The organism is Herpetosiphon gulosus (assembly GCF_039545135.1).
GTDB lineage: Bacteria > Chloroflexota > Chloroflexia > Chloroflexales > Herpetosiphonaceae > Herpetosiphon > Herpetosiphon gulosus.
Map to the genome: position 1 here is coordinate 115,343 of NZ_BAABRU010000013.1, position 57,671 is coordinate 173,013.

The following is a 57,671-nucleotide window of genomic DNA, read 5'->3' on the forward strand; positions in this document are numbered from 1 at the left end:
GTTCGGTCAAATGGCTCAATCAAGGCCGCAAAAACCCCTACAACCAGGTGATTGCCTATTACTATGCCTTCCGCAATTTCTTGCACGACCATCAGCACGAAATTATGTCAGAGCAAAAAGCTAGTCAAACCGATTTTCGGGCTTGCAAACGTCTAATCGTGATCTCGCCTATTTTAGAGCGTGGCTCGGAAATTAATCTCGATTGGCGGGTTAACGTCAAAGGCTTGGATGAATTACCAACCCACTTGGTGACTGAGCGCACCGATGAAATTCATTTCACCGATGAGGAAATGCTCAAAATTCCACGCTTGCTGAATTGCTCAATCTGGGAAGAAGTTAATCAATTGGTGGCGGGAGTGATGCCTGCTTGGGATGATACACCCTCTGATCCGCCACCAGCTGCCCCGTCACCAGAACCGATTGCCGTGCCTGAACCGGTGATCGAGCCAGCTTTGCCCAAAACTTGGCCCGAACGCTTGCGCGATAGTTCGTTACGCACCCGTTTCAATGTGCTAGGCTGGGCGGTTGTCTCAATTTTGTTGATATTGGTGTTAGTTCAGGGTCGCAACATTACGATTATCTCGAATGTGCCAACCCCTGAGGTCTATGGCACAATTCCAGTTCCGGCAGCCTCGCCAACTCCAAGTGGTTGTATTACGACCTTTGGGCAAACGATTCGTAAGGCCCGCGACCCAATTTCCTATCAATGGTATACGGTCGATAGTCGCGCCAGTGAAGCGGAATTTGTGGCAGTAACGCTTGATCGGGTGCAATTTTGTGCCGACCAAATCGTGTTGCACTGGAGCGTGCAAAATACCACGCCAGGCATTGTTCAATTAGGCCTGACCAATAATAATATTGCGGTGAGCGATACCAGTGGCATTGTTTATCGCCTACGCGAGGAACGCCAAACCATTCGCGTGCGCAACGGCAAAATCAGCAGCGGCACCGTAACCATTCCACGCACAGTTAATCCCAATGCCAATACCCTAACTATTGAGCTACTCAACGAGCCATTCGGCGGCCAATTGTGGACGGTACAAGTGCCCAAAAAGTAGCGGTTGGGGATCGGGTATTTCGTTTTTGATCCACGAAGGGCACGAAGTTACACGAAGTGTTAGGCGAATGGCTATTAGCTAGTAAAATTTTTGCGATACGACCAAATGTTCCCATAGCCCAACACTCTCTACATTAAATCCAATCCCCTAAGGATACAAAACGAGGTACGACCCTTTAAGGATGTATCTTTTGAGATAATTAATCTAAATAGGAGGTAAATGATGGAATCCCTGAAATTTCAGCAAGAATATCGGTGTATTCTATGAGGATCAAACGAATACCATTCAATACTTGCCGTAGTTCATCAGATCTATCCCAACTATTTTCATGTCCTAAGCTTGATATCCCGTCAGATCTCAAGTTTTCGTAATCACTCAATAAAGGATGCCATTTTGCAAGAAATGGCCTTATAACAGTATTCAAAATTGAGATAGCAATAAAAGCAAGTGAGATATTATTATCACTTGAATTTAGGGCTATTTCGGGGCCATACTTTCGTAGTATGCTCCGAGTGATTTCAAAAACAGAGTAAAGCGATGTTAATGCTTCGCGTAATGATCCTTCATTTGGTTTTAGCTCTGCGGCTGATATACGTGTAACCAACTCAACGTATAGTTCCCATGCTGCATTTCGTTCCGCTTGGTTAGGCTCCCAATTACCCTCAATATTACCAATAAATGGTAAATTGATATTAATTTTTACTCCTTGTAATCTCATTTTTACTCCTATTTTTTATTATAAATCAATGAGGTACCTATTTTATTATTTAATTTATCTCTATTGTTATCATAAACACAAATATATCTATTTGAATTTAAATCATATATATATACAGGACATATATTTTTGAATTGAATTGTGAAGTAAGAATAAATCCATATGGGACCCTTGCCTTTAATAAGTAGATTAACGCCTATCATAATTGGCTTATTTGTATTTCTTTGATCTTTCGTATTTAAGAAATCAGCTTCAATATCTATTTTCCAGGAAGTTAAAAAGTCTACAGGAAGCGTTCCACCTACTATCTCAAACTCTATCTGTTGATAGTAAGTTCCTTCAATATCGAATTTATTTATTGGACTAAATTTTATCTTATTGTGTTCACTTATAGTTTCAATGATTTCATTATTACTTTTGTTTTGGTTATATATATCAAAATTTATATATTTATTTCTATTAATTAGAGATTCTATTACATATTTAACATCATCTCCTACATTATTTAAGTGCAGATCATCTTTACTGCATAATAAAACTGGAATAATAGTAATTTTATTTTCTATGGATAGCTGTTTAGCTTGAAAAATTTCTTCTTTACACCAATTAGAACGAATGTAGTCATGTGATATAAATGCTACAAAATATTTACACTCATTGATTGCGCGAAGTATCTCTGGCGTTAAACTAGCTCCATCACGGATATCATTTATATCAATCCAAGATGAGATAAGGCACTGTGACAGATATTTTTGAGTTTCGAGGACTAACTTTTTATCTTGTGTTTTATGACTAAGAAAAACCTGTGCCATTGAGATCATCCTTTCATCAAAACAAACTATTCGCAATAATAGCCTGTCAAAGTATATAAGTCAATAAGATTTTTGATGTTTCTATGAGATATGGTCAATGAAAAACCTTATTAATTAATATTTGATTTTACTCTTCCTTTCAACCAATCTTCAAATTCTATAGTTGATCTTATGGTCTTCATTGTTCCTCTGAGCCTGTGGGTTAAATTTGCTCCCAATTCCCACCAACCAATCCCCAACCCATACGTTCTATGTTCTTTGCTCTATGCTCTCGTTTTGACTTACAATCAAGCATAATGGTCTTGATCCTGCGATAGCTATGCCTTAAGTTTGGGCCAAACCAGTACATTCGCAACTATTTTTGGCCCCTAAGAACTAGCAACTGATCAATGGATAGTACTATGCGCAACAGTTGCAATGAATGCTAGAATTGAAAGAGCCAGTCGATGACAACACCAGCGATGCCAAAGCCCAACCGCTTGCGGGCACTCCTTACCATTGTGCTTATGATCGTGATCAGCTTGGGGTTGTTGCTGGTTGATTTTCGCCATTTTGGTCAATATGGCTATGTTGGAGTGTTTGTGCTGGTGCTATTGGGCAATGCAACTGTGGTTGTGCCCGCGCCAGCGTTTATGACCGCCCTCGCTGCTGGCCGTACCCTCAATCCCTGGTTGGTAGGAGTTATCAGTGGGTTAGGGGCTGGTATCGGTGAGCTAACTGGCTATATTGCCGGGCGGGCAGGTCGTAGTGCCTTTGATCAACAACGCTTTACGCGGATTCAGGGCTACGTTGAACGTTGGGGAGCACTCGCAATTTTTGGCTTAGCAGCCCTACCGAATCCACTGATGGATCTTGCAGGCATAGCCGCAGGGATCGCACGCATGCCATGGTATAAATTTTTAGTGGCATGCTGTGCTGGTAAAATTGTGCGCTTTACCATCCTTGCGCTGATCGGTCAATCTACAACTTGATGCCAGGGTCATCTTTTTTGGAAGGGAGGAACATGTGCATCATTTGCGAACGTTTCGTACATTAGGATTGCTTAGTTTGCTGGGGTTGCTGTTAGTTGTGGTACAGCCAAGCCAAGCCCAACAACCGCTATCGCCAAAAATTAGGCCCGAACCAACATTGAGCAATCGCCAACCTTTGCGTAGCACTGCTCCTCAAGGTGGCACTGAATGGCTCGTTCCGTGTTCCGCCAATGCCGAGAATTGGCAAAGTAGTGTGCGCGAAGATACTGCTGCACTCAATTGCGAAATTTATGTGCCCGAAGCGGCCATGGTTTTTGTGATGGCGACAGGTAGTTTCAGCATGCAAACCAATGCGGTCACCAATACCTATGAAGGCCGCATTAGCCTAACGTTTGATGAGGTTTTGCGCGAAAGCAGTACACGTTGGGGCAATGTTTACGCTTTAGGTCAACTCAACACTGGCGAAACGAGCATTTTTGCCAGCACCACGGTCTTTACGGCCAGCGCCGGAGTACACACAGTAAGTTTAGTTGGGGGCTTTGTTGGCTATGGCCCTTTGACATTAAACAATGCCCAGTTAACCGTCTTAGCTTTCCCAACCAACTCGGCCAATATTCAGGTTTGTGCTACCGATACGGGCTTAGGCGTATGGCGAGCAACCCCAACTATCAGCACGATCCGTTCATGTAGCTTCAATCTAGCTAGTAATAGCACGGTATTTGTTAGTGCCGATGGCTCAGCTCTACCCATTCCAGGCAATGAGGTAGCGTTGCAATTCCGCTTAGGCGTTGATGAGACCACCACTGGCGATGTTCGCACTGATCGTTATGTTGATGTTGATAGCGTTGAACCGAATTCGGAGCAAGTTGATGGCAACGATATCTCAACTTCAATTGCTGCGAGCTTCAACTTAACTGCTGGCAACCATACGATTAATTTCTTAGGCCATGGCAATGGCAGTGATGCAGCCTACCTTTCACGCTCAAGCTTGGTAGTGTTGATCTTCCCCAGCATTAGCCCATTTCGTACCTGCACTAGTATGAACGATTTGAGCAGCTTTTTCAGCAATAGCGAATTTAGCTCATGGGCTAATTGTTTGTTGATTGTTTCCGGTGCGCATCGGGCAATTGTGGTTGGTAACGTGACGGTTGGCCAACAAAATGGCGAGCCACAAGTACGCACCCGTTTACGCAGCAACACCGATCCGATCATCGGTAGCACCCGTACCAGCGATTTAACGATCTTTCGCATGGTTGGTGGCCAAGGCGACGACAAAACGATGACCTCGGTTGGGATAACTGAATTAGCTGGTGGCTTGAATATTTTCAATTTTGATGGCTATCCATCGAATAGCAGCACGGTGCGCATGATCGATCCAAACTTGCATGCACTAGCATTTCCCGACCCATTCAGGTATAAACAATATACGCCATTAGCTATTGGCGAATAAGTGTTAGCCTGTGGGGGAATCATGCGGGTCTATTTGATACGGCATGGTCAATCGGAAGAAAATGCCGCTGATTTAAAACGTTTAATTGGACTAGAAGATTTTCGGCAGTTATTGGAGCATGCCCAGCATTCACCATTAACTGCCTTGGGCCGTGAACAGGCGGCGACTGTTGCCGAGGAAATAGCCGCATTCAAGCCCACCCATTTGTATAGTAGCCCCTATATCCGTGCCTTCGATACGGCCCAAATTATCGCGGCACGGGTTGGGCTGCCAATCCAAACGATCAACGAATTGCATGAAATTAGTGCGATTGTGCCATTTCTGATGCGCCGCGAACGCCATCGCGCCTTGCGCACAATGTATATTCGCGGTTATCTCTCACAATTAATTCCGCATCGACCACTGTGGGGCGAAACCTGGTGGGTCGCCCAACGCCGCGTGATCAAAGCATGGAATACCATGCTTGAGCAATGGTCGCCCAGCACTCGCGCTGTGGTCGTGGCCCATCGGGCGTTTATTTGGATGACCCTGCGTTATTTGCAACGTCATGGTGGCTGGCGAATCATTCGACGCAGCACCGACAATACTGGAATTTCTGAATTAGAGAGTATTTAGCAATTGCCCTAGGCGCTGGGCAACCTGCTGCCAGCTAAATTTGGCAGTTTGAGCACTGGTTTGAGCGGCCAAGCTTTCGCGCCATGCCGGATCATGGCAAATCCGCTCTAATGCGTCAACCCATGCTGCTTGATCGTTTGGCAACAAGCAGCCAGCCGCCCCAACTGCCTCGGGCAATGACGAGCTATTTTGGGCCAAAACTGGTGTGCCACAGGCAATCGCCTCAAGCGCTGGCAAGCCAAAGCCTTCATATAACGAAGGAAATGCCAGCGCCAACGCTCCGCTATACAACGCGGCTAATTCATCCTCGGGCACATCGGCAATTCGCCAAACGCGCCCTTGCAAGGCGGGATGATCGAGTAATTGCTCGCTCGCAGGGTTGCGCCACCGCCCGCCAAGCACCAAGCCAACCTCAGCAGTTTGGGCAACTTGCCAAGCATCAAGCAAAAAGTCGATTTGCTTATGTGGTTTATCCGAGGCAATATACACAATATAGCGCTCTGGTAAGCCGTATTTGGCGCGTAGCGCTGCAATTGCAGCGGCAGGCTGGGGCTGAAATTGGGCTGAAATGCCGACTCCCAAATAGGCCAAACGCTGTGGCTTCACTCCATAAAACTGGGCAATATCGCTAGCTGCTGAATGCGAAATTGTGCCAATCGCCGCCGATTGCTGAATCGCCATATGATGCAAGGCGGCAATTTGCCAACGTTTGCGGCGACTAAATGTCGCTGGCACGCGCCACGAAATTGTGTCGTAAATTAATGTCAGGCTGGGGCAAGGCTGGAACAATGGGCGAATGTAATAGGGGAAAATTGCCAGATCAGCATTAATTTCACTCAGCAAGCTGCGCCATTCGCGATGTTGACCGACGCTAAACAAGCCATGAGAAACCCGCGAAACCTTCGGGTGTTGCAGTAATGGCCTTAGGTCAAATTGGGTACGTGGTTGCTGTGGTAAGATTAAATGCAAGTGTTCAGCGATTGGCGCTTGCAATAAAGCCAAGCTTAATTCATAGCAAAAGCGCCCAATCCCAGGAAAATGGTCATCGAGCACGCGTAAATCGAGGGCAATTGTTGCTTGTTTCATGCCTGATACCAACCCCAAATGTAGCCCAGAGCTCCCACATAACTGGTTAATGCCTTCAAGGGCTTGAAGCTGGGCCGCCACGATGGCGCAGCAAACGAGTAGGGCAGAAAAATATTAATCGGCAAAATCAGCGTGCGCAGCAGCCAATAGGCCAAGGCATGCAACGGCGTTTTGAGCACCCGCCCCCGCCCACGCGCTGGGTCGCGCCGCACCTCTTGGGCATGACCAACTCCATACAACCAGTGTTTGCGCAACAGTGCCCACAAATTAGCGGGAGCCGGATGCCACGTCCAGGTATTGGGTACTAAAATAAAACGATAGCCTGCCCGTCGAATTCGGGTAAAAAACTCAGTATCTACCCCGCGAATCAATTCGTTGTTAAACCCACCAACTTGATCATACACTTCACGCCGCATAGCACAGCAAGTTGTGGTTAATTCGCAATAAAACGAAGGCGGATCGGGGTTGCTTTCGAGTGGCGATTGCACGACGGCATGTTCAATGCGCGGAACTTCACGGGCGACCCAGCGCTGAAAAGCCGAGGCATCGGGCGGCAACTGTTTGGATGCCCCAGTTACACCAATCGTTGGATCGGTGAGCAAGGGCTTAACCAGTTGTTCAATTGCATCGTCATTGGCTAAAATCGCATCATCATCAATAAAAACGAGGTAGGGCGCAGTTGTGCGCACGGTGGCAGTATTACGGGCTTTGCCATTGGGCCGCACACCAACCGCAACCTCAATTTGGCAGGGCTGCCAGGTTTGGCGAGCAATCGAGGCCCGCAAGGCCGTAATCTCGCCATTCAAGGCCGGAATAACCACAGCAATTTGGGGAATTTCTGTCACAACCAATCCATTCAGCTAAACCAGCAACGCTGCGGTTAATATACCATGGTGATAAGAAATACCTGCTAGAGTCCCGTTGTTTTGTTGCCAGAACCCTCTATAATGCATTTGAATAGTGATTGATGCTTGATACTTTGCTAAGGTTTATACCATGTCGATTCAGCCCCCATCGTCAGAATTTGCCTCATTGTTGCGTCAAGTTCAACAGGCCGAGGTAACGCCCACCCAAACACAGCTCGATGATGTGTATCGTCAGCTTAACCAACGGATTCAGCAATTGCAGCGCTATGTACCCGACCCAATTGTCCAGCGCTTAAAACACGGCGATTTGCCAATTCCCTATGGCGAACGTTGGTTGGGTTCGTTGCTATTTGCCGATCTTTCGGGCTTTACTGCGCTTTCCGAAAGCCTAACCCGTTTGGGCAAAGAGGGGGCTGAGCAAGTAACCAGCATTATCAACCGCTTGTTTAATCAGTTGGTGGCTGATATCGAGGCCCACGGCGGTGCATTAATTAAATTTGGCGGCGATGCAGTCACCGCCTTTTTTGATCAAACTAAGCTTGGCGAGCAGCATGCCTTGTATGCCGCCCACGCCGCCCAAGCCATGCAAGCATCAATGGCAACCTTGGGTAAAATCCAGATTCGGGCTGGCCAATTTAACCTCACTCTGCGCATTGGCGTGCATAGCGGCGAGGCTTTTGCGGCGTTGCTGGGCGATCAACAACATGCCGAGTTGATGCTGACTGGGATTGCCGTCAACTTGGTGGCGCGTGCTCAAGAGTTGGCGCGACCTGGCGAGGTGGTTTGTTCCAAAGAAACCATGCGTTTGCTGGGCTTACCAACTGATCCCATGAATCCATTTACGGCCTTAACAACTGCGCTCGAACATCCGCCTTATCAATCAACCAGTCAAGCCCCCAGCATCCCGCAAACCATCACTTTAGCCGATGTTCAAGCCCTTGCCAGCATCTATGCAGGCATTCAGCGTTTGTTGCCTCAACGCATGAGCGAAGAGCAATTGCTCAGTAACGCCGCCAGCAGAACTGGCGAAATTCGGCTGGTCACGATTGTTTTTGCCCATATTGCACCCTTCAGCACGATTGTCGAATTGTGTCATGATGCCAGCGCAACCCAATTGCTCAACCACTACTACCAACGCATGCAGCAAATCGTCAATCACTATGGCGGGGTGGTCAATAAGCTCGATATGGCCGCCGATGGCGATAAATTGCTGGCGATCTTTGGCGCACCGATTGCCAACGAAAATGATACTGAGTTGGCAGTGCGCACTGGCCTTGATATGCAATCGGCCATGAACGAAATTAATGCCCTGATTCAACAGTACGACCCACGCTTGCCCTTGCTTGATCAACAAATTGGGATCAATCAAGGCCATGTGTTTGCGGGAATTGTTGGCAGCGAAACCCGCCGCGAATATACCGTGATGGGTGATCCAGTCAATACTGCTGTGCGCCTGATGAGTGTTTGTCGCTATGGCGAAGTGCTGGCCAGCCCCACGATCAAGCGGCTTACCAGCCATGCCTTTGCCTACGAAACCCTGCCAGCCTTGCCGCTCAAAGGCAAAAGCCAACCTATCGAGCCGGCTCGGGTTGATCGAGCCTACAATGTGCGGCGCGAAACCATGCGGGCCGATTTGGTAGGGCGGGTGCAAGAACTCGAACAATTAGCCAGCATCAGCATTCAAGCCCTGCAAGGTCAAGGCCAAATTATCAATATCTTCGGTGAGGCTGGCATTGGCAAATCGCGCTTGCTCGAAGAATTGCTCAGCCGTTTGTCGTTGGCTTCGTTCGACCCAAACTTGAATGTGCCCGAATTTATGCCAATTACGATTGAATGCCAGTTGTATGAGCAAACAACTCCATTTGCCTCGGCCAGCGAAGTCTTGCGTCAAGTATTACGCTTGAGCAGCAGCCTGAATGGCGAACGCTTGGTGCAAGTTATCAGCCAGCGGGTCAATCGGCTTGTGCCCGAATTAGAGCGATTTTTGCCCTTGCTCAGCGATATTTTGCATGTGAGCTTGGCTGAAAACGAGCTAACCCAAGCCCTAGCGCCCGAACAGCGCCATGATCAAACGATTGAATTGGTAGTGGCCTTGATGCTCGCCAGCGCCAACATCACTCCGCTAGTAATTTTATGGGATGATGCCCACTGGATCGATGCCTCATCACGCCAATTGCTTGAACGCTTAGCCAAACATACCCATCAGGCAGCGATTGCCTTGCTGATTGGTTCGCGCACCAAGGGCTTATCGGCCATGACTTGGCCTGAGCAAACAGTCCATCTTGAGTTAAGCGAATTGAGCATGCCCGAAAGTGAAGCGCTTGCCAGTGCGATTATTGGCCATGCCCCGTTGCCAACGGCCTTGCTCGAACGCTGGCGACGCAGCGATGAGCGTTTTTTCAATCCCCAGGGCAATCCATTTTTCATTGAAGAAATGATGCGCAGCCTGATTCAACAAGGTGTCATTGTCGAAACTGCCAATGGCTGGGATTTACGCGGCGAACTTGATAGCTTGCCAACCACGATTGAGGGTGTCATCACAGCACGCTTGGATCGGCTGGATAATCGGATTCGCGAAACTGTTCAAGTGGCCTCGGTGGTTGGGCGACGCTTTGAACTAAATATTTTGCGTGGCATTACCAACGACGACGATTTAGTTAATCAAATGGATCGCTTGACCAATGCTGATGTAGTGTTGCCCGACCATATTGCCGCCGAGTTGGCCTATTTGTTCAAACATACGCTAACTCGTGATGTGGCCTACGAAGGCATTTTGTATGCCCGCCGCCGCGATTTGCATCGCCGAGTGGCTGCGCGGATTCAAGAAGTCCATCGCCAAAATTTGGTTGATGTGTTGCCGATTTTGGCCCGGCATTATGCTCGAGCCGAGGCTTGGCATGAAGCAGTGCGCTATTATCGCGAAGCTGGAATCGCCTCACAAAAACGTTATTACAACGCCGAGGCATGTGCCCATTATCGTGATGCCCTTGAGCTATTGCCCAATCTGAGCGCCTTTGATCGCTCGTTGGAGCAAGAGCTGACTGAGCGTTTGGGCTACGTCACGATGCAGGCTGGTGATTATGCTGAAGCCTTGCCAATTCTCGCTCAAGCCCAAATCCAATTACGCCAAAGTAGCGTTTATAGCAGTAGCCGCGAAGCACGGATTTTGCGCCATATCACCACAATTTACGAACGGCGCGGCGAATACGAGCCAGCCTTTGAGCATCTCCAACAAGCACTCGATTTGTTGGGCGAAAGTCAATCGGCGGAGCGAGTACGGGCCTTATTGCTTGGCTCGGGGCTGCATCAACGCCAAGGTCGTTATCATGAAACAATTACCTGGGCGGAGCAAGCCTTAGCAATTGCCGAACAATTAAATGCCCAACCAGAACAAGCCCGCGCCTATCTGCTGATTGGCGGAACCTATCGCGTGCTTGGCTCGCGTGAGCAGGCAGTTGGCTATTTGGCTAAATCGATCGAACTATATCAGGCGGTCAATGACATTTCGCGTTTGGCCGATGCCTACAACAACGCCGCGATCAACTTTAGCGATCTTGAACAATGGGAGGAATCAATCGCCCTATATCAGGCTGCCTTGAACATCAAAAAGACCATCAATGATAGTTATGGTCAAGCACTCGTTAGCCTCAACCTTGGTGAGTTATATCGCAAGACTCAGCAATTTGACCAAGCTTTAGAGACCTTCAACCAAAGTTTACAGCTTTGGAACAAGCTTAACTCTAAGCTTGGAGCCGCCGTCACCCAGATGAATATGGGCAACACGCTGTTTGCTCAAGGCCAAAGCGCCACCGCTGAATCCATGCTCGATCGCAGCCGCGCTATTTTTGATGAAATCCATGTCGATTCATTTTTACCCGAGCTGTATCGGATTTATGCTGAACTTTTTTATAGCCGCCACAACTATGCCAAAGCCTTAGATTATTGTGATTTTGCCTTGGAACAGGCTCGCCAACATTCAGCCAAAGCCGATGAAGGCCTAGCCCAACTGACTCAAAGTAAGATTCTGCTGGCCTTAGACCATTATGATCCAGCCCTACATGCTGCGGAACAAGCACTCCAGTTGTTGCAAGAATGCGATAACCAAGCTGATGTTGAACGCTGTTTGGAGCAACTGATCGCTCTGACCCAGATCAACGATCCGCAGCGCATGGCTAATTATCAGAATCAACTAGCCCGGTTAACCAAGGCTTAGCAACAGATTTTCGCGATGGAGGGTTTATGCGCCGTTTCAGTAAAGTCCGCTTACTGGGAATATGTGTTTTGCTGTTAAGTTTGACGGCTTATCAGCCAACACCCCAGAGTTCGGCCCGAGTACTTCGCAGCCTTGTGCCAGTGCCCGAAATCGAATCAAACGATGCCTGGCAAAATGCCCATGATTTGTCCGATGATTGTGCTTGGCCGAGCATTACGATTTGTGATATAGCTGGTGAGCTCGATGATGGTGAGGATTTAGATTGGTATAAAATTACGGTGCGGCCTGCAACGACCTTGGCGATTAGTCTTACCGACACCTTTGGTGATTATCAAGTAGCTTTATTTTATGATTTAGCCAAGCCAATCACCCAAACTGGTCATGTTTCACTGGGCAACCTGAACGCGATTGGCAATCTGAATGCGATTGGCAATCTGAATGCGATTGGTAACCTGAACGCGATTGGTAACCTGAACGCGATTGGTAACCTGAACGCGATTGGCAATTTGAATGCGATTGGCAATTTGAATGCGATTGGCTCAAATGGCTATTCCGATGCCAGTATTAATAGTTTTCTATGGACACCTGGTTCCTATTATGTGCTGGTCTATCCGCTTGATGAGGATCAGTCAGGCGATTATAACTTGGCAATCGAAGCCGTGTTCGACCAGAATTTGACCAAACCATTGCCAATTCCCTTTATGATTAACCAAAGTGAGCCACCCGATTGCAAACGCTCACTCTATATCACCAATAGTGATTACTTTAATATTTATGAAACATTCGCGCCCTACAATACCAGTGTTTATACTGAACTTTTAGGGCTATCATCGAAGCCAGGCGATACAAGCGGATTGGTGCTTGATTTGGCCAATATCTCGTGGATTCAGCCAAGTAATGCATTTAGCAATCAATCAACGCAGTGGGATGCCAACCGCACCAATCCATTCTATGCCAATCGGATTGCTGAAGGTGTGCACCATCTGATTACTCAATATGCGCGACGCTGTGCAAGCTTACGCTATGTCACGATTGTTGGCGGCGATTACGTCGTACCATTCTATCGCGTGCCCGATGAAACTGTGATTGCCAATGAAGGCGATTATCTGGCGAGTTCAGGGATTAATGCTAATAGCTTTACTGCTAGCAGCATGAAATATAAAACAATCTTGACTGATAATATTTATGGTGCAATCAAGCCAATTCCTTATCGTGGTCGCCAATTATGGGTTCCAGAACTCAGCGTAGGCCGCTTAGTCGAAGGTGCTGATGCAATTCATTTATATCTCAAGAGCATGAACCAGCATACCGATTTTCCGAGTGGCAGCATGATTAATTTAAATCCTCAACCGCAACAAGCCAATTTGGTGACAGGCTATGATTTCTTGCTCGATCAAGCCAAGGTTGTCTCGGGAACGTTGACAAGCTTGGTCGGTGCGCGTCCGGTTGGCTTGATCAGCGATACATGGGATGCTGATGATCTTTTTGATATTTGGTGGCCCGATGTTGATAATGGTATGTCTAACTCACCCTATCCAGCCCAATCAATTAATGCCCACTTTACCCACTATCAGGCGATTCCGGCCAATTTTGAAACCTCAAGCGATGTTGTGACGGCCTCGTTGCTCTATCATCATCCTTTCAGTCCGGTTGCGCTTGAAGATGCCTATCAACGGAATCGTTTAGGTTATAGCGTTGGCTGCCACTCAGGCTATAGTGTCTATGATAACGATGTTGCTGGTGGCCTCACGAATCCAGTTGCGATCGACTTTCCTCAAGCGTATATGAAGCAACATGGAGCATGGATTGGCAATACTGGCTTTGGCTATGGTGATAGCGATTTAGTTGGCTATTCGGAAAAGCTCATGGCCCAATTTACGCTGGAGATTGGCCGTGAGTGGAAAAATCAATCAGGGTTTTATGGGGGCATGCCTGTTGGCTATGCCTTAGTTCGGGCCAAACGCAGCTACTTACGTGAAGGCACACCAGGCACATTCAGTGTCTACGATGAAAAAGTGCTGTTGCAATCAACCTTGTATGGTTTGCCAATGATTCGGGTTTGGGTACCCAATCAAATTCCCTTCCCACCAAATGATCGCCAAGATTTTGCCTGTTTGACCTGCCCACCATCAGTTGCCCATCGAGCAACCGTCACTGATCGCGCGATTGATCGTGATATTACCTTTAATATTAACTACACGACTGCCCAAGATAATGCGCGTGGAAAAATTCTTAGGGCGCAGGCAACCGTGGTCAACGATACTGAGGGCTTATTAACTGGTCAGATGTTTAATAGCTCACTGGTCAATGCGGCAGGCTTGCCATCATTACCCAACTTTAGCATTCCACTGTCGTTGACCGATGGTTTCGGCGAGCAGCGCATTCAGGGGATTCAGTTCCTTGGTGGAACTACCACCACTGCTGCGACCTTTAATCCAGTTATTACCCGTTTGATCACCGATGAAATTTATTTGAGCCACGAACCAACCTTCGATTTTACTGATCGTTGGTATCCCGACCAACCATTTAGCTATAGCGTGTTCGAGAGCGATAACCTTGATGATGATGGGCCGCTCAACCAAGATCGGCGTTTCTCGCAGCTCTTGCTAACTCCAACTCAGTTCAAGGGTAATACCGAGGGTGGCGAGTTACGCCAATTCAGTACAATTACCTTGCGACTGAAATATTTGAGTGATGGTGCTGATGACGATTTGCTTGACGATACTTTTGATCCAATCGTGCGTGATACTCAACGCACCAGCGATGGCAAAATTCGCGCAATCGTAATCGAACGCGATGGTGATGGCCCAGGCGATGAGCTTGATGCTGAGATGGTTATCAAAACCAATAGTGGTGCTTGGGAAACTGTTAGCATGAGCACCTTCCAAATTGGCACAACTGAACGCTGGCAAATTGAAGGTAGCCTGCCCGCCAATACCTATCTACCATTGCAACTGCTGATTCAAGTTGAGGATGCGGCTGGTAATGTCGGGGTTGAAACCTATGGCGGGCGTTTCGATATTGATTATGAGATGTATTTACCCAATGTAAATGTCAACCGCTAGCTAGTTTCCCCTCACCCCTAGCCCTCGTCTTATATAGAAACCCGCCAGCATTCCCTCACCCCCAACCCCTCTCCCACTGCGATGGGAGAGGGGCGTTAGGTTAGATGGAGTAGGCTATGTGAGGTGGGGTGAGGGATCTTCCCATGCATTTGATCAAAAAAGTGCTACACTTAACTCTGTGTGATTATTACCCCTACCTCTGCCTCAGCTACACCCAGTTTCCGCCAAGCCTACAGGAGTACGAAACCTATGGAAGAGCAACCGACTAAACCTGTTAAGGATGGGCTGATCGCCCAAAGTTATATTCCAACCGATCAAATTGCTACGGTGTTGTATTTGGCTGATCGCTTGGAAAAGCCGTTATTGGCCGAAGGTCCAGCCGGGGTTGGTAAAACTGAGCTTGCTAAGGCTTGGGCTGCGGCAACTGGCCGCGAGTTGATTCGTTTGCAGTGCTATGAAGGGCTTGATGAAACCAAAGCGCTCTATGAGTGGGAATATGCCAAGCAAATGTTGTATACCCAACTGCTGCGCGATAAGCTCAATAATTTGCTTTCAGATGCCGATTCGTTGCGCTCCGCCGCCGATCGCCTTGCCGCCGAAGAAGAAGTGTTCTTCTCGCAGCGCTTTTTATTGCAACGTCCCTTGCTCAAGGCGATTCTCAATCCCAAGCCTACGCTGCTCTTGATCGACGAAATTGATCGAGCTGATGCTGAGTTTGAGGCCTTTTTGCTCGAAGTGCTGTCGGATTTTCAAATTACTGTGCCCGAGCTTGGCACGCTCAAAGCGGCCCATCGGCCAATCGTAATTTTGACCAGCAATAATACTCGTGAACTTTCCGAAGCCCTCAAGCGGCGTTGTATGTACTTATTTATTGGCTATCCTTCGCTCGAAGAAGAATTACGAATCGTTGAAATGAAAGTGCCAGCCTTGGGAGCCAAATTGGCCCGCCAAGCGGTCGAGTTTGTGCAACGCTTGCGCAATCTTGATCTCAAAAAGTCGCCTTCAATCTCTGAAACCCTGGATTGGGCACGGGCTTTGGTGCTGCTCAACGCCAAACAACTTGATCAGGATGTGCTTGATCAAACCATGACTGTGCTCTTGAAGCATGAAAGCGACCTACAACGCACTCAACGCGCCATTCAAACAGGCCGCAACCGCAACGACGAAGGACGAAGGAAAGGATGAAGGATGAAACCTTATCTTTAGCATCACGACAATGCTCATTTGGTAGCTTTTTCAAAGCTATTTCATCCCTCATCCCTCATCCCTTCAAAAGGGGGTTTTTACGATGCATGAACGAATTGTGGCCTTTGTCAAGGCGCTGCGAGCAGCCGGAGTTCGTGTGTCGCTCGCCGAAAGCCTTGATAGTTTTAACGCCTTAGAGCAGCTTGGCATCAGCGATCGCCAGCTTTTTCACGATGCGCTGTTGGCGACCTTGGTCAAAGATGCGAGCCAGCAAGCCCAATTTGAGGAACTGTTTCCGCTCTTTTTTGGCCATGGCGATGCTCCGATGATCAGCGGAGCCAATGGCTTGAGCGGGTTAGATCCCGACGAATTACAGCAATTGCGCCAAGAAATTGCCCAATTACGCGAACGTATTCGCGAATTAATGCAACGCCTAATGGATGGCCAAAATCTCACGCCAGAGGAATTGGCGGCGTTGGCGCGTAGCTCGGGCATTAATCACATTCAATCGCTCAACCAACGCCGCTGGGTCGAACGGCGCATGGAACAACAAATGGGCCTGAATGAATTTAAACAAGCGCTGGAAGCTTTACTCAAACAATTAGAAGAAGGCGGGATGGATGCCGCCGCCTTGACTGAAATTATGCAGCAAATGCAGGGCAACGCCCAAGCTCTGCGCGACCAAATTAGCCAATTCGTTGGTTCGGGCTTGGCCGAGCGCATGAGCAACGACTACAATCCGCAAACTGGCGATGATCTGCAACATCGGCCATTTGGCTCGCTCTCCGATGCTGATCTGCAACGCATGCGCCAAGAAGTGCGCCGTTTAGCAGCGTTGTTGCGTTCGCGGGCGGCTTTGCGCCAAAAACGCGATAAAGCAGGTCAGGTCGATATCAAACGCACCATGCGCAACAATATGCGCTACGACGGTGTGCCAATGAAATTGGAATATCGTAAAAAGCAGCAAAAACCTAAGTTGGTAATCATCTGCGATATTTCAACTTCGATGCGGCCAGTAGCTGAATTTATGCTGCGCATGATTTATGAACTGCAAGATCAAGTTAGTAAAACCCATTCATTTGCTTTTATCGCCAATTTGCACGACATTACTGAGCAATTGAATGATAGCCGCGCCGATATTAGCGTCAATGATGTGCTCGAAAGTATCCCACCTGGCTACTACAACACCGACCTTGGCCACAGCCTCGATACCTTTTTGCATAGCCATCTTAGTACGGTCGATTGGCGTACTACGGTGATTATTGTGGGCGATGGTCGGAATAATTTCAACAATCCACGGCTGGAATCATTGCAAACAATTCGTCGCCATGCCAAGCGCTTAATCTGGTTTACTCCCGAAGATCGCTGGCAATGGGGCACTGGCGATAGCGATATGCAGCTCTATGCGCCGCTTTGCGACCGAGTACACCTCGTGACCAACCTCGCTGAACTAACTGCTGCAGTTGATCGCTTATTGGCTAACTAGCTATTTAGCGAGCCACCTATAGGCCGTAGGTGGCTCATGCATCCTCAAAAATAATCCCCTCTGTGGTTGCTTTAATCCACAATTAACCTGTGCTATAGTTCGTTGGGCAAGTGTGAGCTAGCTAACAGCCGCTTGTTTACGAATTGGGCATAATAGAACCACGATACATCAAACCCACGTCAACCCAGAAGGAGATAACCAATGACAACCATGACAGTGCGTTTTTGGGGTGTGCGTGGCAGCCACCCAGTATCCGGCCCAGAATATTTGAAGTACGGCGGCAACACGTTATGCGTCGAGGTCGAGGCCAATGGCCATACGATTATCCTCGATGCAGGAACTGGCATTATTAACCTTGGCAAAAGCCTCAATGCTCGCGCCAAAGCCAGTGGTAAGCCCATCGATGTGACAATTTTGTTCAGCCATATGCACCATGATCATACCCAGGGTTTTCCATTTTTCACCCCTGCCTATCGTGGTGACACCAATATGCACATCTTTGGGCCTGGTATTTTTGAACGTGATTTAGAAGAAACCCTTGCAAAAACCATGTTGCCGCCAGTTTTTCCTGTATCGATGGCCGAATTGCCTGCCCAAAAAATCGTTTCGAGCATCCGCGAAACTGATGTATTATTGCTTTCAGAGGCGGTGGGCGGCGCGATGCTGCGCAATCGTTTTCACGATAATCTGAGCGATATCGATGAAAATATGATTGTGATCAAAGCCTTGCGCTCATATGCACACCCCGATGGCGTGTTAGTTTACCGCATTGAATGGCAAGGAATGAGCGTTGTCTACGCCACTGACACAGAAGGCTATATTAATGGTGATCAACGGCTAGCTCAATTTGCTCAAGGTGCTGATGTGCTGATCCACGATGCTCAATATACCGAGGAGCATTATCTGGGCAAAGCACCAGGCTTTGGTTCAACCCAAGGCTGGGGTCACTCAACCGCCACGATGGCTTGTGATGTGGCCAAATCGGCCAAAGTCGGCACATTAGTCTTGTTCCATCACGAGCCAACCTATGGTGACGATGTGATCGAGACAATTGAAAACCATGCCAAATCGATGTTTGCTGGAGCAGTCGCTGCCCGCGAAGGCTTAGAATTGGTGCTGAACCAACCGCAACCCGAAGGAGCCAGCGTTGCGGATGCCAGCACTGCCGTAACTGAGCCATTAAGCAGTGACGTTGCGAGTTGATCAACGGTAGCAGGTGGAGGAACACGCCCATGAATCCAACCATCACAACGATTACTCCGAGTTTTGGCTGGCGCATGCTAGGAGATAGCCCAATGTTGAGCGATACAGAACTGGCGTTACTCCGCGATGTTGAGCTATTTGACGGCCTTGCTCCTGAGCAGGCCGCTCAAATTAGTCGGCGCTTGGTGCGGCGTACCTTCCCTGCTGGAACCAATTTGATGTCGGTCGAGCAACCAGGCGAGGTTGTGTATATTATTCTGAATGGCACGGTCAAAATTCATGTTGAGCAAGCCGATGGCACCGATGTGATTATCGCGATGCTTGGGGCTGGCGATACGGTCGGCGAAATGAGCTTAATCGATAGTGCTGGCCGCTCGGCTACCGTGGTCACGCAAGAAGAATCAACCTTGCTCTGGATGAATCGCACAGCTTTTTTGGAAGCTTTGCAAAATGCTCCAGTCATAACCTTAAACCTTGTGCGCATGCTTTCGAGCCGTTTACGGCTGGCCAATGAGCAAATTCAGGCCTTGGCGACGCTCGATGTGCATGGGCGCGTGGCTCGCCAACTCTTGGCCTTTGCCCAAAAATACGGTCATGCCGATGAAACGGGCACGGTGCAAATTCCAATTCGGCTCACTCAGAGCGATTTGGCGGGCTTGGTCGGGGCATCGCGCGAACGAGTCAACCAAGTGATCGGCTATTTCAAACAACGCCGCTATCTCAGCGTCGATCAACATTATCACATCAGCTTGCACAATCTTGAGGCCTTGGCCAAACGGATTAAGTGAGTTGTAATTAAATTTATTTGACAAGATTTATTTATAAATATAGAATGCTTCTCAATGTTGAGAGGCATTCTATATTTACATCTATACTCCCCCTCCCTATCAATCAAAATTCTTCTATTTTTTAATTGAGAGGCTTCTATAAGATCTAAGAAGTTCACACGTCGTGCATTTTTTAATGCTTCTATCGCTGGTTATCTAGGCATAGCTTACTTATCATCAGTAAAAGATGTATCTGCTTCAGCATCAGATACAGTTGATGTTTCAAAAGTTGATCACATTTCCCCATCAGGGATAAAGCAGTATCGAGTTGAAGGAAGGTCTTATAATGATTTTGAAAATATTATCTTAGCTTCAAGACATAATTACTATACTATGCTCGTGAAACATATTTTGATTGATGACTATAATTATAAATCAGATATTTATAATTCGATAAAGAAATCCATTAATAATAGAATAGAATTTATGTCAGTTGATGGATGATCATACATAGATTATGAACTAACGATTGATATTATTGGAATATGGGCAGGGGATAAATCTGCCAGTGCAATTTTTAGCGAATCTGTTAAGTTGAAATTATCGGGAGATCCTGATTCAAGATCACCAAGATACTCAAAAGAAATAAATTATCATATGATGTCTTTTTCCTTTGAAGATAGCTCATGGAAAATATCATATGACGATGATCGTTTCGGTATAGAGCATAATATTACTAGAAAAAATAGTGATATTGAGATTAATCCGGCTAGTAGCGATATTAAAAAACGAATCGATCAAAATACTTTACAAAAATCTATTTACTTATTGGATACCGAAAGAAAAAATTCTACGAATCTGGTCTATAGTAGAGAATTAGCAACCCAGTATGCAATCGCTCATGGAGCACAAGAAGGTGAAAATGGTTATCATGAATTTTCTTATAATTGTACTAATTTTATTTCACAATGCCTATGGACGGGCGGATGGGTTGAAGTAGCTGGATATTATAAATCTAACAGCGGTTGGTGGTACAGTGGTGGATGGCCATTTTATGCTGCATATCCTTGGCATAATGCACAATATTGGTATGAATTCACAAATAATACTCGTAGAGGTGAACGAATTTATAATATTTGGGATCTATGGTTTGGTGATATTCTACAATATAATTGGACTAAAGGTTATACCATGGATCACTCTGCAATAGTGTCTTATCGAAGTTATACAGGTGTTATATATATGACCCAACATACACCTAATTATGAAGGGAAACCATTAAGCGATGTAGTAGCAGGTGATGTAGATGGTGATTGGAATTATTTTCCGTGGAGAATGTATGTAAATTATGAGATGTAATAAATAAAAACTATGAAAAGGATACTATTTACGAATAGTATCCTTTTCATACAAGGATTTATATTATGAAAAAGTTTATCATTTTTATAAGTTTACTAGTAATTAGTGGTTTAGGCATTGGGATTATTTTTAAATTTAATCAATATCCGCTGCATGCCCATCCTCAAGCAGCAGTTGAAGCCTATTTGCAATTTATGCAGCAACCCGATTCCCTAAGTGAGCACGAGGTGTTTGTTGATCAGATTGAGCAGCAACGTAGCCAATTGCAGCAAGCTACGGCGATCTACGCCAATCAAACTATTGATTTTCAGGCCGTGGCCTTCCATGATACCGCTAACCAATTTTACAAAACAGCAGTAATTACCAGCACATTAACTGATCAATCCGGCCAACAACGCCAGCTTGTGGATAAAGTTGTGGTTCAGCAGGTGCGGGTCAATCATCAATATTTGCCAAGCACAAAAGCCGAAGTAAGCTGGAAAATACACTTAATTAATGGAGATTTGCCCCAGATTGTGCCCTAAAATGATCATGCATGATCTGGATATGAGGAATGATCATGCTCTACTACCCCAAAATGCCCGATAGTCGCAACGCACCCTTGACCCGTTGCTGGGCTTTTGAAAAATACGATGGCACAAATTTGCATTGGGATTGGGATCGTGAGGCTGGTTGGCATCGCTTTGGCACACGCCGCGAGGCCTTTGAATTGACCAGCCATGGCATTGAACAATTTAGCCAAGCCCATGACCATCTTCAGGCAGCGCCAAGCGTATTTCAAGCGACATTAGCCCAGCCATTAGCCGAAATCTTGCTGAGCCATGCCAAGTATCAAACCTCCAATGAAATTCGCGTGTTTACTGAGTTTTTTGGCCCCAACTCATTTGCAGGCTTGCACAAAACCAGCGATCCCAAAGAATTGCGCTTGTTTGACGTTTGGCTTGAAGGCTATGGTTTTATTGGGCCACAGCAATTTGTTGCTGATTTTGTCAGCCTCAATAGTGCGCGGGTGATTTACGAAGGCAAATTAACTGGCCAATTTTTTGAAGATGTGCGCAATGGCAAATTTGGAGTGCACGAGGGCGTGGTCTGCAAAGGTGGTACTGGCGGCAACGATCTATGGATGGTTAAAATCAAAACCCGCCACTATCAAGCGCAACTCAAACAAGCCTTTGCCGAGCGCTGGGAAGATTACTGGGAGTAACCAGCTATGCTACAATCCAAGCTAGCAACTCGCTTTACAAAGGATTGAGGCAATGGCAACAAATCAAGAACTTGCGACCACACCCAACAACTCGGCCCGCGTGATTGGCCTGATTGTTGGTGATGTGGCGATTTTTGCGTTGTTTGTAATTATTGGGCGGCGCTCGCATGCCGAAGGCGTAAATGCCATGGATGTGGTGAATGTGGCTGCGCCGTTTGTGATTGGCTGGGGCATTGCCGCCCCATTGCTAAAACTGTACACTCCAGCAATTAGCGACCATACCAAAACTGCCTTGCAACGCACGGCCTTGGCTTGGTGTGTGGCAGCGCCAATTGGTTTAGCCCTGCGCTCAGTGCTTTGGAAACATGATTTCAAGCCGGGCTTTGCGATCACCACCTTTATTTTCAACATGATTTTGCTGTTGGCATGGCGTGGCTGGTCGGCCTATCGCGCTGGCAAACAGGGCCGCTAAACCAAATGCAGCGCATATACCCTTGGTTATGCGCTGCATCTATTCCTAATTTTAACCGCCGCCTGACTTAGCTCAAGCTGTGTCAGAAGCTCGGCAGATTGTAATGGTTTATGAGTAACAACTATTCTCCCATACCCTCACCCCCAGTCCCTCGCCCACTGCGGTTCCCCCTCGCCTCGCGGACGGGAGAGGGGGCTAGGGGGTGAGGGCAGGTCATGGAGTGCCAACCCAATGAACCATTACTCTAGGCTCTATGATTCATCTAAATCCAACGCCACGACCGTAGCGGTTTGGTTGGGCAATTTAGCCGAGGGCCAGTTCAAAAATAAATCGTCGGCATAATCCTTAGCAATCCACGGCAGTTCGAGTTTAACCTCAGAGTTATCAGCGATCAGTCGAGCACGTTTGACCTTGCCATTCAAGCCGCGAAAATTAATCGGGCCAATGCCCCGCTCGTAAATGTGGGCATAGATGGTCGAGCCACGTTGGGTATAGCGCCCCCACTCAGGTTTTTCTAGTTGGCTGCGACCACAGCCATAGATGCTTTCGCCATGCTCAGCCATCCATACTCCAACTTCTTGTAAAATCTGCTGGCATTCAGCCGGAATGCGGCCCTTGGCATCTGGCCCAACATTCAGCAGCAAATTACCATTTTTGCTCACACACTCAATCAAGCCATGAATCACTTGGCGCGGCGATTTGAAATCGCGGTCGCTGGCCGAATAGCCCCAATGCTGATTGAGCGTGATACAGGCTTCCCAAGGCACTGACCGCCCAAGCTGGTCAACCAAGCCTGCTGGCGGAATCAACTGCTCAGGGCAGGCAAAATCGCCAGCATAGATTTCGGGATTTGGCGTGCCAAAGCTCTTGTTGCCCTCGCCGCTAGCCGCTAAACGATTATCAATGATTAAATCTGGTTGCAACGAACGGGCTTTGTTGATCAACTCGCTGGCTCGCCAAGCCTCGCCGTTTAGCTCGCCATACGAAAAATCAAACCACATAATATCAATTTTGCCATAGTTGGTCAGCAATTCTGCGATTTGACCATGCATGTAGTCGAGGTAGCGCTGAAAATCACGCGGCTGATCGCGATAGGCCTCGTTGCCGCGCATCGGGTGATACTCATCGTCGAAAGCGGGATAATCGGGGTGATGCCAATCGAGTAGCGAATAATATAAGCCAACTTGCAAGCCCTCAGCCCGAAAGGCCTCAACATACTCGCGCACCAAATCGCGCTGAGCTGGAGTATTCGTCGATTTATAGTCGGTTAGTTGGCTATCGAACAGGCAAAAGCCATCGTGATGTTTGGCGGTTAGCACGGCATAGCGCATGCCAGCTGCCTTGGCCAGCTTGGCCCATTCGCGGGGCTGATACTCAGTTGGGTTAAATTGCTCAAAGTAGGGTTGATAGGCTTCGTTGCTGATTTTCTCTAGGCTGCGTACCCACTCGCCACGCGCTGGAATGGCATATAAGCCCCAGTGGATAAACATACCAAAACGCGCCGCTAAAAACCATTCAGTGCGCTGATTTCGCGCCGTAATAAGCGGATGTTCATTGGTCATCACGATTAATTCCTTTGCTAAGTTTATTCGTGTGATAACGTTATCATAGCGCTTTTTGGCCCTGCGCCTAGCCTAAAACATGCAGAAATAGTTGATAAAGTCAGAAATCAAAAGTCAAAAGTCAAAGGAGTCAGAGATCAGTGATCAGGGGGCAGACTATAACGCAGCGGTGCAGAGCAATGGAGGGGCCAGGAATCGGGGATCAGGGGGCAGGAAATGCGGTAGCGAAACAGAAAATAGCTAGGGGGTAGCAGAATAATCACATCCATCTGTGTCAATCTGTGGCTAAAAGCTTAACTTCGCGGCCTTCGCGCTCTTCGCGGTTTTGATCCTGTATTTATCCCCTAGACAAAATAAGTTCTTTTCTATAAAATGCGAATGAACGTTCATTCGCATTTTCCTAGCTAGGAGTTAAGTTGGTTATGGCTACAAAAGCTGAAGCTCGTCAGCGCGAAATCTTAGATGCAGCAGCGATCTGTTTTGCGCGACGCGGCTTTCATCAGACCACCATGGATGATATTTGTCGCGAAGTTAAGCTTAGCCCAGGCTCGGTTTATCGCTATTATCGTAGCAAGGATGCAATTATCGCGGCCTTTGTCGAAGATGATAGTCGCGATCTGAGCGACTTGTTGCGTCAAGTTGGTCAACAGTCAGATCTGTGGCAAGGACTCGATTGGTTGGTTGATCAGTTGTTGGCAGCGATTAGTTCGCCGCTGTATGCAGAACTCAGTGCCGAAATTGGCTCGGAAACCATGCATAATCCAAGGATTGCCAGCTTGGTTCGACAGAGCGATCAGGCCAATCATCAAGCATTGATTAAATTATTCAGTCTGGCGCAACAACGTGGGCAATTAGCAACCAATTTAGATTTGCCGCAGATCGCCGATTTAATCATCGTGCTGATCGATGGCCTAACTTGGCGCAAGGGTTTGTATCCGGAACATGATTTAACCCTATATGCCACTGACCTCAAACATACGATTAAATATCTGTTGTCTGGCACTCGATTTTAATTGTGGGAGTTAGTGGCGCTTGGAGAGGTATTATGGCAGTTACAACTACCTACAAGACCACAAATGTGGTCAAAAATACCCAACGGATTGTTGGTTATGACGTAGCACGAGCCTTGGCAATTTTGGCGATGGTAATTGTGCACTTCGCATTAACCTTCGTCAATATCGAACAACCAGAAACCAATGGCTTGCTTGGCTTGATTGTGCAGTTTTGCGAGGGTCGCGCAGCGGCCTTGTTTGTCGTTTTGGCAGGAGTTGGCTTGAGTTTGATCGCCCGCACCAAAGCCAATTCCTGCCCTGAGGCACTTCAAGCCAAACGCTGGACATTGACCAAACGTGGCTTATTTCTGCTTGGCTTGGGTTTGCTCAACCTCACAATCTGGCCTGGTGATATTTTGCGGGTTTATGGGGTTTCGTTTTTGCTGATTGCTTGGCTGTTTCAAAGCTCAAATCGGCAGATCTTGGGCTTGGCCTTGGGCTTCATGCTGGCCTTTGTCGGCTTGATACTGCGCTTCAATTTCAACCAAAACTGGGATTGGACAACCCTCGAATATAGTAATTTATGGACGATCAAGGGCGGATTGCGCAATCTGTTTTTTGATGGCTTCCGCAGCGTGTTCCCTTGGACAAGCCTGATTTTCTTTGGTATATGGCTTGGCCGCCAAAACGTGCAAGCTGCGCAAGTGCGTTGGTGCTTATTTTGGGTTGGGCTAGGTGTGGCACTGGGAGCACAAATTGGATCGATTGGGTTAACCTACACTTTTACCAACGTTTGGCCAATGTTGGGGCAAGCAGATGCCGAATTATTGTTCAGCACTGGTTCAATTCCACCAATGCCATTGTTTTTGCTCTCGGCAGGTGGCGTGGCCTTGGTAATCATTATGAGTTGTGTGCATCTAAGTGAATTATTTGGTGCGAGCCGAATCATTGGCAGCTTGGCGGCAACTGGCCAATTGGCGCTGACCTGGTATATCGGCCATGTAGTAATTGGCTTGGGTGTCCTGACCAGCCTTGGGTTGTATCAAAATCAAAGTCTGGCGACTGCGCTGTGGTTGGCATTGGGTTTCTTCGGCTTGGCAGTTGGCTGTTCGGTTTGGTGGAAAAAACGCTTCAACCATGGCCCATTGGAAACAGTGTTGCGCTGGGCCACCAGCTAAAATCAACAACGCCCCCAATCGTACAATCGATCGGGGGCGTTGAATCAAATTGGATTAGACTTGGCTATCGGGTTTGATCACAGGTTTATTAGTAACTGGGTTATCCAACGGCGTATCGACACCTTCGAGGCGTTTGGCGCGGCGCAGCGAAGCGATCACCGCAATTGCCAACACACCAATAATTACCGCCAACGAAACAGGGGTTGGAACGTGATAGCCGAGCGCGATGATCAACATCTTGCTACCAACGAAGGTCAAAATCACGGCCAAACCATATTTGAGATAGTAGAATTTATCGACCACCCCAGCCAAAACGAAGTACAGCGAACGCAAACCAAGAATCGCGAATACATTCGAGGTATAGACCAAGAAGGTATCAGTCGTCACGGCAAAGATTGCTGGGATCGAGTCAACCGCAAAAATCAAGTCGCTGGCCTCGACCAAGACCAAGACCAAAAACAATGGCGTAGCCATCAGTTTACCAGCATGGCGGGTGAAGAAATGCTCGCCATGGTATTCTGAGGTAACAGGCAATACTTTACGTACCAATTTGACGACTGGATTGTTATCGGGATCAAGGTGGGTTTCACCTTGGCGAAACATCTTAAGCCCAGTGTAAATCAAGAACGCCCCAAAGACATAGATAATCCATTCAAAGCGTTCGATCAAGGCGGCCCCGACAAAAATCAGGATGGCCCGCATTACCAGCGCCCCAAACACGCCCCAGAACAACACGCGGTGTTGGTATTTGGCAGGTACTTGGAAATACGAGAAGATCAGCACAAAAACGAAGATATTGTCAACGCTCAGCGATTTTTCAATCAGATAGCCGGTCAAGAATTTGAGCGCAACATCGCCGCCTTGCCAGAAATACAAACCAACGTTGAAGGTTAACGCCAGCGAAATCCAGACGACGCTCCAAATTGCTGCTTCTTTAACTGAAACTTCGTGTGAGTTGCGATGGAACACGCCCAAGTCGAGCGCCAGCATCGCAAATACAAAGATTGTAAACCCAACCCACGGCCAAATGCCAATATCCATCGAATGCGCCTCCGCTGCTTGTTTTGGCCAGTGGTGCGAGGCATAAAAAACGCCGCGCAAGACCACACGGCACGAATAAGAAAGAAACGTGTCGTGATGGTCTTGCCGACGTGAACATTCATTGATCACGTGCAAATAGCCGGGAGCAATTAACTCCGTACTGACGACTATTTGCCCCGAAAGGCGGGTGGCTACTCCCCATGCAGTTCGTATTTTGCTACCCATCAACTCTACATTGAGTTGGGTTTGATGTCAAATAGTTTTTTGCAAGTAGCGTGCCATGCAAAGAACAGAGAACAAAGAGCATAGAACATAGGGATTGGGAAATGGTTGTTGGTTGTCGGGGATCGGTTTTTAACTACGAGAGGCACAAAGTGCTTATTTCCTGGTGGTTAATAAGGGATCAGGGGCTAGGGTTAGAGCCAACAACGCTATAATTCACCATTTTGAACCCTGACTGCTGACCCCTAATCCCGCGCCCTTTGTGCCCTTCGTGTTCTTCGTGGTTAGAAACTGACCCCTAATCCCTCGCCCCTGATCCCTCGCGTCTATTCTGTGGAAACCAACTGCCCATTAATAATTTGCTGTACGCGTAGCTCGGCGTTTTGTAACAATTGATTGCATTGGGCCGCCAGAACCATGCCGTGTTCGTAGTGACTCAAGGCTTGTTCCAACGGCAAATCACCAGCTTCGAGCGCATTAACCGTTTGTTCCAACTCATGAAAGACCGCTTCATACGATTGGTCATTTGACATAAGAATCTCCTTATTCGCCGCGAATTAAGCCCAATTCAGCACTAAAACCAGGCCCGAACACTGCCAACAAGCCTAATTCATCTTTGACTAGTGGTTGGGTGGCTAATGCTTGCTGCATCACAAAGAAAATAGTGGCCGATGACATGTTGCCATATTCGCGCAAGACTGCCCGCGAAACTGCTAAATCGGCATCAGCTAGCTGCAACGATTCTTGGTAGGCCTGCACGACCTTGGCTCCACCAGGATGCAATAAATAGCGTCCAAGATCGGCTTGACTCAGGCCATGTTGGGCCAGAAATTGCTCCAACAAAGGCCGAAATTCCTCACGCACGATCGTGGGAATCCGCGAGGAGAAGACGACTTCAAAGCCTGAATTAACTACATTCCAGCCCATAATTTCGGCGCTATCAGGGTAGAGATGGCTCAGTGTGCCAACAATCTGGCCCAAGCCTGGTTGGCGTGGGGCTACTTGATCGCCTTCGAGCAATACGGCAGTCACGCCATCGCCAAACAGCGACGTGGCAATCAAGTTGCGCTTAGAAAAATCATCGGCGAGATAGGTCAGCGAGCAAAATTCAACATTTATTAATAAGACCCGTTGGTTTGGCTCAGCGCGGAGATAATCGAAGGCCGTGTTAAGACCGCCCAAACCGCCAGCACAGCCCAAGCCCCAAATTGGCGTGCGGCGCATTTGGCGGGGCATGCCAAGCCGATGCATCAAAAGCGCATCAAGACTGGGCGCGGCCAAACCAGTTGTGGTCACAACAACCAAATGATCAATATCGTTAGGTGTGAGATCGAGCGGTTGTAAACAGGCTTCAATCGCTTGGCAACTCAAGTTTAGCGCTTCTTCAATAAAAACGTTATTGCATTCAGCAAAACTACGTGGTTCATGCCACCATTCCAAAGGTCGTACCAAGTAGCGCGTATCGATTTGGGCATGCCGAAAAATCGTCAGATAGCGCTGAATTTCGGGAAACGCCGGAGCAAAGCGTTGGGCAACCAACTCTTGCACCGCTCGTTGCGGCACGCAATACTGGGGCACACCTAGCCCAATTGCTTGGATTCGTGGCATCATCGTTCCTATCTACTAGAGGCTGCTTACCCGCTGAAGCAGTTGGCCGTTTAACTATAGCATGAGCTGAATCAGAACATAAAACATAGAGCATAGAACATTGGGGCTGAGGATTGGGTGTTGGGGATCGGGGATCAGTGGCGAGGATTCAGGGGTCAGGCTTTTAAGACAGATGCTTGTTTGGCTATCGGCTATCGGAACATTTTTCGTGTAATGCGTGCAATTTGTGGCTAAAAATAGGGGCTGGGGATCGGAATCTAACGCAGCGGCACAGAGCAAGCCAAGGGGGCAGATGTCAGGGGCCAGAGGGCAGGGCTTTGGAATAAGCAGCCTTCGTGATCTTCGCGTCCTTCGTGGTTTCGGCCCTTCGCATTCTTCACGGTTGTAACCCTTCGTGTTCCTTCATGTCCTTCGTGGATCAATTCGTTTTCTTCGTAGTTTCAATTTTTTGTGCTACTCTATGCACAGCAAGTATGGGCTGGTTGGGATCGAGGATAACCATGACAATACGTGAGCATGTTGGATTAAGTGTTGCCCAGTTGGCACAATGGGCCAGCCGCCAATTTGGCTTTGGTGGTGGCACCAATTTACCTGGCCGAATCGCTCGCTGGGTTGCTCCCAATGTTTTGCGCCATCAGACGAAGCGCTTAACTGGTGGTGTGGTTTTGGTTTCAGGGACCAACGGCAAAACCACGACCAGCCGAATGATCGCGGCAATTTGTAGCCAACAGGGCCAACCAGCCTTACACAATCGGGCTGGGGCAAATCTGATCACTGGGCTAACTGCGGCGACGCTTGATCTGGGGATTTGGGGCCAGCCTGATTATCAACGAGCCTTATTTGAGGTTGATGAAGCGCATCTGCCTGCGGCGATTGCTGAAACCCAACCCCGAGTCGTGTTGCTACTTAACCTCTTTCGCGATCAGCTTGATCGCTATGGTGAGGTTGATACCTTGGCCGCTAAATGGCAAAAAGTGCTGGCTACGTTGCCAAGCAGTAGCACGGTGGTCTTGAATGCTGACGATCCAGCCGTCGCCGATTTGGCAACTGGGTTGCAAGCCAAGGTACTCTTTTATGGCCTTGAAGATGTTCGTCATGGCAATGATGCTTTGCGCCATGCCGCCGATTCGATTTTCTGTCGGCGTTGTGGCCAGCCCTACCAATATGAACCAGCCTATTATGGGCATATTGGGCGTTATCATTGCCCAGCTTGTGGCCATCGGCGGCCTGAACCTCAGATTAGCCTACGCCAATTGGAATTGGATGGTACACGCGGAAGCATCCTACGGGTCGTCTTGGAACAGAGCCAAGGCCAGCAAGCGCTCGAATTAAATTTGCCCTTGCCGGGTCTTTATAATGCCCTCAATGCCTTGGCGGCAATTGCGGCAACCAGTGCCTTGGATATTCCTTTGTTGACGATCCGCAATGCCTTGGAGCAATTTAGTGCCGCCTTTGGTCGAATTGAACGCTTCGAATATCAACAAAAACAGGTTTTGATGGCGCTGATTAAAAATCCAATTGGGGCAAGCGAAACGGTGCGGATGATTACTAATGGTAGTCAAACACCGCTGAATTTGCTGATTGCGATTAACGATAAAATTGCCGATGGAACTGATGTTTCATGGCTTTGGGATGCTGATTTTGAAGCGTTGGTTGGGCATACTCAACGCATCGTCGTTAGTGGTACGCGGGCCGCCGATATGGCTAATCGTTTGAAATATGCCGGGATTGAGCCACAACAATTGCAGGTTGAGCCAGATTTGGCCCAAGCCTTTGATTTGGCGATTGCCAACGATGTTGAACTAACGCTGTTACCAACCTATACGGCCATGCTCGAAATGCGTGAAGTTTTGGTTGATCGCGGTGTACTCAAGCCATTTTGGGAAAGTTAATCAGCAACGTGGGAGCTGTTTATGCAAGAACAAGCGAATTGTGTGATTATTCGACCGACTGAACAAAGTGCCTTTGCTGGCAAGCAAGGGCTAGATTATTTTGCGGGGATTGCTGCTGAAACTGCTGGTTCTCAAGCGATTTGTATGCATATGCTGCGCATGCCTGCGGGGGCACGGGCCAAAGCGCATCATCACGAAAGCCACGAAACCGCCATCTATATGTTAAGTGGCACTGTCGAAATGTATTATGGCCATCAATTGGAGCAGCACGCGGTGGTGCATGCAGGTGAGTATGTCTATATTCCGGCTGGCATGCCCCACTTTCCCTTTAATCCCTACGAAGCCGAGGCCGTGGCGATTATTGCCCGCACCGATCCCCACGAACAAGAGAGTGTGGTGCTTCGCCCAGATTTAGAACAATTCAGGGCTTAATGGGCGTTTGGCCTAAGAATTAATTGCACAGACCAACAATACTCTGATACGCATCGGTTAACTACGCCTTTGAGTTGAAATAAAATTCAATCCCCGACTTTTTTAAGGTTGCATTCTATGTTCTATGCTTTATGTTCTATGGTATAATGACAAAACCGCATCGCCAAGATGGGGTCATAGCCATTTGCGCCTACTGTAATGACTCTTGATTAGAACCACGCCCTAGCAATTTGGGGCATGGTGGAGAACACAGACCGATATGCCAATTGATGTTAAATCAATTCGACTCGGTGAAACTGGCTTGGAACGTCTGATCCAATGGTTGCGGACATCCAACCAGCCTCAAACGTTAGAAGCGATCACCGCGAAATATGTCGAAATTTTGCGCTCGCTGGTGGTTGAGGAGGAAGGGCGATGAGTAACCCAACCAATGCACCAGCTCAACCAACATGGAGTGGCAGCAGCGAGCAGCAAACGCTGGCCGAGCGTGCCTTCAATGTGATGATGCTGCAAAGTGCCTTTTTTCCCGAAAATGTTCCGGTTCGCCAAACTGTAGCCAATCTGGCCGCATTTATTGCTAGCCAAGATGGGGTTGATGCAAGCGCACTAGAATCAACCATCAGCGCCGCGCTTGAAGCCAATAGTCAAATTTTTCGGCGGATTGACGATGGCGAACGTGTGGTTTATGCCACTACCCGTCTCGGCTACTATACCGAACCGCAAATTGATACACGCCATACCTTTGCCAAACGGCTACACGAGCCAGAAAATCCCTTGCCAATCGATGATTTGAGTGTGGTGATTACCCGTACTCGCCCAGCTCTAACCACGATTGAGCCAGTTTTTATCTCGGATTACTGGCAACAACGCTCACCAACGACTGGCGAAGAAGGCGAAATTATCAACGTTGCGCCTATTTCCAGCAGCAGCGATGCTGAGCTTGATGAAGCCTTCGAGGATGACGTTGAACCAGTTGCCGTAGCACCGGTTGCGGTTGCTCCTGCAGCAGTGGTTGAAGCCCCAACTCCAGTTGTGGCAGCTAATTCAACCACCTTGGTCTTGCCTGGTGGTGCTGCACTCGATTTTGCTCAATCGGTCGAAAATATTTTGGCCGTCCATGGCAGCACAATCCAAGCAGCGTTATCCACAGCAATCGATAACGACCCACTGCGCCGGATTGTAGCCTTTGGCGATGAATATTTTGCTGAAGAAAATATCCCAACGCTCAGCAAAGGCGATCTGCGCCGCATTCGCGAGTATATCGTGGAGCAAGGCGAGCCAATGCCCGATACCTCAATTCTGAGCGATGTCTATTATCGAAATCCCCGCGATAACGATTATGTAACCTTCCGCTTTGCTTTGAACTATCGGCTGAATCGCGAAAAAGATTTTGAGTTTGTTGGGGTGCAAGGTGCACGCTTGTGGAGCGCCAAGGGCTTACCAGCTGTTGGTACCAAACGCTTGAAAACCAGCGAGCTTGGTCAGTTTTATAGCTTCCTCGAAGAAACTCCCCAGTTCGATGATAGCTTGAAGCAAACCAGCCCCGATGATATCAAGCAAAATCGCCAATTGAGCCGCTTCCTGAGCTTCTTTGAATGGGAATATGGCGTGTTGCCCTACGATGCAGCAATGAAGGCGCTCTTGCCCCAACCATTGTTGCCCGAACAACGCACCGCCATTTTGCGGATCGAATCACCACAGCACTATAGTTTCTATTTGGCTGAATTGCGCTACCCAACCGCCAACCGCGGTGGTTGGTTGCATGGCCTCGAAGATTTCTTCAAGGAACATTTGGTGCCAGGTGCGTTGATTACGCTCTCGGCGACCGATGACCCAAGTGTTTGGACGCTTCAATACGAAGAAACCAGCGGCGCTGATGTGAAGTTGTTGCAACAAGACGATAAAAAAGGCCGCTATGCCTTTGTTAAACACACCTTCTACTGCGATGCTGACAACGATTTGATTGCTAGCCAAGATCGCTTGCCACGGCTCAAGAACATGAAGGTGCTGACTCCAGGCGAACGCCGCCGCTTAGCCACAACCGCTGGCTATGTCTTGGAGCAAGTTGGCCAACCTCGCCCAGGCGATCGAGCTGGCTTCGAGCTAAGCATCGACGATCTGTTCTTGGGAGTCAATGTCCAACGCCCTGCAACACGCAGCTATTTGCTTGGCGAATTGGCCGAGGAGCAAGATTTCCTCGTCGAGGAAGCGGCAGTTATCTACTTCCCGCCACCCGAAGATGAAACCAGCGTCGAGAATAAAAACTTCGACCAAGACGACGAATAAAGCAAAAACGGCTGAGGCAACCACCTCAGCCGTTTTTTGATCGCTCACGATTAATCGTCTTCTTCAACGCTCCAAGCATGTACGCCTTGTTTGGTAAACGAGAAGGGTCTCACAGTCACGCCTGCTTCAATCAAGGCTGCTTCGAGTTGCAGGCGTTTGCTGAATGGCACGCAGAAACACATAAAGCCACCGCCACCAGCACCCGACAACTTGCCACCCCAGGCCCCTTGGCGCAAGGCTAAATCATAAATTTCGTTGACGATTGGTGGCGCAATATGCGGCGAGAAGGCTTTTTTAATTTCCCAAGCATGGTGCAAGAGCTTGCCAAATTCTTTGATCTGGCCACGCCGCAAGAGCTTGGCCCCTTCATCAACCATGGCTTTGGTTTCATCATGCAAACGCAACGTTTCACCCTCAGTTACCCGCCGCACTTGGTCTTGCACCAAATTATGAGTCAGCAGTTTGCGATCACGCACATAACCAATAATTAAGCACGACTCTAGTTCCAACAAGGCATCTTCGCTAGTCGCAACCCGTTCGATGATCACCTGCGAGCCGCCGAAGTGCTGCACAGCCATGCCGCCAAATACTGCGGTATATTGGTCTTGGCGACCGCCTGGAATGCCCAAATCGACTCGTTCGATGCGATAGGCCAGCTCGGCCATTTCGTAGGCATCAAGTTTGAGATGATAAGCCGTATCGAGCAATTTGAGCATACTGACCACCAAGGCCGAGGAAGAGCCTAAGCCTGAACCTGGTGGCACATCGCTGAACATGGTAATTTCCACGCCGTTGATCTCAGGGTGAGCATCGATTACTGCTTGGGGCAATGAGAGCTTGCCATCCCACTCACGTCCAGTTACCGCCCGACTAACGGCACTCAGATCAAGCGAGCGAATCGTAATTCCAGGCTGATCGATCGGCTTGAGCATACAGCGCACATATTTATCAATCGTACAATTGAGCACCTTGCCGCCATGTTCTTCGGCATAGGGGCTAACATCAGTACCCCCGCCGAAAAAACCAATCCGCATTGGTGCTTTGGCTTTAAACAATTTCACACGCTACTCCTTGAGCCATGCCAGAACCGAGCGGCATAGCGATGAGGGTTGGTTATTGGCACAACAAAACGCCATCGCAAGCAATGGCGCTTCATGGTAGCAGATTTTGGCAATCTGCAAATTTATTTGGCAATTAGCGTAAGCGTTTAGCCTCGTTTAAGCCGTGTGAATAGAGATATTGCAGCCATGTGCGGGCATTCCACGCACCAAAATCGTTGTGTTCAACCACGTCGCTAGCTGGTTGTTCAAGTGCAAAGCGTTTGGCTAAGGCAATCGTTTCTTGGCGGGTTGCCTTAAAATCTGCCAACAGCTGTGGCCATGAACGATCCTCAGCTGGTGCGTAGACATCGTATTCGTCACGACTAAATGGCTCGCCAAAACATACTTTGAGCCGTTGTGCTCCCCAACGTTCGATACCTACGATATGGCGCAATTGTTGGCGATTTTCAGGCAGATCGGCAGCCTGATTGGCTCGCTGCTCAATTGTCGTGCCACTTTCGGTCAAAAGCTTCTCATAATCACCATACGAACGCTGCTTGGCCGGACGGATGAAGAAGAAATAGGAGACCAACTTCAGAATCAAATTTCGCATATCACCCTCATTTAGATAGGATTTGGGGCTAATAGTAGCTTAAATTTAAGCAAGCAGGATGAGGTTAACATCAAAAGGCAGAAGTCAAAAGGCAAAATAGTAGGGGTCAGGAGTCAGAGGCTAAGTGTCAGGTTAGGTATTGCGCATAGCAGGTAATCAAATAAATCTGTGAAATCTGTGGCTAAACATACTTTCGTGGAGCAAATCTTTAACGCAGAGGCGCAGAGTGATGGAGGGGCCAGAGATTGGGGATAAGGGGTCAGGAAATGCGGGGGTGAAACAGGAAATAACTAGGGCATAGCAGAATAATCACATCCATCTGTGTCAATCTGTGGCGAAAAGCTCAACTTCGTGTCCTTCGTGGATCAACAGCCAAGCAAATTACGCACCACAATAGTACTTTATGGCTACATCCCCCCTTTGTTTAGGCGGATTATTGAGGCGAATGACGAAATTGTAGGCTATAAGCCACTAAAACGACGAAAAAATTCGACTTATTGATTAAAATGTTGGAATTGGAGCTTAAATGGGTGATTTATTAAAATTTTTTGATGACACATACGGGGGAAGCAGGGTGCTATCAAGCTATGGACTGTCGCTTGATTGAATCAGTGGAAGAAGCTTGGTATGATACTTCCAGAGTAATCGAACTGAACATCGTAGTCGCCCAGCAACCTAGCATTGTCGTAGTACACATCATCGCACATCGTCGCACCAACCAAACTCGTTGCAGCACTCATCGCACTACTACATTACAACACGACATTCCAGCACGTTGTCGCATCGTCCTAGCTCATTGCACTCGACATCGCACTACCATCGCACATCGCAGCCTTTCAGTTTGATGCTCGACCATTCTCAATCTGGGACTTCCAGAGTAAGCCGAGGCGGCATTTACCGCCTCGGTTTTTTGTTGGCTATAATTTACCCACCACATGGCCAATACTGATCTCGTCGATCAGCACATGGCTTGGTTGGTTCAAAATATGGGCGACCATGTTGGCAACTTCGCTTGCTTGCAGCATATTCTGGCGGTTCCAACTGCCTGCCACGTCGTTCCATAAGGCAGTATCGACTGCCGCCGAAACCACTGCCGTCACTCGTACTCCCTGCGGGCGTAGCTCCTCGCGTAACGCTTGTAAAAAGCCCATCAAGCCAAATTTGCTAGCCGAATAGGCTGCCCAGCCAGGAAAGCCACTTTTGCCAGCAATTGACGAAATCGCAATAATTTGGCTGCCAACCTTGAGATAGGGCAAGGCCGCTTGACATGCCAAAAAGCTGGCAGTTAAATTAACATCCAATGATTGTTGCCATTGCTGTAAATTTAACGCACTAACGCTGGCCACGTGAGCCACACCAGCCGCCAAAATCAGCCCATTGATTTGGCCTTGGCCTGCTTGCTGAGCCAGCTCAATTGCCTGTTGCACAACCGTCGGATCGCTGGCATTGCCGACCACAACCTGAGCCGTACCACCAGCCGATTGAATTTCGGTGGCAACCGCTTGCAATTCGGCTGCGCTGCGAGCGAGCAAAATCAAATGGTTATTGGCGGCGCAGGCTAAGGCGATTGCGCGGCCAATTCCACGGCCTGCCCCGGTAATCACAATTGTTTTAGTCATCGGAAAAATTCGCTGTGATATGACCCATAAATTCAGCGCGAATTTGGGGATCGGTTTTAAACACACCTTGTAATGATTGGGTGATCATGCGAGCATTGGCTTTTTTGACCCCACGAATCATCGAGCACATATGCGCACCTTGCACTACTACCGCCACACCGCTCGCATCGATCGTTTGCGCCACAAAATCAGCAATCTCGCGGGTCAGGCGTTCTTGCACTTGCAAACGTTTAGCGAACATATCGACAATCCGGGGGATTTTTGAAAGCCCAAGCACTTTGCCATTTGGTACATAAGCAACGTGGGCTTTGCCCCAAAATGGCAGCATATGATGCTCACAGAGCGACGAAAACTCAATATCCCGTACTAAGACCATTTCGTTATATTCGACCGTAAAAATGGCATCGTTAATCAATGCCACCGGATCAGTATGATAACCAGCGGTCAGCTCGCTAAACATTTTGGCAACCCGATGTGGGGTGCGTTGCAAGCCCTCACGATCAACATCCTCGCCGAGACCTTCGAGAATGGTTCGCACGGCGGCTTCCATATCTTCGCGTACTGCTGGTGCTGAGTTACCATTGAGTCCATTGCCAGAGTAAATAAGCGTCATCTGATCCATCCTTTTTCATTAGTAGTTCCAGAACCTCATCCACGATCCAGGGTTGCCGCTGCTCAATGCTGGCTTAGTGGGTAATCAAACACATTATTGGCGGTTTCCCATAGCCGCAAATGCTTTAATTGCGAGCCAAATAAGGCTTCGAGGCGTTGCCACAGCACCACCACAATATTTTCAGCAGTTGAGGGCTGTTCGGCAAATTCGGCAACCTGATAATCAAGATGACGATGATCCCAGTTGTCAAGCACACTCTGCACGCGCCGATCCATATCCACCAAATCAATCACCATGCCGGTTTGGGCATCAATTAGGCCATCGACTGTAACCTCAAGTTGATAATTATGGCCATGACCATTGGGATTATTACACTTCCCATAGATTTCACGATTGGCCTCATCGGTTAAGCTTTGGGCATGCAAGCGATGCGCCGCCGAAAATTCATAGCGCCGATTAAATGTCGCCTGCTGTTGTAGCCCAAAATATTCAGCATACAAATCGCTATTTTCATACAAACGTAATTTAGCTAAACGTACTCCTTTTGGCAATTGCGGCTCGATCAAGCCCCACAAAACCCGTACCAGATTTTCGGTCGTCGGAATCACTTCACGAAAGTAGGGGGTATCCTCATTGAGATGTTTATGATCAAACTGGTCTAACACCGTGGTTACCAGGCGCTTCAACTCAACCATATTCATAACCATCCCAGTGATCGGGTCAACTGCACCAGCAACCGTCACAAATAACTCGTAGTTGTGACCATGACCATAGCGATTGGTACATTTGCCGAACACCGCCTCATTTTGTTCTAGGCTCCATTCCTCGCGCCAATAGCGATGCGAAGCCGAAAAATTAAAGCGCCGTGTTGCAAAAACATCCATGGGCAATTCATCCTTATTTTAACTACCAATCCCCCAGCTAACGATCATGTAGTTTTTATTATGCCATTGAAATTCATACGTCTCAATCTTTTTTAAGGATGAACTTGTCAATAGAGGGATGCGGGGCCAGTAGTCAGGGATCAGTTTTTGAAACCGCAAAGGAAAAGCATTGATCCACTAAGGACACGAAGTAACACAAAGGGCCGAAACCGCGAAGCACACGAAGATCGCGAAGGCTGTTTATTCCAAAGCCCTGGCCCCTGATAGCTGACCTCTCGTCTTGCTCTGCGCCGTTGCGTTAAAAGCCTGAACCCTGATCCCTCGCCCCTCGTCCTACACGATGTTCTATGTTCTGCGTTCCTATGTTAAACTAGCCGCATCGTATGCTCAACCAAAATAACAACGCCGTTGTTGTGCCAAATTGAGGAAACAATGACACAGAATGAAGCAATTGTGGTGCTTGATTATGGCTCACAATATAGTCAGTTGATTGTGCGGCGGGTTCGTGAAGCGGGCGTTTATAGCGAATTAGTGCGGTTCGATGCCGACGAGTCCACGGTTGCTGCGCTCAACCCCAAGGGTATCATTCTTTCGGGTGGGCCGAATAGCGTTTATGCCGAGGGTGCGCCGCAACTACCAGCATGGGTTTTGGCCAGCAACCTGCCTGTGTTGGGCATTTGCTATGGTTTGCAATTGCAGGCCCATCATTTGGGCGGCAAAGTCGAGCCTTCCAACGACCGCGAATTTGGTCATGCGGTGATTACGATTACCGCTGAATCGCCACTATTGGCCGATATTCCAACTGAACATTCGGTTTGGATGAGCCACGGCGATCGTTTGGAAACTCTGCCTGCTGGCTGGCATCCAATCGCGGTTAGCCCCAACTCGCCCTATGCTGCGGCTGCCGATGAAGCTCGGCGCTGGTATGGCTTGCAATTTCACCCTGAAGTCGTGCACTCACCCTATGGCAAGCAAGTGTTGCACAATTTTCTCTACCGCATTTGTAAATGTGCTGGTAGTTGGCAGCCCAGCCACTTTATCCAAGAAGCAGTCGAGCGGATTCAGCAGCAAGCGCCCAGCGGCCAAGTGATTTGTGCGCTCAGCGGTGGGGTTGATTCGGCGGTCGCCGCTTTGTTGGCCCACCAAGCCATTGGCGAACGCTTGACCTGTATTTTTGTCGATAACGGTTTGTTACGGCGTGGCGAGGCCGAGCAAGTTTCACGCACCTTCCGCGATCACTTCCAGATCGAATTGATTACGGTTGATGCTGCTGAAGAATTTTTGGCAGCGCTGGCAGGTGTGACCGATCCTGAGCAAAAACGCAAGATCATCGGCGAAAAATTTATTCGAATTTTCGAGCGCGAAGCCCGCAACCTCGATGATGCGGCCTATTTGGTGCAAGGCACGCTCTATCCCGATGTGATCGAATCGACAGCGCCAGATCGCAATGTGGCGGTTAAGATTAAAACGCATCATAACGTTGGCGGCTTGCCCGACGATATGAAATTGAAGGTGATCGAGCCATTACGCATGTTGTTCAAGGATGAAGTTCGTGCCGCCGGTTTGGCTTTGGGCTTGCCCGAAGATTGGGTTTGGCGACATCCCTTCCCTGGGCCTGGTTTGGCGGTGCGTTTGCTGGGCGCAATCAGCTTTGATCGCTTAGAAACCTTGCGCCATGCCGATGCAATTTTCCTTGAAGAATTGCGGGCTGCTGGCTTATATCGCGCCACCCAGCAGGCCTTTGCGGTGTTGTTGCCAGTGCAAAGTGTTGGGGTGATGGGCGATTATCGTACCTACGCCGATACAATTGCGATTCGTGCGGTCAGCACCGAAGATTTTATGACCGCCGATTGGGCACGCTTGCCCTATGAATTGTTGGCTAAAGTCTCCAGCCGCATCGTTAATGAGGTGACGGGAGTCAATCGGGTGGTGTATGATATTTCATCAAAACCACCAGCCACAATCGAATGGGAATAATCTAAATCATCTTCATTCTAGCAGGAGCATCGGCCACTTCGGTGGTCGATGTTGCAAAATGAGCACTATGAGCGATTTGCATCAATTAGTTTTGTTGACCAAGTTGGCGGCTCCGCAGATTCCGAGTACGCTGGTTGAACGCCAGCATGTGCTTGAACGCTTAGCCTGTCGTGGGCGAGTGAGCTTAATTACCGCCAGCGCTGGCAGTGGCAAAACTACCTTGCTTAGTAGCTTGGCCACTGCTCGCCAGCGGGTGGCTTGGCTGACCCTCGATAGCAACGATAATGATGCAATTCGCTTTGCTCGCTATTTAATTGTGGCGCTGCAAACGCTTGAGCCAACCCTTGGCCGTAATGCCATGGCACTGTTGAATGGCTTACAACAGCCAGCGATTGAAGCCGTCTTAACCTTATTGATTAACGAAATCAGTGTGGCGCAGCCTGCCCCGATGCTGTTGGTGCTCGATGATTATCATTGGATTGATGCCCAAGTTGTGCATAGTGCCTTGGCTTGGCTGATCGATCAACTGCCTGCCCAACTCCACCTGATTATTGCTAGCCGCAGTGTGCCGCCCTTGCCCTTGGGTCGTTGGCGCGGCAAAGGGTATTTGACTGAGCTTGATGCCAGTGTGCTGCAATTCAATTCAGCTGAAACTGCCCAATTATTACAGCAAACTCTTGGCGATTTGCCCGATCAAAGTACGATCGATTGGCTGACTGAACGTACTGAGGGCTGGGTCGCTGGCATTCAATTGGCGGCACTTTCGGCCAAAGATCGCGCCAATGTGCAACAAGTGTTGAGCGGATTTAGCGGCAGCCATCGCTATATTTTCGATTATTTGGCCGAAGAAGTGCTCGATCAACTTGATCCTGCAACGCTTGAATTTTTGTTGGCTACAAGTGTTGCCGAGCGCTTGACCGGAGCCTTATGTGACCAATTGTTGGATTGGCAGCCCGGCACTGGGGCACAGATGTTGGTGCAATTAGCCGATGCCCAGCTCTTTTTGGTAGCGCTTGATGATGAACGGCGCTGGTATCGCTATCACCATTTATTTGCTGAATTTTTGCGTTTTCGGCTCCAGCAGCTTGATCCACAAGCTCCTGCCGAATTTTTGCAACGTGCCAGCGCTTGGCATGCGGCCAACAACGATCTAAACAGCGCAATCAACTATAGTCTTGCTGCCAACGATCATCAACAAGCTGCCAACTTGATTGCCCAATTTGGCCGTGATGCCTTGATGCGTGGCGAGGCTTTGAGCGTGCGCAGTTGGCTAGCGCGGTTGCCAGCAATTCAACTGAGCCAATCGAGCCATTTGGCCTTGATTGCTGCTTGGTCGCAACTATTGACAGTTGATATTTTGGGAATTGAAGAGCATTTACAACAGGCTCGTTCCCATCTCGAAGCCTTGCCCCAAGCTGAACAAGCCCGCGCCAACGCCGAAATTGCCACGATCGAGGCAGTGCTCTTGCGTTTTGGCGATAACATCGAACATTCAATGCAACATTCGCAGGCTGCACTCGAACTGGTCGAACATGACGATTTGGTATTACGCGGAATTTTATTGGGCAATTTGACGGTTTCGGCGCGTTTGACTGGCAACTTAACCATCGCCGTGGCCGCAGCTAGCGATGCAGTTGCGATCAATCAGCGCAGCGGCAATACCTTTGCCATGCTTTTGGCAATTGCCGATCTGGGTCAGATTCAGGCCCAACAAGGCCATTTGCGCAAAGCTGCCGCGACCTATCGGCGTGGCATCGAACTGGCCAGCGAACGTGGTTGGCATCAAGTGCCAGCCTTGGGCTTGATTCACGTTGGCTTGGGCGAAGTTTGCTACGAATGGAATCAGCTTGAGGAAGCCCAAATTCATGCTGAACAAGCGATTGCTATTGCCCAAATTAATGGTTATTTGGATATTGCCACCGATGGCTACCGTTTGCGGGCGCGGGTTGAGCATGCCAAAAACGAGCGGCGCAGCAGCCAAGCCTCAATCGAGCAGGCCTTGCATTTTGCCCAGCGCAACAATGTGGGGCGCTTTATCAACGAAGTTCAAGCCTCGCAAGCGCGGATGGCCTTGATTTTGGGCGATTTAGCGACAGTGCGGCGCTGGGCGCAGACCGTGCAGCAAACAACTTGGCAATGGCAGCAGGTGAGCGCGGCTAACACCTACGCCCGCTGGTTGATTGCCAATAATGAGCCAGCCCAAGCTCTGCAATTAGCCCAAGCATTGCTTGAACAAACGATCAAATTTGGGGGCAATCGGCTTGAATGGCTGTTGACGTTGGCCTTAGCCTATGCCGCTCAGAACAACCCCAAGCCGGCCCAAACCCAACTAGAGCAAGCCTTGACGATCAGCGAGCAAGAAGGAGCCTTGCGCACGTTTATTGATGCTGGCGCTGGCTTAGCCCAATTGCTGCGTGAAGGCACTAGCTATGCAGCTCAACGGGCGGCGATTATGGCCGCCATGCTGCAACAAAGTAGCACCGCCAGCGCCGCCCAAAGCCTTAACGAACCACTCAGCGAACGCGAAATTGAAGTGCTAAAATTATTGGCTTTAGGTCATAGCAATGCCGAAATTGCCGAGCGCCTAGTGATTGCAATTGGTACGGTTAAACGCCATGTCAATAATTTGCTGGGCAAACTGAATGCCCGCAGTCGCACCGAAGCCGTAGCCATCGCCCGCGACGAAGGCTTGCTGCATTAGCCTACGCTCATTAAACATCTGGCATATAATACAATTGATGGATTAATCGGAGGGCTTGGCAATGCGAGCGGCAGTATTAACCGGATTTTTGGGAACTGGCAAGACGACCTTGCTATTGGCGGTTGCCAATGCCTTGGCCGACCGTGGCGAATATGTGGCGATTATCGAAAACGAGCGTGGCAGCGTTGGTATCGATGGACGCTATTTGCAATCGCAGGGTATGACCGTGCGCGAGTTACGGGCTGGCTGTGTTTGTTGCGATTTGGCCTTGCCCTTGCAAATTACGGTGCAGCGCTTAAGCGAACATTATGAGCCAGATTGGCTGCTGCTGGAAGCTAGCGGCATCGCCAAGCCCGAATTGCTCAAAGCCAGTTTGCAACACCCAATGATTAGCCAGATCAATTGGCGCTTTATTGCCTTGGTCGATCCGGTGCGCTTTGGCAAAATGTGGCACGATAGTTATGGCTTAGGTCAATTATTGCGCGGCCAAATTAATATTGCTGATGTGATTGTGCTGCCCAAAAGCGATTTAGTTGAGCCAAGCGTACTTGAGCATGTCGCCGCCGAGATTCGCAGTTTGCGCCCTGATGTGCCAGTGATTCCGTTTACCGCTGATGATCCGGCGGCTACAACCTTGATGTTACGGGCATTTAGTGAGCCACTGCGCTAGAGGAGCACCAGCATGCTAGAAATTGGCGCGGCAACGCTTGTTGCTCAACTTGAAATTTCGCCGACAACAGCAATTCAAGCAGTATTTGAAGCGGCCTTGCAAGCTGCTGATGAGTGCATTTGCACCGCTGCGCCTGAGTGGTTGGGCCATTGCAAATTGCTGTTGGATACGGGCGATCAAGTCTGTTATGTTTCGCGAACTGAGGCCAATGGGCATAATTCGTGGAGCAACCCACCCAAACCCTTGGATTCTATGACCAAGGCCGAGGTTACGATCTACATTGCGGTCTATGGCATAGACGATCGCCATGCGCAACTGGCGGCTCAAGCAGCCCAAACCATGCTCATAGCATTAATGTGATTCGCGTTCGCGGCTAATATAGCGTTTTTCGTATTCTTGGGTGGTGCAAAGGCTGTGCAAATCGGGGCCACGATCAAGCCAAACAAAGCCATCAAGATGATCCATTTCATGTTGGATGATGCGAGCTAGGCTGCCACTCGCTTCGATGCGTTGCTCCTCACCTGCCAAGGTATAGGCGACCACGGTTACTCCAAGTGGGCGTTGCACCAAGCCCCAAATACCAGGAAAGCTAAAACACGATTCATAGCGCTCATCTTCCTCGCGGCTCCAGCGCTCAAAACGCGGGTTGACCAGCACTAAATTGGTGTCGGGGGTATCAATCAAAATCAAGCGTTTGAGCACGCCAATTTGCGGTGCGGCAATACCTCGGCCATAGCCAATTCGTTGGCGCATATCGGCCAAGGTATCGCGCATATCGTTTAAAATTCGTGCCACTTCGGGGCTGGTTGGGTCGGCAAATGGAGTTGCTGGCTGGCGTAACAACGGATTTCCAAGCTCGATCAGTGGTACAACCGCCATAGCAGGCTCCTTGATTTGGTTAAAAAAGTTTGAAACGGCTAAACGCCCAGCCTTGAAACAGCAATAAGCCCCCAACCACGGCAAACACCAAAGGATAGGCGATTTCGACAATATCAATCGCGATGACTACGCCCGCCCAAAGCAAAATGACCACTCCAACGATGATGCTCATCCGGCCAAACAAACGGCGTAGGTCGGTCACTCGGCCTGTTTTGTTGGATAAAAAGGTGGTGGCTGCGGCCATCCAGATGATGCCGCAGCACATAAAGACTGCTGGAAGTGCCAGAATAATTGGTCGCATTATTTCATGTCATCCAAAATAGTTTGCAATTCGGATTGATCAACATAGGCCACTGATTCTAACCCATTTTGTAAAACCTGGCGAGCGCTTTCGATATCGCCTAGGGCTTGGAAGCAGTAGGCCTTGCCGATATAGGCATTCTTCAACGAGGGATTATAATCGATCGCTGTACTATATTGATTAATCGCTGCATCGTAATCTTTGTTATTGTACAAGATATTGGCTTTGCCGAGGTAGGCCGTAGCATAATCTGGTTGCAGATTAATCGTTTGTTCGTAGAGCTTCAACGCTTCATCATAGTAGCGCGTGTCGTAGTAGGTATCGGCTAAGCCAGCAAGCGCATTGGGGTATTCAGGGTCACGTTCCAAGGCCTTTTTAAAGGTTGCGATGGCTTTATCGGTATCTTTAGTATCGTAGAGATAGACGTAGCCCAAATCGACATAAACCGACAGCCACGATGGAGCTTCAGCAATCGCTGCTTCGTAATCGCGAATCGCTGCGGCATAATCGCTTTGCGGATCGCTGGAGTTGTTGCGGCCCAGCCACCAGTTAGTCAGCGCTCGTCCATTCAAGGCATTCGGGTCACGCGAGTTACGCTCAAGCGCCAAATCAAAAAACTGCTGGGCCTCTTCATATTTACGTTCGTAAATTTGGGTCCAGCCCTTGCCTGCGAAGGCCAAGCCATAATTTGAGTCAAGCGCTAAGGCATCGTCGAATGATTGATACGCTTTTTCAAAACGCTGAGCTGCGGTTTCATCTTCGCCAAGATGCAGGGCAACCCGCGCTTGTTCGGCATAAAAATAGCCAATATTATTACGCAGCAATGGCAATTGTTCTTGTAAACCAATCGCCCGATTGAAATTATCAATGCCATCGACCACAAATTCTTTGCCAGCGCCAGCGTCGCGGCTGGTTTGATCTTGATAGGTGACCCATTGGACATAGCCTTTGGCGCTGTAGGCCATAGCTTGCTCAAAGCGCGAACGATTGGTTGCAAGCTCAATCGCTTTATTGGCATCAGCCAAAGCGTCGGCTAACAACTCGCTATCGCCTTGCTCATTACCAACATCTGCCCGCGCAGTAGCCCGCGCCATATAGGCTAAAGGATGATTTGCATCCAAGCGCACAGCTTCCTCGGCTTCAGCCAAGGATTCGTTGAATTTGCGATTATCGGAATGCACTTGACTGAGCCAGGCATGAGCACTGGCTTGGTCGGCATCGATCGCAATTGCTTGGCGAATTGCTTGATCGGCATCAGGGGTTTGTCCCCGCATCAGGTAGGTAATCGCTAGTTTTTCGTGGGCCTCGAAGCTCTCGTCATCAGCAGCGGTCGCTTCTTTGTAGAGATTGATTGCTTCGATCAAGCCGCCACGGCGTTCAAAGGCGGCATCGCCTTGGGCAATAATATCTTCAGCATCACTGCCCGTCGCTAAAATAATCCCGACGACAACTGCAACTAACAGCAAAACTCCTGTACCAATCCAGATCGTTAATTTTTGTTTGTTACGCAGCACTGAGGTAGCACCGGTATAGGCGACTGGGCTGGGTTGGCTAATTGGTTGTTGACCATATTGCGACGGCTGAGCAGCATTTGGCATGATTGCAGGCCGAGTGGCTTGAGTATTGGCCGCCACATAGCCATCATAGGGCGATTGGCTATGGATCACCACTTGTTGATTGCTGGGATTGGTCGGTGGATAATTCGGCAGTACCTGTTGATTGCTGACTGGCGTTGGCGGGTACGGCGCAACTGGCTGTTGATTGCTCAGCGGCGTTGGTGGGTAATGCGGCGCAACCGCCTGCTGATTGCTCAATGGCGTTGGTGGATAGACCTGTGGGCTACTCGGTGGTGTTGGCACATATTGGGCTGGCTGATTTTGGGCAAACGGCGTGGTCGCAGGGACATTTGGCCGCGCACCATTACTTGCTTGACGCAAGGCCTCGAAAAAAGCCGCCGCCGTTGGATAACGTGCTTCGGGCGTGCGAGCCAAAGCCTTCATCAAGACATCTTCGACCGCCGATGGCATGGTCGGGATCAGATCGCTGGGAGCGCGTGGCGCACGAATCACCCGTGCTAACAGCACAGCCTGGGCATTATTGGCGACAAACGGCATCTGCTTGGTCAGCATTTCGTAGGCCATCACTGCTAAGGCATAGAGATCGCTGGCTGCGCCGACTGTCAAGCCTTGCGCCTGCTCGGGCGACATATATTCCGGCGTGCCCATCACCGTGCCAACTTGGGTTAAGCCCGAGTCGCTGCTGCCACCGCGAGCCAAGCCAAAGTCGGTCAAGTAAACCCAGCCTTCCGGCGTGAGCATCACATTTGAGGGCTTGATATCACGGTGAATGACACCCTTGCGATGAGCATAATCGAGCGCCTTGCCAACTGGCTCAAGCAACTCCAGCACCCGCTGAACTGACATCGGGGCTTCTTGCTCAATATTTTCCTTGAGAGTGTTGCCCTCAATATATTTCATGACGATGTAGTAAAAGCCTTCGGCTTGACCAACTTCATAGATTGGCACAATATGGCTATGTTCAAGCCCTGCGGCGGCCCGCGCCTCTTGCTGAAACCGCGCAATATAACTTTGATCAAATGTCATCTCGGGAGGCAACAATTTGAGTGCCACCGTGCGATTCAGGTTTTCTTGGTAAGCCCGATAAACCATGGCCATGCCACCTTGGCCAAGTTTATCGACAATTTTGAAATGATTAAGCATACGCCCAATCAACTGGGGATCTTGCATATAAAAAGACCTCACAATAACTCATTGTGTCGGCTCAGTCTAGACGATCTCAGAGCTTTTGTGAATAGTTGAGCTGGCTTGGCAAGCTGAGATTCTGCTGAGAGTAGGTTGGCGCTTCTACGTGATTGCTAATAGTGATGTTGCAAGCGCTGCAATTAAATGGTGATTGCTAGCACAATCTCTGCCAGCGTTCGCTTATTTGTGCCAACTTAGCGTTAGCAAACGTGGCGGTTGATTAGCATCATCAGTATGCCAATATTCGTGCAATTGGCTGAGTTGTAAGCCTTGTTTGGCGGCAGCCCGCACAAAATCGCTAATATGATGGGTAAACGCTGGAACCTCAATTTGGCCGTGCTGGACTTGAAAACGCGCCTGCGAGCCTTGATATTGGCGAAATGGATGCAGTTCGGAGATCAATAATTGACCATTGGGCGTGAGCGCTTGGCTGGCTCGGGCAAAAAAGTGATCGAGATCAGCCAAGTGCTCAAGTACCAAATTGGTTACCACTAAATCGAAATAAGCCTTGGCAACCGGCCATGTTTTGGTTAAATCGGCTTGCTGAAATTGCACATGCTGCGCATTAATTTTGCTGCGTGCTTGCTCCAACATGCCGCTTGAAAAATCTAGCCCCACAACTGCTGCGCCAATTGTGCTGAAAAACTGGGTATTTTTGCCAGTACCACAGCCCAACTCCAAGATTGCTTGATACTGCTGGCCTTGCAAAAGCTGCTGCATCACCTGTTGATCAAGGTCGCGGGTGCGGTTGCGATCGCTATCGTAGCTGCTGGCCCATTGGTTATACGCTTGTTGAATTGACATTGCTTTGCTCCTGTATCAAGCCTTGAGCATAGCAGCGTCGGTGGTTTACAACATCAGCCTTAAAACCTAATCGCAGACCAAACGGCCTGCGATCGGAAACTTGGAATGTAATTGTAATTTAGACGAAGGCTGGTACACCGGTAATTTCGCGGCCAACCACGAGGGTATTGATTTCGTTGCTGCCTTCGTAGGTATACACTGCTTCCATATCGGCAAAATGGCGGGCGATATGGTTTTCGAGTAACAAGCCGTTGCCACCAAAAATTTCGCGGCCTAGCGCCACAATTTGGCGAGCTTTGGCCGAATTGTTCATTTTGGCCAGCGACGATTGACCATCGGTCATCAAGCCTTGGTCACGCAGCACGCTCAAGCGCCAGGTAGTTAATTCCATCGCCACCACTTCTGCTAGCATCTTGACTAATTTTTCTTGAATTAATTGATAGCCCGCGATTGGCTTGCCAAACTGTTTGCGTTCTTGGCTATAGCGCAAGGCCATTTCATAGGCAGCCTGAGCATGGCCCACACCTTCCCATGCTACGCCAAAGCGGGTGTTGGCCAATACTACCGCCGTATCTTTGAACGATCGCGCTTTTTCGAGGCGATTGCTGGTCGGAATGCGACAATTTTCAAGCTTGATTTCAGCATTCCAAAGGGCACGTTTGGCGATTTTGCCATGCATCACGGTCGCTTCAAAGCCTGGAGTACCTTTTTCGACCAAGAAGCCTGTTACTTGGTTGGTGGCTTCATCGCGTGCCCAAACAATAATCACATCGGCAAACGAGGCGTTGCCAATCCAACGTTTTTGGCCGTTGAGCACATAGTGGTCGCCATCTAGCCGCGCAGTGGTTTGAATATGCGAGGCATCTGAGCCGTTATCTGGCTCGGTCAGGGCAAACGCCCCAATTTTTTCCATCGAAGCCAATTTGGGCAACCAATATTCTTTTTGGGCTTCCGAGCCACAATAATAGATACTTGACATCGCCAAGCCACTGGTTACGCCAAAAAAGGTACAAACTGAGCCATCAACTTTGGCCATTTCGGCTGCAACCAAGCCAGTTGCCACGCTCGATAAGCCTGGGCAGCCATAACCCTGAATTGTGCCGCCACAGACCTTGAGTTCAGCCAACTTGGGAATTAACTCGAACGGAAATTCGCCCTTCTCCCAATATTCGTTGATGATTGGCTTAACTTCACGCTGCATAAAGCCACGCACCCGATCACGTACTTCACGCTCTTCAGGCGTTAACAGCAAATCAAATTGGTAGAAGTCCAAGGCGGGGTCGGCGGTGTGCTCTTGCATCGTCATTGATGGATTCTCCTTATATGATCTTGCGTCGGATCGAGGATGACGCACTGCGTTATTCACTATACCACACTTTTGGAAAGGATGAAGGATGAATTATGAGGGATGAAATCAAAAGTCAGAAGGCAAAAAATAGTAGGGGTAAGGGGCTAGGGATCAGGGATCAGGTGATGGATAGGATCATCAACAAAATCTGTGTAATCTGTGGCAAAAAAACAAACCTTCGTGTTCTTCGTGCTCTTCGTGGATCAGGCTTTTAACGCAGAGGCGCAGAGAGCATGGGCTATAGGTGATTGGCTATTGGAAGAGCAATTTGTGAAATTCGTGCAATTCGTGGCTAAAAAACAAACCTTCGCGGCCTTCGTGTTCTTCGCGGTTTCAGTCCTTCGTGCTCTTCGTGTCCTTCGTGGATCAACTACTGGCCTAAATCGCGTAGGCGTTCTTCGGCTTGCAAACGCCAACGATCGTCGGGGCTGGCTTGTTGGCTGATCAAGCGATAGGCTTCACGCGCTAGATCGATTTGGTTGGCTTCTTCAGCGGTCAGGCCTTGATAATAGCGAGCTTCATGAAAATTACTATTCAAACTCAAGGCTCGTTCAAACGATTTAATTGCATCATTGGTGCGGTTTTGAGCGCGATAAGTCCGTCCAAGCCAATATAAGGCAGTTGGGTCATTTTGGTTGCGCCGTACTGATTGATCGAGCGCTTCTTCGGCAGCTTGTAGGTTGTTTTGGCTCAGATAGAGCTTGCCTTGCAAATATAATGCTTCGCTATTTTGAGTATCTAATTGGGCGGCCCGACCATAATCGCTAATCGCGGCGGCCATTTGGTTTTGGCGCTCGTTGAGTTTGCCGCGCTCAAACAAAGCTCGCGCATCATTTGGCCGATAATTCAAGGCTCGATCAAGCAAACGCCGCGCCTCAGCATCGTATTCGGCAGCCTGAGTTGGATCATAGGCGTAGCTATTGATCGCCATATTGCAATAAGCTCGGCCAGCACCAAATAGCGCTTCGGCATTATTCGGATCAGTCGCCAGCACCAAATTAAATTCATCAAGCGCCCGCTCGTAGAAGCCTTGCTCGACCAAGGCCTGGCCTAGCCAAAAATGGGCATTGGTGCTATTGGGTTCACGGGCGAGCGCTTGATTGTAATAGCCAATCGCCACTTGCCACTCACCCCGATCGGCAGCGGTGCGGCCTAAGCCGATGTACGCCGGAATAATTGTCGAATCGTTATCCAAAATTTCGTTGTAGGCCGTAATTGCTTCATCAAACCGCCGTTCGCGCCGAAAACTCTCGGCAATCCCAAGCTGAGCTTCGATGTACACACCATCAGCATCACGAGCGATCGCTGCCCGTTCTTGCTCGCGAGCCGCTTCAAAACGACCTTGTTCAAGGTAGGCTTGGGCCAAATAATGGCGTGATTCAGGCACATTTGGGTTGAGCCGCACCGATTGTTCCAAGGCATCGGCGGCCTCGCTATAACGCCCAATCTCCAAAAATTCGCGGCCCATATCCTCAAAATTGCGCGGATCTTCGCCGCCAGCGTCGATTGCTCGTTGATAGGCCGCCACGGCATTATCGGGCTGGTCGAGATAGCGTGCATACAATTGACCTAAAGCGAGATGGGCCTCGACATAGCTGGTATTAATTTCAGTTGCAACTTGATAGGCTTTTTCGGCTCCAGCATAATCACCACGGTTTTGGCGCAAACGACCAATTTCATAAGCGGCACTAGCATTGCTGCCATCAACATTCAAAGCCCGCAAGAACATATCTTCGGCTGATTGATCTTGGCCTGCTTGGGCATAGACCTTGCCTAATTCAACCAAAGCTGGGCTGTTATTCGCATTGGCTAAAGGCAAAAGCGTCACTTCAGCATCGGCCAAAGCCCCAAGCTCGCGTTGCGCTGTGCCCAGGGTAATCCGTGCTCCAAGGTTATCAGGGCGATTAGCTACAATCCATTGCAGATAGGGCAAGGCGGCAGCCCATTGTTTATCGCCAACTTCTAGGCGAGCAGCCAAAATATAGCCAGGTGTAAAATTTGGGGCAGCAGCAATGGTTTTTTGCAAATAATCGCGGACTGCTTGGTTGCGCTCAGGACTTGGGCCTTCGGTATTAAAACGGGTGACCGCCAAGCCATACCAGCCCTCAGGTCGATTAGCATTTAATTCGCTAGCTTTGGTGTAGTAATCCATGGCCGTTTTTGGTGCACCCAAAATCCGATGCACTCGCCCTGCCTGAATCAAAATTGGATAATTTTGGTCTTGGGCTTTGGCAAGTGGGTCGATGACATCTTGGGCTAGTTCTAGCGGCGGATCATCTCCAAACATGCCATCCCACATGCTGCGCAAACGGCCTTTTTGCTCAACTGAGGCTGCAATACCCTCTTCGGTCATTGCGACTACTTGCCAATAGCGCACCTGATTCAGCAATTCAAAGGCTTGGCGTGAATGAGCTTCGTGCACCCGACCCGATTCTGGCAAGCCTGCCGCATCATCACGGGCTGCAATTTGGCGTTGCTCAGTTGAAATCGTTTCAAGCGTAACCACTGCGCTATCAAGCCGTTGGCGCACAATTGTTAGGGTTTCGCGCGACAACGGCGGCACAATCTCCAATTCCCATAGCGGCTGATCGCCATTGTTGACCAATTGGGCCACTTGTACCCGCGCTGTCATCAACTGCACCAATGGATCAGCGCCAGCATAACTATTCAGATTATTGATGGTTTCGATGGCCTGCGCCAATTGATTGGCTTGTAATTGAGCCTCGACCAAGGCCAATTTATTGCTGATGCCATTGGGATTGAGCTTGACCGCTAAGGCCAACTCACCGACTGATACCGCCGGATCAACCCCACGTAACGCCAACAAACCACGATTCAGATGTAGCGCTGTGAGATCGCTATTTGTGCCTTTGAGCCGTTCTTGAGCTGTATTGAAGGCTTGAGTTGCCTCGGAAAAACGGCCTTGCTCCAGCAACACAACCCCAAGGTTATTCCAATATTCGGGTTTATCGGCAGTTTCTAAGGCTCGCCGAAAATCGCCCTCGGCTAGACTCCATTGCTCTTGCAGCGCGGTAATCGAGCCACGAATCCCCAAGAGCAAATCGGGGCGTAACGGCCCATCCACAGCATAGCGATCAAGCAAACTATTAATTGCTTGGATGGCTTGATCGTACTCGCCCATTTGATAGAGATCGATTACAACTAAAATTTCGCCGAGCACAGCTTGGGCATTAAACGGTTGGTCGGCCAGACGATACACCAGTGGTAAACTCAGGCGTTCGCGCAAGCCCAATGAGCGATCATGCGGCAAGGGTTGGCGCGGAGTCCAGAGCAATTGCGGCTCAATGCTAGCACTATTGGCATCACCGCCAGCGACAATTGTGCCCCAAATCACCAGATCATACTTGGGCCGATCGGCCAAATTCCAAGCACTTTGGGCATCGGCAATTGGGGTTTTGAGCACCGCAAATTGCAAATCATTGGCCCGAACCTGCCAAGCCTCAGCCATGGTAGTTGCTGCGGCAAAACCTTCTTGGGCTGGTTGGCCTGCGCTGCTGGTAAATGGCGAGAGAATTACCTTAGCGTGGACAGTTTCAGCAACTGGGCTACCAAAAAGGCCCAATAAATTTAAACTCAGAAAAAAAGCAATTAAGATAATCAGGAAGAAAATAACCAGGCCCATGCTGCCGCGCGATTGAACTTCATCGCGAATGCGTACTGCCCATGAGCGCTGAGTGCGCAAATCGCGAGCACGCAGGGTTGGGGCTATTGTGCCAGTTGCACGGGCAGCAGGGCGACGCTGACGAATCGCAATTAAGCGCTGCACACGGCCAGTCCGATATAAGTTATAGCCAAATAGCCCACACAACAAAATAACAAAAATCCATCCGATCATCGAGCCTCCAGCCGCACCAAGTGCAAAGCCAACGATAGATACTCGTGAATAGGAATGGTCGGCTTCAAACCAGTCTGGATTTGAAGCTGGGCAAAACCTTGTTCATAGCTTGATTGATTGAGTTTTAGCATAATTTGCGGCAAGCTCTGCCAACGTTCGGGCACATGCGGCACGACATCGCGATAGCCCAACACCAAGGCATCGGGCATAATTTCGCTATCGGCTTCGATCACAAATAATGATTGTTGTTGGAGCAAATCGCTCAGCAGATCGACAAGGCCAAAATCTTGGGCGATAACCCCAATTGTTGGGCCACGTTTACGCCGATCTTGCTCTATCGTCTGTTTTTGCGAGCGCCGATCAACCACATAGACGCTGCCGGTTTGTTGTTTGGCGACGCGCTTCATCTCGGCGGCGGTGCGACTCAGGTCGTGATAAGTTTGCTGGATATCTTCACGATGCAGCACCACACCGACCGAAAGGGTCTGGATCGGCACAGGTTTGTTGCTGCTATTGGGATCGTACAGGGTCAAAATCCGCTGATCAAAGCGCCGAATCAAATCTTCACAGAGGGCATTGACATGTTCCGATGCCATAATCAGGGCAAAATCATCGCCGCCAATATGGCCAATAAATAGCCCTTCATCGTTGTACTCAGCCTTGATTTCCGTCAAAATTGTGGCCAACAGCTTGATCACCAAATCGCCACGAGCAAAACCATAGCTATCGTTGTAGGCTTTGAAATTATCCAAATCGAGGTATAACAAGGCAAAGGCTTGTTGTTGGCGCAAGCGATGGTTAACTTCCTCTTCGATCAAAATATTGCCAGGCAAGCCAGTCAGTGGGTTGAGCACGGGGCGGCGGGTTGCTCGCAACAACTGAGCGCGAACTCGCGCCAGTAGTTCGGGCATTTGAAACGGCTTGACGATATAATCATCAGCGCCCAATTCAAAGCCAGTCACCACATCCTCAATCGCAGTGCGTGCAGTCAGCACAATAATTGGAATATGCGCCAGCCGCGTATCGTTGCGCAATTGGCGAATCGCCTCATAGCCATCGATGCGGGGCATCAAAATATCAACAATCATCAAATCGGGAATTTGCAGTTGGGCCTTGGCTAACAGGTCGCCGCCATCGTTGGCAAGAGTAACCTCATACCCATGCTCAACTAAAATCAGTTCAAGCAATTGGCTTAGGGCTTCGTTATCGTCAGCAACGAGAATACGTTCAGGCATACTGTTCCCAAGGCAGCACCTAGCAAAAATACTAGGCTCAGATTAACAACTGGGCGTACAAACTCTCTAGGCTCAAATCGCGGCGCACGGTGTCGGGCGAGGCCACGGTTAATGCGGCGGCACTTGCTCCCAAGCGCACAGCTTCATCCAAGGTCAACTCATTCATTAGGCCAAATAAGACGGCGGCGGCCAAGGCATCGCCTGCTCCGGTGGCATCGACTACATCGCGCACCAAGGTTGGAATATGGCCATGACCATCGACAGTGGCATAGACTAGGCCTTCACGGGCTAAAGTGATAATCGCAATTTCCACGCCAAGCCGTACTAATTCTTTGGCCGCAGCCGTTGCCTCGGCAGGCGAAGTTACGGGCAAGCCAGTTAATGCTTCGGCTTCGCGCTCGTTGGGCGTAATCAAGTACATTCCGCGTAAACGATCACGGTAGCGGCCTGCTAAACCATAGGCAACCGGCTCGAAGCACACCGGAATATCTTCTTCGGCACAAATTTGCAAGATTACATCGGCAGTTGCCCGCGCCAAGTTCGCATCAATAAACACTGCATCAGCGGCCCGCAACAGCTGCACATTATCGTAAATATAATCGGGCGTTAATGCTCGTGCACAGTGGCTATCATCAAGCGCTGTATATAACAAACCATTGCGATCGAGCAGCGCCAAATAGGCTGCTGAATGTTGATCCTCTAAAATCATCATGGCATCGGTATCAACGCCAGCATCTTCAGTTTGTTGGATGATTAAGCGCCCAAATTCATCGTTGCCCACCGCAGCAATCAGGCTACTTTGTGCTCCCAAACGCGCCAAATTTTCAGCAATATTGCGGGCAACACCGCCAACACTAATTGTTAAACGGCCTGGATTCGAGGTTTTTTCAATCAATGGCTCAAGCAACCGCCCTTTGATATCCAGCCCTGCACCACCAATAACCACCACGCGCCAATCTGTATCCAAATGTTCCATGCCAGATAACTCCCTCGCTATATGGTTATTCTTGTTCGATCAGATTGTGTTCGCGGTAGGCTTTACGTTTTTCGTGCTCATCAAGCGCCAAGGTCAGCAAATGCTTCAAATCATCAGGTTTCATTTCAGGATTATCAGCAATGATCGTATTCATCCAATCTTGCAGCATCTGCAAACTGGAAGCATTTTCAATTTCGTTGCGTTGACGTTGAATTTCCAGATCAGTTTCAGCCAATTTCTTGCGTTGATAGGCTTCGGCATCGGCCATTGCGATTGTGCGCTTAATTTCTTGTTCCGACAAACGATTGGCTGTTTGAATTTCGAGATCAGCGGTAATTGCCCGATAGAAGGCCTTAATTCGATCAGGATTAAGCACAACTTGGGTAATGCCAATATCGAGCACTTCGATGCCCCATTGTTGCACTTTTTCTTGCACACGATTTTTCAATTGGGCAGCAATTTCGGCTCGCCGTGCCGAAATATCAGCAGGTGCAAGCTTACCATAACTGCGTTTTTCAGGATTATAAAAGGTATTATCGTGAATAATGGCGCGTAAATCTTCCTCAACATCGCGGCGTAATTGTGATTGAATCGCTTCGATCCAAAAATCGGCACTCATACGCACTTGCATCACGTCCATATTACGCCGATCGGCAATTTCTTTAAAAATATGGTCACGGTTGGGATAGTTGTAAGGTAATTTCAAAAAGCCTTCATAGCGCATTTCGACGGGCATGCTTTCACCCTCATCAGGGAAGCGCTGAATAATTCGCGATTGGGTATCAACCATAATTTTATCGACAGTATGCAGCGAAGCTGTATCAACCATTTCAATTTCAACATCAGTTTGGATGTTGTAGGTTGGCATCACGGCTACGCCAACTTCGAGGGCGGGCACAATTGGCGAGTGCAAACCAGGCGGGCGAATAATATGCTGATGATCCATGCGGCGTTGAATCAGCAAGACTTCGCCTTCTTCAACATGCTGGCCAATTCGCGCGGTCATGGCCAAGAAGATCATATAGACCCCAGCCAAAAGCACTGGAGCACACATCAAACCCAGCAAATTGCCATTTAAGGCTTGTTGGCCAAGCAAGGCCGCACATGAAACAGCAGTAATGCCAGTTAATGTTCCTAACATATTGCGTGCTGATTCACGTTGAGCAACTGAGCCGCCACTAAACGCCAAAAAAAGCCCAATTAGGACAATTAACAACAGAATTATCCCAACCAGACCCTGATTTGCTTGATTTTGCGCTGGCCCAATATAAATAAATAAACAGCTTACCAGCAGGATAATCACGAGGACAGAGGGCGATAAACGGCTCATCGTTGGCCTCCCATGCAGTTAAGCCGCAAGCCAGCAGCAAGGCTCTAAAACTATTAACAACTATTGCGGCTTATTATACACGATGCTTGCAAGCAGGCGTAAGCGAGAGGTCAGGTGCTAGCAGTCAGAGGTACGAAGATCGTGAAGGGGCGGTTTTTAGCCAACGAAGAGCACGAAGGACACGAAGAGCAAGGATTCAGGATCTAGGGATCAGCTTTGTATTATCTCGCCCATCATGAATCCTGACCCCCTGATCGCTGAACCCCTATCACTTTGACAGCAGTGACTCAGACTTGTATCCTTAGGTGAAACAAAGTTTT

Annotated in this window: 46 protein-coding genes (1 of these 46 cut by a window edge); 24 read left to right on the plus strand and 22 right to left on the minus strand. The window is 48.9% G+C overall.

Annotated elements, in window-relative coordinates; all coding sequences use genetic code 11:
• Positions 1-1,058 carry the 3' portion of a nuclease-related domain-containing protein gene (locus ABEB26_RS17895; RefSeq protein ID WP_345723405.1) on the plus strand. 250 nt of this gene lie to the left of the window's left edge, so the window shows 1,058 of its 1,308 coding nt (coding positions 251-1,308); the start codon falls outside the window, past its left edge; the stop codon is at positions 1,056-1,058.
• A 199-nt stretch (positions 1,059-1,257) separates the two neighbouring features.
• On the opposite strand, the gene ABEB26_RS17900 is transcribed toward ABEB26_RS17895, so the two are convergent.
• Entirely contained in the window at positions 1,258-1,776 is a 519-nt protein-coding gene (locus ABEB26_RS17900) for a hypothetical protein (protein WP_345723406.1), read from the minus strand.
• 8 nt (positions 1,777-1,784) lie between these two features.
• A complete protein-coding gene (locus tag ABEB26_RS17905) occupies positions 1,785-2,588 on the minus strand; it encodes a toll/interleukin-1 receptor domain-containing protein (protein WP_345723407.1) in 804 nt (267 codons plus the stop codon).
• Positions 2,589-3,034: 446 nt separating this feature from the next.
• Here ABEB26_RS17905 and ABEB26_RS17910 point away from each other — a divergent pair, with 446 nt between their 5' ends.
• Genes ABEB26_RS17910 through ABEB26_RS17920 form a run of 3 tightly spaced genes read left to right on the plus strand, consistent with a single transcriptional unit; the run spans position 3,035 to position 5,624 of the window.
• Positions 3,035-3,559 (plus strand): VTT domain-containing protein, encoded by a 525-nt coding sequence (locus tag ABEB26_RS17910; protein WP_345723408.1) that lies wholly within the window; start codon positions 3,035-3,037, stop codon positions 3,557-3,559.
• Positions 3,560-3,593: 34 nt separating this feature from the next.
• Positions 3,594-5,009, plus strand: coding sequence for a hypothetical protein (locus tag ABEB26_RS17915; RefSeq protein ID WP_345723409.1), 1,416 nt, complete (start codon positions 3,594-3,596; stop codon positions 5,007-5,009).
• Between the two features lie 21 nt (positions 5,010-5,030).
• On the plus strand, positions 5,031-5,624 hold the full coding sequence (locus tag ABEB26_RS17920) for a histidine phosphatase family protein (protein WP_012187601.1): 594 nt from the start codon (positions 5,031-5,033) through the stop codon (positions 5,622-5,624).
• On the opposite strand, the gene ABEB26_RS17925 is transcribed toward ABEB26_RS17920, so the two are convergent.
• Both ABEB26_RS17925 and ABEB26_RS17930 read right to left on the minus strand, forming a co-directional pair.
• Positions 5,610-6,710 carry a glycosyltransferase family 4 protein gene (locus tag ABEB26_RS17925; RefSeq protein WP_345723410.1) on the minus strand — a complete coding sequence of 367 codons (1,101 nt, stop codon included), beginning with the start codon at positions 6,708-6,710 and terminating at the stop codon, positions 5,610-5,612. The two genes, ABEB26_RS17920 and ABEB26_RS17925, sit on opposite strands and share 15 nt — an antisense overlap.
• Positions 6,707-7,555: a glycosyltransferase family 2 protein gene (locus ABEB26_RS17930; RefSeq protein ID WP_345723411.1), complete on the minus strand. Its 849-nt coding sequence runs from the start codon at positions 7,553-7,555 to the stop codon at positions 6,707-6,709. Before ABEB26_RS17930 ends, ABEB26_RS17925 begins: the two co-directional genes overlap by 4 nt.
• Before the next feature lie 151 nt (positions 7,556-7,706).
• Here ABEB26_RS17930 and ABEB26_RS17935 point away from each other — a divergent pair, with 151 nt between their 5' ends.
• The 10 genes from ABEB26_RS17935 to ABEB26_RS17980 all read left to right on the plus strand — a co-directional run bounded on the left by ABEB26_RS17935 (position 7,707) and on the right by ABEB26_RS17980 (position 22,530).
• Positions 7,707-11,789 carry a tetratricopeptide repeat protein gene (locus ABEB26_RS17935; RefSeq protein ID WP_345723412.1) on the plus strand — a complete coding sequence of 1,361 codons (4,083 nt, stop codon included), beginning with the start codon at positions 7,707-7,709 and terminating at the stop codon, positions 11,787-11,789.
• 26 nt (positions 11,790-11,815) lie between these two features.
• A complete protein-coding gene (locus tag ABEB26_RS17940; RefSeq protein ID WP_345723413.1) occupies positions 11,816-14,854 on the plus strand; it encodes a hypothetical protein in 3,039 nt (1,012 codons plus the stop codon).
• 249 nt (positions 14,855-15,103) lie between these two features.
• On the plus strand, positions 15,104-16,039 hold the full coding sequence (locus ABEB26_RS17945) for an AAA family ATPase (protein WP_345723414.1): 936 nt from the start codon (positions 15,104-15,106) through the stop codon (positions 16,037-16,039).
• A 103-nt stretch (positions 16,040-16,142) separates the two neighbouring features.
• Positions 16,143-17,525, plus strand: a complete 1,383-nt coding sequence (locus ABEB26_RS17950; protein ID WP_345723415.1) for a vWA domain-containing protein — start codon at positions 16,143-16,145, stop codon at positions 17,523-17,525.
• Between the two features lie 201 nt (positions 17,526-17,726).
• The gene (locus tag ABEB26_RS17955; protein WP_345723416.1) at positions 17,727-18,728 is read left to right on the plus strand and encodes an MBL fold metallo-hydrolase; all 1,002 of its coding nucleotides are present in this window, start codon (positions 17,727-17,729) and stop codon (positions 18,726-18,728) included.
• Positions 18,729-18,757: 29 nt separating this feature from the next.
• Positions 18,758-19,516, plus strand: a complete 759-nt coding sequence (locus ABEB26_RS17960; protein ID WP_345723417.1) for a Crp/Fnr family transcriptional regulator — start codon at positions 18,758-18,760, stop codon at positions 19,514-19,516.
• Positions 19,517-20,089: 573 nt separating this feature from the next.
• Positions 20,090-20,854 carry an amidase domain-containing protein gene (locus tag ABEB26_RS17965; RefSeq protein ID WP_345723418.1) on the plus strand — a complete coding sequence of 255 codons (765 nt, stop codon included), beginning with the start codon at positions 20,090-20,092 and terminating at the stop codon, positions 20,852-20,854.
• Positions 20,855-20,919: 65 nt separating this feature from the next.
• A complete protein-coding gene (locus ABEB26_RS17970) occupies positions 20,920-21,378 on the plus strand; it encodes a hypothetical protein (protein WP_345723419.1) in 459 nt (152 codons plus the stop codon).
• A gap of 35 nt (positions 21,379-21,413) precedes the next feature.
• Complete coding sequence (locus ABEB26_RS17975; protein WP_345723420.1) at positions 21,414-22,058, plus strand: RNA ligase family protein; 645 nt, start codon at positions 21,414-21,416, stop codon at positions 22,056-22,058.
• A gap of 52 nt (positions 22,059-22,110) precedes the next feature.
• Complete coding sequence (locus ABEB26_RS17980; RefSeq protein ID WP_345723421.1) at positions 22,111-22,530, plus strand: DUF3054 domain-containing protein; 420 nt, start codon at positions 22,111-22,113, stop codon at positions 22,528-22,530.
• Positions 22,531-22,781: 251 nt separating this feature from the next.
• Here ABEB26_RS17980 and ABEB26_RS17985 read toward each other — a convergent pair whose 3' ends face one another.
• On the minus strand, positions 22,782-24,092 hold the full coding sequence (locus ABEB26_RS17985; RefSeq protein WP_345723422.1) for an alpha-L-fucosidase: 1,311 nt from the start codon (positions 24,090-24,092) through the stop codon (positions 22,782-22,784).
• Positions 24,093-24,514: 422 nt separating this feature from the next.
• Between ABEB26_RS17985 and ABEB26_RS17990 the strand changes: the two genes are divergently transcribed.
• Positions 24,515-25,105: a TetR/AcrR family transcriptional regulator gene (locus tag ABEB26_RS17990; protein WP_345723423.1), complete on the plus strand. Its 591-nt coding sequence runs from the start codon at positions 24,515-24,517 to the stop codon at positions 25,103-25,105.
• 32 nt (positions 25,106-25,137) lie between these two features.
• Positions 25,138-26,262 carry a DUF418 domain-containing protein gene (locus tag ABEB26_RS17995; protein ID WP_345723424.1) on the plus strand — a complete coding sequence of 375 codons (1,125 nt, stop codon included), beginning with the start codon at positions 25,138-25,140 and terminating at the stop codon, positions 26,260-26,262.
• Between the two features lie 54 nt (positions 26,263-26,316).
• Here ABEB26_RS17995 and ABEB26_RS18000 read toward each other — a convergent pair whose 3' ends face one another.
• The 3 genes from ABEB26_RS18000 to ABEB26_RS18010 form a co-directional block, all read right to left on the minus strand.
• Complete coding sequence (locus ABEB26_RS18000) at positions 26,317-27,303, minus strand: TerC family protein (RefSeq protein WP_345723425.1); 987 nt, start codon at positions 27,301-27,303, stop codon at positions 26,317-26,319.
• Positions 27,304-27,851: 548 nt separating this feature from the next.
• Complete coding sequence (gene xseB / locus ABEB26_RS18005) at positions 27,852-28,058, minus strand: exodeoxyribonuclease VII small subunit (protein WP_345723426.1); 207 nt, start codon at positions 28,056-28,058, stop codon at positions 27,852-27,854.
• Positions 28,059-28,068: 10 nt separating this feature from the next.
• Positions 28,069-29,136, minus strand: a complete 1,068-nt coding sequence (locus tag ABEB26_RS18010) for a type III polyketide synthase (protein WP_345723427.1) — start codon at positions 29,134-29,136, stop codon at positions 28,069-28,071.
• 497 nt (positions 29,137-29,633) lie between these two features.
• On the opposite strand from ABEB26_RS18010, the gene ABEB26_RS18015 reads away from it, so the two are divergent.
• The 4 genes from ABEB26_RS18015 (at position 29,634) to ABEB26_RS18030 (ending at position 33,743) form a co-directional block, all read left to right on the plus strand.
• The gene (locus ABEB26_RS18015; RefSeq protein WP_345723428.1) at positions 29,634-31,025 is read left to right on the plus strand and encodes a MurT ligase domain-containing protein; all 1,392 of its coding nucleotides are present in this window, start codon (positions 29,634-29,636) and stop codon (positions 31,023-31,025) included.
• Positions 31,026-31,046: 21 nt separating this feature from the next.
• The gene (locus ABEB26_RS18020; RefSeq protein WP_345723429.1) at positions 31,047-31,457 is read left to right on the plus strand and encodes a cupin domain-containing protein; all 411 of its coding nucleotides are present in this window, start codon (positions 31,047-31,049) and stop codon (positions 31,455-31,457) included.
• Between the two features lie 259 nt (positions 31,458-31,716).
• Positions 31,717-31,875, plus strand: a complete 159-nt coding sequence (locus ABEB26_RS18025; RefSeq protein ID WP_164689306.1) for a hypothetical protein — start codon at positions 31,717-31,719, stop codon at positions 31,873-31,875.
• Positions 31,872-33,743: a hypothetical protein gene (locus ABEB26_RS18030; protein WP_345723431.1), complete on the plus strand. Its 1,872-nt coding sequence runs from the start codon at positions 31,872-31,874 to the stop codon at positions 33,741-33,743. The genes ABEB26_RS18025 and ABEB26_RS18030 overlap by 4 nt, the downstream gene beginning before the upstream one ends.
• A gap of 50 nt (positions 33,744-33,793) precedes the next feature.
• Here ABEB26_RS18030 and ABEB26_RS18035 read toward each other — a convergent pair whose 3' ends face one another.
• From ABEB26_RS18035 to ABEB26_RS18055, 5 genes are all read right to left on the minus strand, one after another.
• Positions 33,794-34,804: a GHMP family kinase ATP-binding protein gene (locus ABEB26_RS18035; protein ID WP_345723432.1), complete on the minus strand. Its 1,011-nt coding sequence runs from the start codon at positions 34,802-34,804 to the stop codon at positions 33,794-33,796.
• Positions 34,805-34,937: 133 nt separating this feature from the next.
• A complete protein-coding gene (locus tag ABEB26_RS18040) occupies positions 34,938-35,396 on the minus strand; it encodes a DinB family protein (protein WP_345723433.1) in 459 nt (152 codons plus the stop codon).
• A 917-nt stretch (positions 35,397-36,313) separates the two neighbouring features.
• Positions 36,314-37,015, minus strand: coding sequence for an SDR family oxidoreductase (locus ABEB26_RS18045; protein WP_345723434.1), 702 nt, complete (start codon positions 37,013-37,015; stop codon positions 36,314-36,316).
• On the minus strand, positions 37,008-37,628 hold the full coding sequence (gene folE, locus ABEB26_RS18050; RefSeq protein ID WP_345723435.1) for a GTP cyclohydrolase I FolE: 621 nt from the start codon (positions 37,626-37,628) through the stop codon (positions 37,008-37,010). The genes ABEB26_RS18045 and folE overlap by 8 nt, the downstream gene beginning before the upstream one ends.
• 62 nt (positions 37,629-37,690) lie before the next feature.
• Complete coding sequence (locus ABEB26_RS18055; RefSeq protein WP_345723436.1) at positions 37,691-38,512, minus strand: 6-carboxytetrahydropterin synthase; 822 nt, start codon at positions 38,510-38,512, stop codon at positions 37,691-37,693.
• A 432-nt stretch (positions 38,513-38,944) separates the two neighbouring features.
• Between ABEB26_RS18055 and guaA the strand changes: the two genes are divergently transcribed.
• The 4 genes from guaA to ABEB26_RS18075 all read left to right on the plus strand — a co-directional run bounded on the left by guaA (position 38,945) and on the right by ABEB26_RS18075 (position 44,220).
• A complete protein-coding gene (gene guaA / locus ABEB26_RS18060; RefSeq protein WP_345723437.1) occupies positions 38,945-40,489 on the plus strand; it encodes a glutamine-hydrolyzing GMP synthase in 1,545 nt (514 codons plus the stop codon).
• Between the two features lie 67 nt (positions 40,490-40,556).
• Positions 40,557-43,190: a winged helix-turn-helix domain-containing protein gene (locus ABEB26_RS18065; protein WP_345723438.1), complete on the plus strand. Its 2,634-nt coding sequence runs from the start codon at positions 40,557-40,559 to the stop codon at positions 43,188-43,190.
• A gap of 61 nt (positions 43,191-43,251) precedes the next feature.
• Positions 43,252-43,860: a CobW family GTP-binding protein gene (locus ABEB26_RS18070; RefSeq protein WP_345723439.1), complete on the plus strand. Its 609-nt coding sequence runs from the start codon at positions 43,252-43,254 to the stop codon at positions 43,858-43,860.
• 12 nt (positions 43,861-43,872) lie between these two features.
• Complete coding sequence (locus tag ABEB26_RS18075; protein WP_345723440.1) at positions 43,873-44,220, plus strand: hypothetical protein; 348 nt, start codon at positions 43,873-43,875, stop codon at positions 44,218-44,220.
• On the opposite strand, the gene def is transcribed toward ABEB26_RS18075, so the two are convergent.
• The 9 genes from def to ABEB26_RS18120 all read right to left on the minus strand — a co-directional run bounded on the left by def (position 44,212) and on the right by ABEB26_RS18120 (position 57,351).
• Complete coding sequence (def, locus tag ABEB26_RS18080; RefSeq protein ID WP_345723441.1) at positions 44,212-44,739, minus strand: peptide deformylase; 528 nt, start codon at positions 44,737-44,739, stop codon at positions 44,212-44,214. The two genes, ABEB26_RS18075 and def, sit on opposite strands and share 9 nt — an antisense overlap.
• 19 nt (positions 44,740-44,758) lie before the next feature.
• Positions 44,759-45,040, minus strand: a complete 282-nt coding sequence (locus tag ABEB26_RS18085; protein WP_345723442.1) for a hypothetical protein — start codon at positions 45,038-45,040, stop codon at positions 44,759-44,761.
• Positions 45,040-47,787 carry a protein kinase domain-containing protein gene (locus tag ABEB26_RS18090; protein ID WP_345723443.1) on the minus strand — a complete coding sequence of 916 codons (2,748 nt, stop codon included), beginning with the start codon at positions 47,785-47,787 and terminating at the stop codon, positions 45,040-45,042. The genes ABEB26_RS18085 and ABEB26_RS18090 overlap by 1 nt, the downstream gene beginning before the upstream one ends.
• A 195-nt stretch (positions 47,788-47,982) precedes the next feature.
• Complete coding sequence (locus ABEB26_RS18095) at positions 47,983-48,606, minus strand: class I SAM-dependent methyltransferase (RefSeq protein WP_345723445.1); 624 nt, start codon at positions 48,604-48,606, stop codon at positions 47,983-47,985.
• 118 nt (positions 48,607-48,724) lie between these two features.
• Positions 48,725-49,912, minus strand: coding sequence for an acyl-CoA dehydrogenase family protein (locus ABEB26_RS18100; protein WP_345723446.1), 1,188 nt, complete (start codon positions 49,910-49,912; stop codon positions 48,725-48,727).
• 412 nt (positions 49,913-50,324) lie between these two features.
• On the minus strand, positions 50,325-53,810 hold the full coding sequence (locus ABEB26_RS18105; RefSeq protein ID WP_345723447.1) for a tetratricopeptide repeat protein: 3,486 nt from the start codon (positions 53,808-53,810) through the stop codon (positions 50,325-50,327).
• Positions 53,807-55,045, minus strand: coding sequence for a GGDEF domain-containing response regulator (locus ABEB26_RS18110; RefSeq protein WP_345723448.1), 1,239 nt, complete (start codon positions 55,043-55,045; stop codon positions 53,807-53,809). The genes ABEB26_RS18105 and ABEB26_RS18110 overlap by 4 nt, the downstream gene beginning before the upstream one ends.
• 37 nt (positions 55,046-55,082) lie before the next feature.
• Positions 55,083-56,021 carry a carbohydrate kinase family protein gene (locus tag ABEB26_RS18115; RefSeq protein ID WP_345723449.1) on the minus strand — a complete coding sequence of 313 codons (939 nt, stop codon included), beginning with the start codon at positions 56,019-56,021 and terminating at the stop codon, positions 55,083-55,085.
• 25 nt (positions 56,022-56,046) lie between these two features.
• Positions 56,047-57,351 carry an SPFH domain-containing protein gene (locus ABEB26_RS18120; RefSeq protein WP_345723450.1) on the minus strand — a complete coding sequence of 435 codons (1,305 nt, stop codon included), beginning with the start codon at positions 57,349-57,351 and terminating at the stop codon, positions 56,047-56,049.
• Between the last annotated feature and the right edge of the window lie 320 nt (positions 57,352-57,671).

Coding starts and splice junctions, on each gene's coding strand:
- ABEB26_RS18105 (WP_345723447.1), bottom strand. CDS start 53,810: ATGATCGGATGGATTTTTGTTATTTTGTTGTGTGGGCTATTTGGCTAT.
- ABEB26_RS17950 (WP_345723415.1), top strand. CDS start 16,143: ATGCATGAACGAATTGTGGCCTTTGTCAAGGCGCTGCGAGCAGCCGGA.
- ABEB26_RS18120 (WP_345723450.1), bottom strand. CDS start 57,351: ATGAGCCGTTTATCGCCCTCTGTCCTCGTGATTATCCTGCTGGTAAGC.
- ABEB26_RS18010 (WP_345723427.1), bottom strand. CDS start 29,136: ATGATGCCACGAATCCAAGCAATTGGGCTAGGTGTGCCCCAGTATTGC.
- ABEB26_RS18110 (WP_345723448.1), bottom strand. CDS start 55,045: ATGCCTGAACGTATTCTCGTTGCTGACGATAACGAAGCCCTAAGCCAA.
- ABEB26_RS18085 (WP_345723442.1), bottom strand. CDS start 45,040: ATGCGACCAATTATTCTGGCACTTCCAGCAGTCTTTATGTGCTGCGGC.
- ABEB26_RS18000 (WP_345723425.1), bottom strand. CDS start 27,303: ATGGATATTGGCATTTGGCCGTGGGTTGGGTTTACAATCTTTGTATTT.
- ABEB26_RS18020 (WP_345723429.1), top strand. CDS start 31,047: ATGCAAGAACAAGCGAATTGTGTGATTATTCGACCGACTGAACAAAGT.
- ABEB26_RS17925 (WP_345723410.1), bottom strand. CDS start 6,710: ATGAAACAAGCAACAATTGCCCTCGATTTACGCGTGCTCGATGACCAT.
- ABEB26_RS17920 (WP_012187601.1), top strand. CDS start 5,031: ATGCGGGTCTATTTGATACGGCATGGTCAATCGGAAGAAAATGCCGCT.
- ABEB26_RS17900 (WP_345723406.1), bottom strand. CDS start 1,776: ATGAGATTACAAGGAGTAAAAATTAATATCAATTTACCATTTATTGGT.
- ABEB26_RS18015 (WP_345723428.1), top strand. CDS start 29,634: ATGACAATACGTGAGCATGTTGGATTAAGTGTTGCCCAGTTGGCACAA.
- ABEB26_RS18065 (WP_345723438.1), top strand. CDS start 40,557: ATGAGCGATTTGCATCAATTAGTTTTGTTGACCAAGTTGGCGGCTCCG.
- ABEB26_RS17975 (WP_345723420.1), top strand. CDS start 21,414: ATGCTCTACTACCCCAAAATGCCCGATAGTCGCAACGCACCCTTGACC.
- ABEB26_RS18040 (WP_345723433.1), bottom strand. CDS start 35,396: ATGCGAAATTTGATTCTGAAGTTGGTCTCCTATTTCTTCTTCATCCGT.
- ABEB26_RS17985 (WP_345723422.1), bottom strand. CDS start 24,092: ATGACCAATGAACATCCGCTTATTACGGCGCGAAATCAGCGCACTGAA.
- ABEB26_RS17960 (WP_345723417.1), top strand. CDS start 18,758: ATGAATCCAACCATCACAACGATTACTCCGAGTTTTGGCTGGCGCATG.
- ABEB26_RS18025 (WP_164689306.1), top strand. CDS start 31,717: ATGCCAATTGATGTTAAATCAATTCGACTCGGTGAAACTGGCTTGGAA.
- ABEB26_RS18070 (WP_345723439.1), top strand. CDS start 43,252: ATGCGAGCGGCAGTATTAACCGGATTTTTGGGAACTGGCAAGACGACC.
- ABEB26_RS17955 (WP_345723416.1), top strand. CDS start 17,727: ATGACAACCATGACAGTGCGTTTTTGGGGTGTGCGTGGCAGCCACCCA.
- ABEB26_RS18095 (WP_345723445.1), bottom strand. CDS start 48,606: ATGTCAATTCAACAAGCGTATAACCAATGGGCCAGCAGCTACGATAGC.
- ABEB26_RS17970 (WP_345723419.1), top strand. CDS start 20,920: ATGAAAAAGTTTATCATTTTTATAAGTTTACTAGTAATTAGTGGTTTA.
- ABEB26_RS17910 (WP_345723408.1), top strand. CDS start 3,035: ATGACAACACCAGCGATGCCAAAGCCCAACCGCTTGCGGGCACTCCTT.
- ABEB26_RS17945 (WP_345723414.1), top strand. CDS start 15,104: ATGGAAGAGCAACCGACTAAACCTGTTAAGGATGGGCTGATCGCCCAA.
- ABEB26_RS18030 (WP_345723431.1), top strand. CDS start 31,872: ATGAGTAACCCAACCAATGCACCAGCTCAACCAACATGGAGTGGCAGC.
- ABEB26_RS18055 (WP_345723436.1), bottom strand. CDS start 38,512: ATGGATGTTTTTGCAACACGGCGCTTTAATTTTTCGGCTTCGCATCGC.
- ABEB26_RS17995 (WP_345723424.1), top strand. CDS start 25,138: ATGGCAGTTACAACTACCTACAAGACCACAAATGTGGTCAAAAATACC.
- ABEB26_RS18115 (WP_345723449.1), bottom strand. CDS start 56,021: ATGGAACATTTGGATACAGATTGGCGCGTGGTGGTTATTGGTGGTGCA.
- ABEB26_RS17990 (WP_345723423.1), top strand. CDS start 24,515: ATGGCTACAAAAGCTGAAGCTCGTCAGCGCGAAATCTTAGATGCAGCA.
- ABEB26_RS17935 (WP_345723412.1), top strand. CDS start 7,707: ATGTCGATTCAGCCCCCATCGTCAGAATTTGCCTCATTGTTGCGTCAA.
- ABEB26_RS18075 (WP_345723440.1), top strand. CDS start 43,873: ATGCTAGAAATTGGCGCGGCAACGCTTGTTGCTCAACTTGAAATTTCG.
- ABEB26_RS18090 (WP_345723443.1), bottom strand. CDS start 47,787: ATGCAAGATCCCCAGTTGATTGGGCGTATGCTTAATCATTTCAAAATT.
- ABEB26_RS17940 (WP_345723413.1), top strand. CDS start 11,816: ATGCGCCGTTTCAGTAAAGTCCGCTTACTGGGAATATGTGTTTTGCTG.
- guaA (WP_345723437.1), top strand. CDS start 38,945: ATGACACAGAATGAAGCAATTGTGGTGCTTGATTATGGCTCACAATAT.
- folE (WP_345723435.1), bottom strand. CDS start 37,628: ATGACGCTTATTTACTCTGGCAATGGACTCAATGGTAACTCAGCACCA.
- xseB (WP_345723426.1), bottom strand. CDS start 28,058: ATGTCAAATGACCAATCGTATGAAGCGGTCTTTCATGAGTTGGAACAA.
- ABEB26_RS17905 (WP_345723407.1), bottom strand. CDS start 2,588: ATGGCACAGGTTTTTCTTAGTCATAAAACACAAGATAAAAAGTTAGTC.
- ABEB26_RS17980 (WP_345723421.1), top strand. CDS start 22,111: ATGGCAACAAATCAAGAACTTGCGACCACACCCAACAACTCGGCCCGC.
- def (WP_345723441.1), bottom strand. CDS start 44,739: ATGGCGGTTGTACCACTGATCGAGCTTGGAAATCCGTTGTTACGCCAG.
- ABEB26_RS18045 (WP_345723434.1), bottom strand. CDS start 37,015: ATGACTAAAACAATTGTGATTACCGGGGCAGGCCGTGGAATTGGCCGC.
- ABEB26_RS18100 (WP_345723446.1), bottom strand. CDS start 49,912: ATGACGATGCAAGAGCACACCGCCGACCCCGCCTTGGACTTCTACCAA.